Source organism: Pseudomonas sp. C9D1, from assembly GCF_056491235.1.
Genome location: NZ_JBSZIE010000002.1, coordinates 958,986 through 1,012,477, shown reverse-complemented (window position 1 = coordinate 1,012,477; position 53,492 = coordinate 958,986). Strand labels below are relative to the sequence as shown.

The following is a 53,492-nucleotide window of genomic DNA, read 5'->3' as shown; positions in this document are numbered from 1 at the left end:
GCCGTGCCGTAGGCGGTGTCCCCGATGAGGCGTTCCGGCGTGAGGTCGAACTGCGCTTCGACACGCTCCACCATCGTCCTGGTCGAATCGACTTCGGCGGTACGGTGCGCCGGAGTCGCCTCCACATCCATGATCACGCCGTACTCAGTATCGATCAGGTAATTCGTGGAGTAGGCAAAGAAGGCCGGGCCGCCTGGTGCAGCAGTCCAACGGGACAGCGGATCAGTGAGCGAGATTTTCTTGGGAAGAGCTTCAGCCAGCGCCTCTTCATCAAGGGCTTCAAGGTACTCGCGCACAGCGCGGTTGCTGAGCGCTGGATCACGCCAATCGACTTCATCTCCCGCCACCCCACGTTGCCGGCTGGCATCCGCCTTGATGATGCTGGCGTCCACAGCGAAGCCTTCGCCTTTGACCAGGCCAGCCGCCATGCAGCGGCGCAGTACCTCATTGAACAACCAGCGAAACAGTCCGCTGTCACGGAAGCGGCCGTGGCGATTCTTCGAAAAGGTCGAGTGATTGGGGACTTCATCTTCCAGGCCCAGTCGGCAGAACCAGCGATAGGCCAGATTTAAATGCACTTCTTCGCACAGCCGTCGCTCGGAACGGATGCCGTAGCAGTAGCCAACGACCAGCATGCGCACCATCAACTCTGGGTCGATCGAGGGGCGTCCGATGGGGCTGTAGAAGTCGGTTAGGTGTGCACGCAGATCGCTAAGATCCAGGCAATGGTCGATGCTGCGCAAGAGATGCTGGGGAGGAACGTGGTCTTCCAGATTGAACGAGTAGAACAGGCGCTGCTGCCCTCCCGGTAACTGCCCCATCATGCTATTCGCCCCCGCGCTCGCTGACAGAGCAATTCTGCCGACGGCAGGGGGCGACAGCTACTTTTTCAACAGAATCGGCCGTTAGCTGCCCTCTGTGAGCAACCACAAACAGCGAATGGAGTCGGGAAGATTACAAGCTAGCAGCTCGCTCCTTGCCTCTGACGTCGTACCTGAGGCAGCTGGAAGAGCCCACCCACGCCCCACCTAATCTGCCAAGCGAAGCCGTCGCCATAGCGTGGTCCGGCTGATCCCCAGTCGACGCGCCGCTTCGTCAAGGTTGCCCTGACAGCTTTCCAGCGTCTCCTGTATGTGTTGCAACTGCGCGGTTTTGCCTATGGTGTGCAAATCCTCCTTTGTGCGCGGTCGCTGCTTCTGGGGAGCTGGTTGGGTCAGACCTTCCCGCAGTTCGGGCAGGACGCGAGCCAGCTCCCTGACGTTCCCTGGCCAGGCGTGGCGCAAGCGCTTCCGGGCTTCGGGAGCAAGCCTGCAGGCGCGCAAGGCGCTGAGGGTCCATCTGGCCATGAACCTGATCATGGGCTGAGGCCGGAAACGAAAAGGGCGCCCGAGGGCGCCCTTTTTCATGGTGAAGCAGGTCAGCGGTTGAAGCGGTCCACCAGCGAGTACTGGCCTTGCGCGGTGGTGGTCAGTTCTTCGCTGAGCAGCACGGTGCGCTGGGCTTCGCCGGAGGTCTGGTCGGCGAGCTGGGCGATGCTGCTGATGCTCTGGTTGATCTGCTCGGCCACGGCGCTCTGTTCCTCGGTGGCGGCGGCGATCTGGTCGGTCATCTGGGTGATGTTGGCCACCGCTTCGCTGATGCCCACTAGGGCCTGGTCGGCCTCCAGCACGCGCTCCACGCCTTCGTCGGCCTGGCGGCGCCCGGTTTCCATGGTGCGCACGGCTTCCTCGGCGGTCTTCTGCAGTTGCGCGATGAGCTGGTGGATCTGCCCGGTGGATTCGGCGGTGCGCTGCGCCAGCTGGCGTACTTCATCGGCGACCACCGCGAAGCCACGGCCCATCTCGCCGGCACGTGCCGCTTCGATGGCGGCGTTGAGCGCCAGCAGGTTGGTCTGGTCGGCGATGCCCTTGATCACATCGACCACGCCGCCGATCTCGTTGCTGTCCTGGGCCAGGCGGGTGACGGTCTCGCCGGTTTCCCCCACGGCGCGCGACAGGCGCTGGATGGCTTCGCGGGTTTCGGCGGTGATGCTGCGGCCCTGGCCGGTGAGGCGGTTGGCTTCCTGGGTGGCGTCGGCGGTGCGCTGCACGTTGCTGGCGACTTCCTGGGTGGTGGAGGCCATCTGGTTCACCGCGGTGGCCACCTGTTCGGTTTCCACCCGCTGGCGCTCCAGCCCTTCGGAGCTGTTGTGGGCCAGGGCGTCGGCCTGGCGGGCCTGCTCGGTGAGGTGCTCGGCGGTGTCCTGCAGGCGGGTCAGGCAGGTTTTCAGGCGCGCTTCCTGGCTGAGGATGGACATCTCCAGGCGGGCCTGGGCGCCGCGGCTGTCGGTGTACATCTGCGCGATCAGCGGGTCCGAGGTGGTCTGCTCGGCCAGGCGCAGCAGGCGCTTGATGCCGCGGTTCTGCCAGGCCAGGCCGCTGAGGCCCAGAGGCACGGACAGCAGCGCGGCGAGGAGGAAGCCCCAGTGCGAGTTGAGCCAGGCGCCGATCATGAAGCCGATCTGGCTGATGAGGATGAAGGGCAGCCAGTCCTGCACGATGGGCAGCCAGCGATCGCGGCTGGGGATGGCCGACTTGCCGGCGTTGATGCGCTGGTACAGCGCTTCGGCGCGGCGTACCTGCTCGGCGGTGGGCTTGACCCGCACCGACTCGTAGCCGACCACCTGGCTGCCTTCGAAGATCGGCGTCACGTAGGCGTTGACCCAGTAGTGATCGCCGTTCTTGCAGCGGTTCTTGACGATGCCCATCCAGGGGCGGCCCTTCTTCAGCGTCGCCCACATATGGGCGAAGACGGCGGGCGGAACGTCCGGGTGGCGCACCAGGTTATGCGGCGAACGGATCAATTCGTCGCGGCTGTAGCCGCTGATATCGGTGAAGGCTTCGTTGCAATAGGTGATCACGCCCTTGCTGTCCGTCGTGGAGATCAAGCGTTGTTGGGCGGGAAAAGTACGTTCGCGCTGAGTGACTGGCTGATTGTTTCTCATAGTGTTCTTCCGCAAGGCTTAGAGCGGGTATCGGCGTGCATGCACCAAAGTTGAGCCGAAAATTTTTGTGAAGTGTATCTAAAACTTTACAACTCATGAGCGGGATTTTTCCCGTAAATCGCGTCTCAGAGCCTTCGCCGATGGCGGGCCCTGTTGCGCCCCTCAGCGCAGCCGGCGGAACAGGCCCGGGTAGTCTTCCACCAGCCCGTCATCGCCGAGTCGGAGTACGGCATGAAAGCCACCGCTATCCAGGTTCTGGTACAGCAGGTGGCGCTCGTCCAGCCGGGTATAGGCCTGGCGCATCACCCGCAGATCGAGGCTCGGCGCCTCGATGTAGGCGACGGCGATCTCTTCGCGTTGGTCCTGGGCCAGGTCCAGGCGCCAGATCGCCGGGCTGTTGGTGAAGGGCGTGGGCCAGAGGTCGAGGTCCAGGCAGCCGCTTAGCTGCGGCAGTGGGGTGCCCGCGCCATCCCGCCATTCGCCGCTGCGGTTGCAATGCAGGCGTAGCTCGCGGGTGCCGCGCTCGTCGTCGACGCGGACGTGCAGGTGGCGGGGCCGCCAGTGCTGGCTGTACTCCAGCCGATAGCCCAGGCGGTAGGGGCTGCCCTGTTCGTCGAAGGCCAGCAGGACGCTGCCTGCGCGCCGGCCTTCAAGGCGCAGGTGCTCAAGCCCTGGGGTCGGTGCCCGGCTGTTCCACAGGTGCTGCCACAGCGCGGTGGCTTCCATCGTCGGTTTTCCGGTTGGTGGGCCTGCGCAGTGCCAGGTAGAGCAGCGGGCCGATGGAGGCGAATACTGCCGTGACCAGGTAGAAGGGCAGCAGGTAGAGCAGCCCACGCCCCTGGCGGCGGTTGTCCTGGTACATCCAGATGCCGATCAGGCCGCAGGCGAGGTAGAGGTCGATCACCACCTGGGCGGTATCCGGGCGGCTCATCAGCTGGGCTCCGAACTCCAGGAGCGGTTGTTCGCTGATGGCCATGACATAGAGGGTATAGCCGCCGAAGGCGACAAGGGCGAGAAGCGCGGACAGGCGTGCAGGCATGGTGACGTCCTTGTTGTGGGTTTGACGCGGACGATAGAACGGCCGGGGGCCCCGTGCAGCTGACGGATTGTCGCAGTCAGTCCAGCAGCAGGCCTACGCGCTTGTACTTGGGCAGCTTGGCCACCACCAGCTGGTGGGAGCGGGTGAGCAGCGAGCGCAGCTCTTCACCGCCCACGGAAGGTGGCATGGCCAGGGTCACCCAATGGGCGCGGGCGAGGTAGGGCGCCGGGCGGATGCCGGGGCGGTCGACATGGCCGAGGAACAGGTCGGCGTCCACCTTGAAGGCCAGGTCGCTGCCGAGGAAATCGAGGATGGCGAACATCTTGTTCTCGGCCACCGAGAACACCCGGTTGCTGCCCCACTTGAGGTCTTCACGGGCGCCCGGCAATTGCAGGCAGAAAGCGGCGATCTCGTCGGCGGTCATGGGCGTTCCTTCACGGGGCAGGGGTGGGCCCGCTGCGTTCGTCGATACGCAGCAGGTAGAAGCTGAGCAGCATACCCACGAGCGCCATGGAGGCGGCAACCATGAAGATGGAGCCGAAGCCGAATCCCGTGGCGATGGCGCCCATCAGGGGGCCGGCGATGCCCAGCGCGAGGTCGAAGAACACCGCGTAGGCGCCCAGGGCCGAGCTGCGGCTGGAGGCGGGAATGCGCGAGATGGCTTCCACGCCCAGCGCCGGGTACACCAGCGACAGGCCGAAGCCGGTCAGCGCCGCACCGCACAGGGTCAGCCAGGGCTGAGGGGCCAGCCACAGCAGGAGCAGGCCGAGGCTCTCGATACCCAGGCAGGCGATGGCCACCCGGTAGCCGCCGCGGCTGTTGATGGCCCCGGCGAAGAGCAGCCGCGCACCGATGAAGGCACAGCCGAAGGCGGTCAGGCACCAGGCCGCGCCGTCCCAGCCACGGCTCGCGTAGTAGAGGGTGACGAAGGTGGCCAGGGTGCCGAAACCGATGGAGCCCAGGGCCAGCGCCGTGCCATTGGGGGCGATGCGCATGAAGACGTTGCGGAATGGCAGGCGCACGCCCTGGACGATGGGGGCCGCCTCCTTGTTCCAGGCCAGCGCCAGGGCGCCGAGCCCGAGCAGGCCGATCAGCGCGCCCATGCTCCACAGCCCCACGCCGCCCACCATCAGCACCCCCAGGGGCGCGCCCAGGGCCACGGCGCCATAGGAGGCGATGCCATTCCAGGAGATGACCCGCGCGGTGTTCTCGGCGCCGACCCGGCCGATGCCCCAACTGATGGAGCCGGTGCCTACCAGGCCCTGGGCGACGCCGAGGGCGACGCGCCCGGCCAGCAGCAGCGTCATGCTCAGGGTGGGGAACTGTTGCAGCGAGGTGGAGGCCAGCGTCAGCACGCCGCTCAGGGCGCAGCCGGCCAGCCCGTAGAGCACGGCGCGCTTGGGCCCCTGGCGGTCGGCCACGGCGCCGGACATGGGGCGGGAGAGCAGGGTGGAGGCGTATTGGGTGCTGATGACGATGCCCGCCAATACCGAGCCATAACCCAGGTCGTTGTGCACGTAGCCCGGGAGTACGGCCAGCGGCAGGCCGATGCAGAGGAAGCTGATGAAGGTGAAGAAGACGATGGAGACGATCTGCAAGGTGGTGGCGGTCGCAGACTGCTCGGCGGCACTCATGGGGCTTGTCCGGGTGGGGCTGGGGATGGTCGCCATCATCGCGCAGCCGGGGCCTGAATGAAAGCTAGCTAACTATTTTTCGCAAGGCTCAGATGGGCTGCAGCCCCTCGGCCTGGCACGCCTCGGCCAGGTGCTCGATCCAGGCGCGCACCGCCGGCAGCATGCCGCGCCGGTGGGTGTAGACCGCTTGCAGGTTGCCGCCCGGCAATTCCCAGTCCGGCAGCAGGCGCACCAGGGTGCCGGCCTCCAGTTCCTGCTGGCAGTTCATCTGCGGCAGCATGGTCATGCCCAGCCCCTGAAGCGCGGCGAGCTTGCGGATCTCGAAGTCCTCGATGCTCAGCCGGGCCTCCAGGACGATGTCGCGGCGGTTGCCCCGGCTGTCGCGCAGCAGGTAGTGCAGGCGGCGGTCGGTCTCCAGGGCGCCGAGGGCCGGCAGTTGCTGGAGGTCGTCCGGTGTCTTCAGGGTCACGCCCTCGAGCAGGCTCGGTGCGCACACCAGCATGGCGCGGGCGGGGCTCAGTTGGCGGCAGATCAGCGACGGGTCTTCGTCGTCCTGCTCGCGCACCCGCAGTGCCACGTCGACGCCTTCATTGACCAGGTCGATGCGGCGGTTGCTCAGCACCACCTCGAGCTGCACCTGGGGGTAGCGCAGCAGGAAGCTGGGGAACACATGGCGCAAGCGCATGCGTGCCACCTCGGTGGGGCAGGAGACGCGGATGCGTCCACGCGGTTCGCTGGTCAGCGAGGCCACCGCTTCGTCGGCCTGCTCGGCCTCCAGCAGCATCGCCTGGCAATGGCGCAGGTAGCGCTCGCCGACATCGGTCAGGGCCAGCTTGCGCGTGGTGCGTTGCAGCAGGCGGGCGCCCAGGCGGGTTTCCAGTTCGGCGATGCGGCGCGACAGGCGCGACTTGGGAATGCCCAGCAGGCGCCCGGCGGCCGCGAAGCCGCCGTGTTCGACGACTTTGGCGAAGTAGAAGAGGTCGTTGAGGTCTTGCATGAATGTCGTCCTGTGGAAGGGACGAACTATGGCATCGGCGGTGATTCAGGCGCCACGGATTTCGTCAGCGGGACAATCTCGCAGGCCTGCACAAGCCGCCCGCTGCGGGTGTATCGTGGAGCGGCGACCGGCACCTTCGCCCGGTCCATCCCCCTGCCATCACGGAGTCAGCACCATGTCCTTGTCCATGTACGAGGCTTCCATTCCTGTCTTCACCCGCATGCTCGGCAACCTGTCCACCATCCTCGACAAAGCCGCTGCCCACGCCGAAGCGCAGGGCATAGAGCCGGCCGTGTTCCTCAACTCGCGCCTGGCACCGGACATGTTCCCCCTGGTGCGCCAGGTGCAGATCGCCACCGACTCGGTAAAGGGCTGCGCAGCGCGCCTGGCGCAGCTGGAGGTGCCGTCCTACGCCGACACCGAGGCGAGCTTCCCGGAGCTGCAGGAGCGCATCGCCCGCACCCTCGGCTTCATCCAGGAAATCCGCCCGGAGCAGATAGATGGCAGCGAGGGCCGCACCGTGGTGCTGAAGATGCGTGGCAGCGAGGTGAGCTTCCCGGGGCAGGCCTTCCTGCTGAATTTCTCCCTGCCGAACTTCTATTTCCACATCACCACCGCCTACAACATCCTGCGCCACAACGGGGTGAAGATCGGCAAGATGGATTTCCTCGGCGGCGTCTGATCGCCCCTCCCGCGCCACGACTTGTGGCGTGATCCATGCAATGCATGTGGCGCCGGCGGATAGGCCGTCGGCGCTGCCGGCTCAAGGAACGAAGCAAGGCGCAATTGATGGCAGGCACGCCCGATTCCTGAACCTGGAACGGAAGGTGAGCACCATGTTGGTTCGTCTTTCTGCCGTACTGGCCCTGGCGTCGCTGCTGGCGACCCTCCCCGCATTCGGCGCGCAGGCGGTGGGCGTGCACCGCCTGGTTCTCGCCGACCCGGTGGACGGGCAGCGCGAGATGAGCGCCGTTGCCTTCTACCCTGCATCCGGCGAGCCGACCCGCACCGAGCTTGGCCTCTACCAGGTCGACGCCGGCATGGACGCCCCCATCGCCACCGGCCACTTCCCCCTGGTGCTGCTGTCCCACGGCAACGGCGGTTCGCCACTGGCCCATCACGATCTCGCCACCGCCCTGGCGCGCCGCGGTTTCGTCGTGCTGGCCGTGCTGCACACCGGCGACAACTACAAGGATCAGAGCCGCAGCGGCACCCTGAGCAACCTCTATGGGCGCCCGCTGCAGCTGACCGCCGCGATAGACGCCGCCGAGCAGGACGCACTGCTGGCCGGCAGCCTGGACACCGAGCGGGTCGGCGTGATCGGTTACTCGGCCGGCGGCGAGACGGCGCTGATTCTCGCCGGCGCCCAGCCCGAACCCGAGCGCCTGCGTGCCTACTGCCGGCAGTGGCCGGGCGACGATGACGCCTGCGGCCATGCCGGCGAGCTGATTTCCGACCGCGACGACCTCGAAGCCATTGCCGATTCCCGGGTCAGTGCGCTGATGCTGATGGCGCCGCTGGGCCTGATGTTCGGCCGCAAGGAACTCGAACCGGTGCAGGTACCGGTGCTGCTCTATTCCGGGGATGACGACCGCACCCTGCAACTGGAGCAGAACGCCGGGGCCTTGCAGCGCAGGCTGCCCAATCCCCCGGATTTCCGCCTGCTGCCGGGGGCGGGGCACTTCGTGTTCATGGCGCCGTGCTCGGCGGAGATGGACGCCATGCTGCCGCAGCTGTGCCAGGACGCCGAGGGCGTCGACCGGGTCGCCATCCACCGTCAGCTGAATGCCGAGGCGGTGCGCTTCTTCACCCAGACCCTGAGCGACCTGCAGACCTCGGCACGATGATCCGTAGGTTCGTCCTACCGATGAGACGGTGCATCGCATTTTTGCCGACTAATCAGGGTTTCGCTTCATGGATAGGATTCTCCTCACTTCGATCACATCCGGTGATCGCCAAATCAGGGGATACCCATGAAGCTTCTGCACCTTGACTCCAGCATCCTCGGCGACGCCTCCGCCTCCCGCCAACTGAGCGGTGCCGTGGTTCAGGCCTGGCAGGCCGCCGAGCCCGCCGCCCAGGTCAGCTACCGCGACCTCGCCACCGACGCCTATGCCCACCTTTCCGCAGCCAGCCTGGTGGCCGGCGGCACCCCGGCGGAACTGCGTGATGCCGCGCAGAAGGCTGAAGTGAAGCTGGCCGAGGAAACCCTCGCCGAATTCCTCGCCGCCGACGCCATCGTCATCGGTGCGCCCATGTACAACTTCACCGTGCCCACCCAGCTCAAGGCCTGGATCGACCGCATCGCCGTCGCCGGCAAAACCTTCGCCTACGACGAGAACGGCCCCAAGGGCCTCGCCGGTGGCAAGAAGGTGGTGATCGTTTCCACCGCCGGTGGTATCCACGCCGGCCAGGCCAGCGGCCAGGCCCATGAGGCCTACCTGCTGCAGGTGCTGGGCTTCCTCGGCATCACCGATATCGAGATCGTCCGCGCCGAAGGCCTGGCCTACGGCGAAGACCCCCGCGCCAACGCCATCAAGGGCGCCCAGCAGCGCATCGGCGAGCTGTTCATCGCCGCCTGAGCCCGCTGAAAACACGAAGCCCCGCATTGGCGGGGCTTCGTCGTTTCTGAAGGCTGTGCCGTCAGCGGCGGACCTGTTTCAGGGTCTCGGCGATGAGGAAGGCCAGCTCCAGCGACTGGTCGGCGTTGAGGCGCGGGTCGCAGTGGGTGTGGTAGCGGTCGGAGAGGCCATCCTCGGTGATGGGGCGGGCGCCGCCGATGCACTCGGTGACGTTCTGCCCGGTCATCTCGATGTGGATGCCGCCAGCGTGGCTGCCCTCGGCCTGGTGCACCTGGAAGAACTGCTTCACCTCGGAAAGGATGATGGCGAAGTCGCGGGTCTTGTAGCCGCTGGACGCCTTGATGGTGTTGCCGTGCATCGGGTCCGAACTCCACAGCACCTTGCGGCCTTCGGCCTGTACGGTGCGGATCAGCCGTGGCAGGTGCTCGCCGACCTTCTCGGCACCCATGCGCACGATGAGGTTGAGGCGGCCCGGGTCGTTGTCCGGGTTGAGGGTGTCGATCAGGCGGATCAGGTCCTCGCTGGGCATGCTCGGCCCTACCTTCACGCCGATGGGGTTCCCGACGCCCCGCAGGAACTCGACGTGGGCGCCGTCCAGCTGGCGGGTACGGTCGCCGATCCAGAGCATGTGCGCGGAGCAGTCGTACCAGCCGCCGGTGAGGCTGTCGCGGCGCACGAAGGCCTGCTCGTAGTTCAGCAGCAGCGCCTCGTGGGCGGTGAAGAAGCTGGCCTCGCGCAGTTGCGGGGCGGTGTCCAGGCCGCAGGCACGCATGAAGGCCAGGGTCTCGTCGATGCGGTCGGCGAGCTGGCTGTACTTCTCGGTCAGCGCCGAGTTGGCGATGAAGTCGAGGTTCCACTGGTGCACCTGGTGCACATCGGCGAAGCCGCCCTGGGCGAAGGCGCGCAGCAGGTTGAGGCTGGCGGTGGACTGGTGGTAGGCCTGCAGCAAACGCTCCGGGTCGGGAATCCGGCTGGCCGGGTCGAAGCCGATGCCGTTGACGATATCGCCGCGGTAGGCGGGCAGGGTGACGCCATTGATGGTTTCGTCATCGGCCGAGCGCGGCTTGGCGAACTGGCCGGCCATGCGCCCCACCTTCACCACCGGGCAGCCGGCGGCGAAGGTCATGACGATGGCCATCTGCAGCAACACCTTGAAGGTGTCGCGGATCTTCGCGGCGGAGAACTCGGCGAAGCTTTCCGCGCAATCGCCACCCTGGAGGAGGAAGGCGCGGCCTTCGGTCACTTCGCTGAACTGGCGGCGCAGCTCGCGCGCCTCACCGGCGAACACCAGGGGCGGGTAGCTGGCCAGGGTCTGCTCGACCTTGGCCAGGCGCGCGGCGTCCGGGTAGGTCGGTTGTTGCAGGATCGGCTTGGTTCTCCAGCTTTCCGGGCTCCAGTCTGCGCTGGACGACAAGTTGCTCATCAGGGTCTCGATCAGGGCTGTGTGGCGGATGGCGCATGGTAACCGAAAGGCCCCGCGCTGCCAGCGCCTGGCGGTGCTTCAGGCGTGCCAGGCCAGCAGCACGCCACAGAGGCACAGCAGCAGGTAGGTGAGGCTGCGGAAGTGCCGCTCGGCCACGCGGTGGTGCAGCCATTCTCCCGCCGCCACGCCCAGCACCAGCAGGGGCAGGTAGAGCGCCAGGTGGGGCAGGGCAGGAGCCAGGCGGCCATCCACCAGGAAGGCCAGGCTGAGCAGGCCGTTGAGGCTGAGCCAGACGCAGGCCAGGGTGGCCCGCAGGCGCGCCTTGCACAGCGGCGTGCCGGCCAGGGCGTAGACCAGCAGCGGGCCGCCCGAGGCGAACAGGCCATGGCAGATGCCGCCGGCACCGATCTGCAGGCGGGTCATCCAGGCGGGTGAATGGCCCCGTGGCCGTTCATGGCGCTGGCGCCACAGCTCGCGCAGGGCGAACCAGAGGATCAACACGCCGAAGCCCTGCTTCAGCGCGGCCACCTCGAGCCAGGGCAGCAGGGCGTAGCCGAGCAGGGTGCCGGCGAGCATCGCGGGGAGGATGCCGCCCAGCAGCAGCGGCCCGTCAGCCAGGTGCCGGTAGCGCCAGGCCAGGTAGCCGCTCATCAGCAGGTTCAGCGGCACCAGTACCGGCAGCAATTGGCCAATCGGCAGCAGCAGGGCGCCGAGGGACAGGGCCACCACCGTGCTGCCGAAGCCGGTGACGGCTTCCAGGCCATAGGCGAAGAGGATGAACAGGCCCAGCCAGAGCCAGGGATCGCCCGCCACCTCAGGCCAGGGCGCTGATGTCGGCGGGCTGTTCGCGCAGGTCGCGGCGCAGCTCGTCGATATGCCGTTTCACGCTGCTGCGGTAGCTGTCCTTGTGCACGTAGTAGGCCATGCGCTCCAGCTCCAGGTAGGCGTAACCGCCGTCCAGGCGCTGCCCGGCGCGCTCGGCCTTGAGGCGGCGGAAACGCTCGGCCGAGGCGCTGCCGGCCTGGCACTGGCGGATGAACAGCGCCACCAGTTCCGCCTGTTCGGCGCGGCCCTGCCAGCCGAGGCCGGAGGCTTCCACCATGCCCATCATGAACAGGTCGTCGTGCTGGGGATGGAAGATGTTCAGGTACAGCTGCGGCGCCCCGGCGCGCTCGGGCCAGTTCAGCTCCTCGCGGGCGATGAAGGGGTAGTCCAGCTTGTAGCCGGTGGCCTGGAGGATCAGGTCGTAGTCTGCGCGGCTGCCATCGCAGAAGACCGCCTGGCGGCCCTCGATGCTGGCCAGGTCCGGTCGCGCCTTGATGTCGCCATGGCCGAGGTGGTGCAGCACCAGGGAGTTCACCACCGGGTGGGATTCATAGAGGCGGTAGTCCGGGTCGGGCAGGCCGTAGTCGGAAGGCTTGCCGATCAGGGCGCGGATCAATGCGCCGTCGATGCGTTGCTTCAGTGCCCGCGGCAGTTTTACCGCGCCGCCGAAGGTGTCGATGGGGCGGCCGAGGAGGAACTTCGGCAGGAAGTAGTAGCCACGGCGTACCGAGATATCCACCGAGCGGGCGCGGTGCACGGCATCGACGGCGATGTCGCAGGCCGAGTTGCCGCAGCCGATCACCAGCACCCGCTTGCCCTCGAACAGGGCCGGGGAGCGGTAGTCGGCGGAGTGCAGCAGCTCGCCGTCGAAGCGGCCGGGCAGCTCCGGCTGGTTGGGCGCGTGCAGGGTGCCGTTGGCGATGAGCACGCCGTCCACCAGCCACTCGCGGCGTTCGCCGTTGCGCTCGCTGGTGAGCTTCCAGCCCTTTTCCCGGCGCTCCAGGGATTCCACGCGGGTGCCGAACTGGTAGTGCGCGCGCAGGCCGAAGTGCTGGGCGTAATCACGGAAATAGCGGCGCATCTCGCTGTGGTGCGGGTAGGGCGCCACGTCGTCGGCCATGGGGAACTCGCTGAACTCGGTGGTGCGCTTGGAGGAGATCAGGTGCGCGGACTCGTACATGGTGCTGTGGGGATTGTCGATGTCCCAGAGCCCGCCGACGTCCTCGTGCAGCTCGAAGCCGACGAAGGGGATTCCATGCTTCTGCAACTGGCGGGCCGCGCAAAGGCCCATGGGGCCGGCGCCGATGATGGCGTACATGAGTGGGATGCACCTCTTGGCTGTTATTCTTCTCGGGTTTTTTCGGGCAGCGCCTGGCGAGGCCTGCGGCATGCCCGGATTATGGCGAGGTGAGGGCACCTCGCTTCAATGGCAAACGGCGCCTTTGTGGCGTGCCCCTGGTGCGAAATGTCACGGGGCGGATTGGGGAGTGGTGATGCGCGAGGAGCGTTTGCTGGCAGAGGTGCATGACGAGTTCGGCGTCATCCGCGTGCTCGAGGTGGGTGACTACCGGTTTCTCGAATTCGGCGAGGCGGTGGAGCAGAGCTGCGTCTTCACGGCCGATCCCGCCTGGCTGGAGTACGACTACACCCGCGCCATGCTGCTGGGTGCGCTGTGCCACGAGTACCCGGAAAGCGCGCTGTTCCTCGGCCTGGGTGCCGGCACCCTGACCCAGGCGTGCATGAAATTCCTGCCGCTGGACGACGTCGAGGTGGTGGAGTTGCGCCCGGACGTGCCGCGCCTGGCCATGGAATACCTCGGCCTCGATGACGATCCGCGCCTCACCGTGCGCATCGGCGATGCCCTGGAGCTGCTGGAAACCGCCGAGACCGCCGACCTGATCTTCGTCGACCTCTATACCGACACGGGCCCGGGCGTCGGCCACCTGGCCTGGCGCTTCCTTGAAAACTGCCAGAAGCGCCTGAATCCCGGTGGCTGGCTGGTGATCAACCAGTGGGCCGGCAATGACGGCCGGCCGCTCGGCGCCGCGTTGCTGCGCGGGCTGTACCACCGGCATTACTGGGAGTGCCCGGTGAAGGAAGGCAACGTCATCCTTATCGTCCCCGCCGATCTCGAGCAGCAGCTCGACATCCGTACGCTCACCGCCCGTTGCGAGGCCCTGGCACCGCGCCTGGGCTACTCGCTGCAACCCCTGCTGGATGTGCTGCGCCCGGCGACCTGATCGCCCTGATCAGTGCCGACCGTCTTCGCGAAGTGCTCCAGCAGGCGGGCGGCGTAGTACGGCCGGGCTTGCAGCAGGCAGTGCGGGGCCTCCAGTTGCTGGCATTGAAAGTCCCCTGCGTGCTGTTCGATGAGGCGCGCGGCGTCCGCCGGTACCAGCCGATCGGCCGTCGCTTGCAGATAAAGCAGCGGCACCTGGATCTGTTGCAGGTGTGCGGTGGCATCCACCTCCAGCACCGCCCGCAGTCGGGCCCGCAGGGTTGTCGATGACAGTGGAGCCAGGGCGTCGACCAGTGCCTGGTCCAGCGCCGGGGTGGCGAACCTGCCGAGCAGCAATTGGCTCAGCAGGGCTCGCGGCGCCAACCGGGGAGACACCAGCGGCAGCAGGCCGCTCAGCCAGGCCAGGCCTGGACGAGGGTTGCGGATAAAGGTGCAGCAGAGCACCAGGCCCAGCAGCCCGGCCGGGCGCTCGGCTGCGAGGCTAACGGCAATGGGCCCGGAGAAGGATTCGCCGAGCAGGATGAACGGCCGGCCAGCGGGCAACTGCCGCCGGACCTGCTCTATCAATGGCCCATAACCCAGTGGTTGTTCCGGCGGGTAGCGCACGACCTGGGTGTGCAGGTCGGCACCCAGTGCCTGGATCAATGGGGCGAACAGCTCGCCGCTGCCGTCCATGCCCGGCAGCAGCACCAGCGTGATGCCCGACAGCTTCAGCGCCCCTTGAACTCGCCCGGGCGGCGTTCGAGCATTGCCCGGACGCCTTCCTGGGCATCTTCGGAGCCCAGCAGGCGCTTGGCGACCACGGACAGGTTGCGGGCGGCTGCTTCTTCGCCTTCGCTCACCGTCTGGCGCGCGGAGGCGAGGGTGGCCTGGATGCCGAGGGGCGCCTGGGCGGCCACCCGTTCGGCCAGCCAGAGTGCGCGGGGCATCAGTTCTTCACTGGCCAGCACCTCTTGCACCAGGCCCAGGCGGTAGGCCTCGTGGGCGTCGAATTCGTCGCCGGTCAGCAGCCAGCGCATGGCATTGCCCCAGCCCGCAGCCTGGTGCAGGCGCAGCGTGGCGCCGGCGAAGGGGAAGATGCCGCGTTGCACTTCCATCTGGGCGAAGCGGGTGTTGCTGGCGCACAGGTTGATGTCGGCCGCCAGCATCAGCTCGATGCCGATGGTGAAGCAGTAGCCCTGCACCGCCAGGATCAGCGGCTTGGACAGGCGCTTGCCGCCGAAGGTGCCCCAGGGGTCGACCGCACCATCGGGCAGCTGCCAGCCATTCCTGAAGGTTTCCGCGACATTGGCCAGGTCCAGCCCCGCAGTGAAGTGCTCGCCATGGGCGAACACCAATGCGCAGCGCGCCTCGTCGTCACGCTCGTACTCGCCCAGCGCCGTGACCAGGTCGTCGAGCATCGCCTGGTCGAAGGCGTTGCGCTTGGCGGTGCGGTCCAGTCCGAGCAGCAGGACGTGGCCGCGTTTCTCACGGCTTACGCGGCCAGGGGTGGCTTGGGTCATGGGGTGGGTCCTTTGGCGTGGGAGGGGCGGGGGCATGGAGGATATAGCCGGAGCGCCGGCCCTTGTCCACGAGGGAATGACCGTCCGGCGGCGTTGATGACGAACGTGTGAAAAACCCGCACGGCGGTCAGCTTTTTCCGGTATGATTCGCGCCGGCCTTAACTGGCCCCGTTCAGGAACTGCATTTTTCGAGGCATTCGCCTTCGGCTGCACCGTCCGCTACGCGGACTACCCTTGACGTTACATCCATATCAATAAGCAACTCGCAAATTCTCTCCCAGGCTGCCAGGGTGACCCACAAGGTCTTTCGGCATATGCAGCTCTGGGATTTGGGTCTTTGCGGATGCACATGAGGCAGACCCATGACCCAGGATATCGGCGGATTCGCCGCGCTCGGACTTCATCCCAATGTTCTCTCCGCCATCACGGCAGTGGGCTATGAAGAGCCATCCCCCATCCAGGCCCAGTCGATTCCGGTGATCCTCGCCGGTCACGACATGATTGGCCAGGCCCAGACCGGTACCGGCAAGACCGCAGCCTTCGCGCTGCCCATCCTTTCCCGTATCGATCCGGCCAAACGTGAGCCGCAGGCGCTGATCCTGGCACCGACCCGCGAGCTCGCACTGCAAGTCGCCACCGCTTTCGAAACCTACGCCAAGCAGATGCCCGGCCTGAGTGTGGTCGCCGTATACGGCGGCGCGCCCATGGGCCCGCAGCTCAAGGCCCTGCGCCAGGGCGCCCAGGTCATCGTGGCCACCCCCGGCCGCCTGTGCGACCACCTGCGCCGTGACGACCAGATGCTCACCACCGTGCAGCAGCTGGTACTGGACGAAGCGGACGAAATGCTCAAGCTCGGCTTCATGGACGACCTGGAAGTGATCTTCCAGGCCCTGCCGGAAAGCCGTCAGAGCGTGCTGTTCTCCGCCACCCTGCCGCCGTCGATCCGTTCGATCGCCGAGCGTCACCTGAAAGAGCCGCAGCACGTCAAGATCGCCGCCAAGACCCAGACCGTGGCCCGCATCGAGCAGGCTCACCTGATGGTCCACGCCGACCAGAAGGTTGGTGCCGTGCTGCGCCTGCTGGAAGTCGAGGAGTTCGACGCCCTGATCGCCTTCGTGCGCACCAAGCAGGCCACCCTGGACCTGGCCTCCGCCCTGGAAGCCAAGGGCTACAAGGCTGCCGCGCTGAACGGCGACATCGCCCAGAACCAGCGTGAGCGCGTGATCGAGTCCCTCAAGGACGGTCGCCTGGACATCGTCGTCGCCACCGACGTCGCTGCCCGTGGTATCGACGTACCGCGCATCACTCACGTACTGAACGTGGACATGCCGTACGACCCCGAGTCCTACGTGCACCGTATCGGCCGTACCGGTCGTGCCGGTCGCGAAGGCCGTGCCCTGCTGCTGGTTACCCCGCGCGAGCGCCGCATGCTGCAGGTGATCGAGCGCGTGACCAACCAGAAGGTCGCCGAAGTACGCCTGCCCAACGCCCAGCAAGTGCTGGATGCGCGCATCAAGAAGCTGACCACCGGCCTCGCGCCCCTGGTCGCCGATGCCGAAGCCACCCATGGTGAGCTGCTGGATCGCCTGATCGCCGACATCGGTTGCAGCCCGCGTGCCCTGGCCGCAGCCCTGCTGCGCAAGGCCACCAATGGCCAGGCGCTGAACCTCGCCGACGTCGAGCGCGAGCAGCCGCTGGTGCCGAGCGCCTCGCAGCCGCGTGAGCGTCGCGAGCGTGATGGCGAGCGCCCGTCCGGTGAGCGTAGCGAGTACCGCGAGCGTCGTGCTCCGCTGCCGCTGACCGAAGGCCGCGTGCGTTGCCGCACCGCGCTGGGGACTCGCGACGGCATCGCCGCGAAGAACCTGCTCGGCGCCATCCTCAATGAGGGTGGTCTGGCACGTGACGCCATCGGCCGCATCCAGATCCGCGAGACCTTCAGCCTGATCGAGCTGCCGGAAGACGGCCTGGATCGCCTGCTGGGCAAACTCAAGGACACCCGCGTCGCGGGCAAGTCCCTGAAGCTGCGCCGCTACCGCGAAGACTGATCAGCGTCTGACGAAAAAGCCCCGCAATAGCGGGGCTTTTTTATGGGCGACAGCTGGGGGTTGGCACTCCTGTAGGGGCGAATTCATTCGCCCAAGGCTGCAGGGCGGCCCCGGGGCCTCAACCGAACCTATAGATATCCATCCCCAGCGCGCCGAGGGTGAAGCCGCTGTGCTCCACCTTGAAATCCCCGCCGGCGCCCCGGGCGAAATACAGCGGCAGCAGGTGTTCGTCGCTGGGGTGGCTGCGGCGGGCGTGGGGAGCCTGGGTGCGGTAGTCGTGCAGGGCCTGCTCGTCGCCGGCCTCCAGGCGTTCCACCATCCAGTCGCGGAATTCCAGGGCCCAGGGCGTGATCACTTCCGGCCCGGCGCGCCAGTTCAGTTCGCCGAGGTTGTGAGTGATGCTGCCGGAGCCGATCAGCAGCACGCCGCGTTTGCGCAGGGCGGCCAGGGCGTGGCCGATCCGGGTCTGGAAGGTGGGGCCCAGGCGGCTGGGCAGGGACAGTTGCAGCACCGGGATATCGGCTTCGGGGTACATCAGCGCCAATGGCACCCATACGCCGTGATCCATGGGCCGCTGCGGGTCGATGGCGGCCTCCAGGCCGTTGTCGCGCAGCAGTTGCTGCACCTCCCCGGCTAGCTCCGGGGTGCCGTGGGCGGGGTACTGCACCGCGTAGAGTTCGGGCGGGAAGCCGTAGAAGTCGTGCCAGGTCTCCAGCTGCGTGCCGCCGCTGATCGCCAGGCGTTCGCTTTCCCAGTGGGCGGACACCACCAGGATCGCCTCCGGGCGCGGCAGCTCGCGCGCCAGCCGCGCGAGCGCGGGGCCGCTGGCGCCGGGTTCGAGGGCGAGCATCGGGGAACCATGGGATATGAAAAGACTGGGCAGCATCTGGCGTTTCCTCCGTTAGGATGGGCGCCATATTCGGGGCTGGACGTATCGACATCCAGCATAAATTCTTGAGTGTTCCTATCGAATCGGCAGGTGGATTGTGCACGAGAGTTTCTGGCAGGACAGATGGGCCAACGACCAGATCGGTTTTCATCTGGATGAGGTCAACCCTTACCTGCAGCAGTATTGGTCGTCGCTTGGCCTGGCCCGGGGCTCGCGGGTGCTGGTGCCGCTGTGCGGCAAGAGCCTGGACCTGGTCTGGCTGGCTGCCCAGGGCCATCGGGTGCTGGGCGTGGAGCTGGCAGAGAAGGCGGTGACGGACTTCTTCGAAGAGCAGGGCCTGGTGCCCGAGGTGAGCGAGGAGGGTGCCTTGCGCCGTTACCGCGCGGGCGGCATCGACATCCTCCAGGGGGATTTCTTCGCCCTGGATGCGCAAGAGGTCGCAGACTGTGGCGGGCTCTACGACCGCGCCGCGCTCATCGCCCTGCCGCCGGAGATGCGTGAGCGCTATGTGGCGCACCTCGCGGCGATACTCCCGGCCCACTGCGAGGGGCTGGCGGTGACCCTGGAGTACGACCAGCAGCGCCTGGACGGCCCGCCGTTCTCGGTGCCGGAAGCGGAGGTACGCCAGCGCTTCGAGCCCCTCTGGAGCGTGGCGCTGCTGGAGCGCCAGGACGTGCTGGAGAAGAACTGGAAGTTCGCCTCCCGTGGACTGGACGCGCTGTTCGAGCCGGTGTTCCGCTTGCACCGGTCCTAGCGGTTTATTGCTGGCATGAAAAAGGCGGCCGATTGGCCGCCTTTTTCGTTTGCCGTGTATCAACCGCGGCGGCGCAGGGCCTCGATGCGGTCTTCCAGGGGCGGGTGGCTCATCAGCAGGCCGGCGAGGCCGTTCTTCAGGCCACCGTTGATGCCGAAGGCGGTGAGGCTGTCGGGCATCTGCACCGGCACGCCCTGTTCGGCACGCAGGCGCTGCAGGGCACCGATCATGGCGTTGGTGCCGGCCATCTGGGCGCCGGCTTCGTCGGCACGGTATTCGCGCTTACGCGAGAACCACATGACGATGATGCTGGCGAGGATGCCCAGGACCAGCTCGGCGAAGATGGTCGCCACGAAGTAGCCGATGCCGTGACCTTCCTCGTTCTTCAGGATCACCTTGTCGACGAAGTTGCCGAAGATGCGCGCGAAGAACATCACGAAGGTGTTCACCACGCCCTGGACCAGCGCCAGGGTGACCATGTCGCCGTTGGCCACGTGGCCGATCTCGTGGGCCAGCACGGCCTTCACTTCATCGGGTGAGAAGCGCTCCAGCAGGCCCTGGCTCACGGCGACCAGTGCGTCGTTGCGGTTCCAGCCGGTGGCGAAGGCGTTGGCCTCGTAGGCGGGGAAGATGCCGACTTCCGGCATCTTGATCCCGGCTTCACGGGACAGTTGCTCCACGGTCTGCAGCAGCCACTGTTCGTGGCGGGTGCGGGGCTGGGTGATGATTTCGGTGCCGGTGCTCATCTTCGCCATCCACTTGGAGATGAACAGCGAGACCAGGGAGCCGGCGAAACCGAACACGGCACAGAACACCAGCAGGCTGCCGTAATTCTGGCCGGTGAAGCGGTCTACGCCCAGCAGCTTGAGGGTGATGCTGGCGATCACCAGAACTGCAAGGTTGGTGGCCACGAACAACAGGATGCGCATCATGGTTAAAGCGGTCTCCTCAGGGAAAGACGGTGTAATGCGGGGTTATATAAGGTGCGCCAGAGGCCTATTCAACCTGGGCTCTATTTCAAACTGTGTCGCCTGCGGCATTGCCGGCTCCGGCGAAGAGCAGCCGGGTGAGGCGGGCGGTGCGTTCGCTGTTGCGGCTGGCCAGCGCTTCGCGCAGTTGGTGGGCGAGGGTTGAGTGAACCCGGCGCACGCTGGGTGGCAGTTCGTCGTCGCTGCGCACGACGTGGGGCAGGGTGCGGGACAGGCGCAGGAAGCCTTTTTCGCTGAGCACGGCCTGGTCCAGCGCCTCGTAGCGAATGGCGCTTTCGTAGCGGATGTAGCCTTCCTCGGCCAGCCAGATCAGGGCCCCGAGGCAGCTCTGGTGGCGCTTGCTGGGCAGGCCGAACTCGTCCGGTTCCTCGTGGCCGATCAGGTCCTCGATATAGAGGGCGACCTTGCGCGGGAAGGCCTGGTAGAGCATCAGCATGCCGGCCGCGCAGTCCTTGTAGAAATCGTCGATCTGCAGGTCCATGGTTACAGCGCCCTGGCGATCAGCGAGGTGGGCAGCAGCGGCAGCAGGCGGCCGATCAGGGCCCAGGGCCAGCCGGGTACATAGGCGCTGCGAGTGCGTTTCTCGATGTGTCGGGCGATCAGTGCGGCGCCTCGCTCGACGTCGATGAGGAAGGGACGGGGCCCGGCATCCTGGTTGATCGGCGTGTCGATGTAGCCGGGCAGCAGCAGGGTGGTGGCGATGGGGCTGCGGTGCAGTTCCAGCTCCAGGGATTCCATGTAGCTGATCAACCCGGCCTTGCTCGCCGAATAGCCCGCGGTGGCGGGCAGGCCGCGTTTGCCGGCGACCGAGGCGATGGCGATGAGGTGGCCGTGGCCCTGCTCGCGGAACAGCTCGGCGGCGGCATCCAGGCAGGCGATGGCGCCGAGCAGGTTGGTTTCCAGGGTCTGCCGGTAGCGCTCGAAACGGCCGCTGCCGGCCTTGCCCGCGAGCCCCATGCCGGCATTGGCAATCAGCCCGTCGAGGCCGCCCAGGGCGTTCTGCGCCAGGCCTACGGCGTCCTTGCAGGCGGCGTAGTCGGTGACGTCCAGCGGCAGCACGGCGATGGTGCGGCCGTACTGGCTGCGCAGCTCTTCGGCCAGTTGCTGCAGGGTTTCCTCGCGCCGCGCGGCGAGGGCGAGGTCATGCCCCTGGCTGGCGAGGCGCCGGGCCAGGGCCATGCCGATGCCGGAGCTGGCACCGGTGAGCAGGTAGCGTCTGGCCTGGCCCATGCTGGCGTTCCTTACTGGCGATAGGATTTGAGGAAGTTGCCGATGCGGCCGATGGCCTGTTCCAGGTCGTCGACGCGGGGCAGGGTGACCACGCGGAAGTGATCCGGCCAGGGCCAGTTGAAGGCGGTGCCCTGGACGATCAGCAGCTTCTCGGAGAGCAGCAGGTCGAGGACGAACTTCTCGTCGTTGACGATGGGGCAGACCTTCGGGTCGATGCGCGGGAAGGCGTAGAGCGCGCCCATGGGCTTGACGCAGCTGACGCCGGGGATGTCGTTGAGCAGCTCCCAGGTGCGGTTGCGTTGCTCCAGCAGGCGGCCGTTGGGCAGGACCAGGTCGTTGATGCTCTGGTAGCCGCCGAGGGCGGTCTGGATGGCGTGCTGGCTCGGCACGTTGGCGCACAGGCGCATGTTGGCGAGGATGTCGATGCCTTCGATGTAGCTCTGCGCACGCTGCTTGGGCCCGGAGATGGCGACCCAGCCGGAGCGGAAGCCGGCCACGCGGTAGGACTTGGACAGGCCGTTGAAGGTCAGGCAGAGCACGTCCGGCGCCAGGGAGGCGGTGGAGATGTGCACGGCTTCGTCATAGAGGATCTTGTCGTAGATCTCGTCGGAGAAGAGCACCAGGTTGTGCTGGCGGGCCAGCTCGACCATCCCTTCCAGCAGCTCCTTGGAGTAAACGGCGCCGGTGGGGTTGTTGGGGTTGATGATCACCATGGCCTTGGTGTTCGGGGTGATCTTGGCCTTGATGTCTTCGAGGTCGGGGAACCAGTCGGCCTGCTCGTCGCACAGATAGTGCACCGGCTTGCCGCCGGCCAGGCTCACGGCGGCGGTCCACAGCGGATAGTCGGGCGCCGGGATCAGCACCTCGTCACCGTTGTTGAGCAGCGCCTGCATGCACATGACGATCAGCTCGGACACGCCGTTGCCGAGGTAGATGTCCTCGATGCCGATGCCTTCCACCTGCTTCTGCTGGTAGTACTGCATCACCGCCTTGCGCGCGCTGAACAGGCCCTTGGAGTCGCTGTAGCCCTGGGCGGTGGGCAGGTTGCGGATCACGTCCTGGAGGATTTCCTCCGGGGCTTCGAAACCGAACGGCGCCGGGTTGCCGATGTTCAGCTTGAGGATGCGATGGCCTTCCTCTTCCAGGCGTTTGGCGTGCTTGAGCACGGGCCCGCGGATGTCGTAGCAGACGTTGGCGAGCTTGTTCGATTTGCTGACCTGCATGGTTGTTCGTGTCCCGATCTGAGGAAACTGCGCCTTGGCAGCCTGTAACGCCGCTGCCAGACTGGCGTCTAAAGCCACGCATGATACGTGCGGCCCGATGACCGGAAAAGGTACTGGTCGGGCTTTTTTCCGTAGCCGAGGTGACCCATGGAAAAGCTGGACAAACCCCTAGAATCCTGGCGTGAAGAGCTGAGCGAAGCGCAGTTCCACGTCTGTCGCCTGGGGGGCACCGAACGCCCCTTCACGGGGGAATACAACGGCACCAAGACGCCGGGTATCTACCACTGCTCATGCTGTGGGGCGGCGCTGTTCGACTCCGATGCCAAGTACGACTCCGGCAGTGGCTGGCCGAGCTACTTCCAGCCGGTGGATGACGTTTCGGTGGCCGAGAAGGAAGATTTCAGCCACGGCATGCACCGTATCGAGGTGCGTTGCGCCCGCTGCGACGCTCACCTTGGCCACGTGTTCCCGGATGGCCCGCGCCCGACCGGGCTGCGCTACTGCATCAACTCGGTGTCGCTGAAGCTGGTGCCGCGCGAAGCCTGATCCATAAGACCCGCTAATGAGCGGGTCTTTTTGTGGCAATTAAATTGCGTGCAATTTAATTGCAAGCTATCTTCCTGCCGTCATTCCTTCCTCCAGGTGAAAGTCCATGAGCAGCAAGCTTTTCGATATCCCCGTCACCACCATCAAGGGCGAGCAGAAGACCCTCGCCGACTTCGGCGGCAAGGCCGTGCTGGTGGTCAACACCGCGAGCAAGTGCGGCTTCACCCCGCAGTACAAGGGGCTGGAGAGCATCTGGCAGCAATACAAGGACAAGGGGCTGGTGGTGCTCGGCTTCCCCTGCAACCAGTTCGGCAAGCAGGAGCCGGGCGACGAGGGCGCCATCTCCGAGTTCTGCGAATTGAACTTCGGCGTCAGCTTCCCGCTGTTCAAGAAGATCGACGTCAATGGCTCCGACGCCCATCCGCTCTACGTCGAACTGAAAAGCCGCGCGCCGGGCCTGCTGGGCAGCAAGGGCATCAAGTGGAACTTCACCAAATTCCTGATCGATGGCGAAGGCCGCGAGGTTAAGCGTTTTGCGCCGACCACCAAGCCGGAAGACCTGGCCACCGAGATCGAAGCGCTGCTGAAATGACCCCACCAGCCCTGCCCGACGCCGACCTGCTGCTGGACAACCAGCTGTGCTTCAAGCTGTACGCCGCGTCGCGCGCAGTGATCCGGGGCTACCGGCCGATGCTGGACCAGCTCGGCCTGACCTACCCGCAGTACCTGGTCATGCTGGTGCTCTGGGAATGGCATGCCAAGCCGCCCGAGCAGCCCACGGTCAAGGCCCTGGGGGAGCGTCTGATGCTGGATTCCGGCACCCTCACGCCACTGCTCAAGCGCCTGGAGCAGCTCGGCCATGTGCAGCGCCGCCGGGCGGCCCATGACGAGCGCGAGGTGCACCTGGCGCTGAGTGAAGCGGGTATCGCGCTGCGCGAGCAGGTATCGGCATTGCGCACCGAACTGCTGTGCAGCAACGGTCTGGACCTCAACGAGATGGTGGAGCTGCGCGGTCGCCTGGCCGAGCTGCTCGGCCGCTTCACTGGGCTGGCTGGGTAGTCGGCAGCCAGTTGTCCAACAGGGCGACCAGCTCTTCACGGCGGAAGGGTTTGGCCAGGTAGTCGTCCATGCCGGCGGCGCGGCAGCGTTCGCGTTCGTCCGGCAGGGCGTTGGCGGTCAGCGCCACCACCGGCAGGCCCGGCCAGTTGCCGCTCTGGCGGATGCGCCGGGTGGCTTCATAGCCATCCATGATCGGCATGTTGCAGTCCATCAGCACCAGGTCCACCGGGTGTTCCGCGAGCATCTGCAGCGCTTCACCGCCATGGGCGGCGACCAGCACTTCACAACCCAGCTTGCCGAGCATGCCCTTGGCCACCAGTTGGTTCACCGCGTTGTCTTCCACCAGCAGCACCCGTGCCGAGCGCGCCAGCCGTTGCTTGGGCGTGGGGCTGGGCGCCGGCTCCTCCGGCAGTTGCTGCAGGCTGCGGCGCAGTGCCTGGTAGAGCGCCGAGCGCGCCAATGGCCGCGCCAGTTGCTGCAGCGGCGCCAGGGGCGTGGCCTGTTCGGCCTGGATGAAGTTGCCGTAGCCGGTGATCAGCAGGATCGGTGCCGCGCTCTCGTCGCGCAGACGCTGCAGTTGTTCCGGCGAGTCGGTGATGATCTGGTCGAACACCTGGCCTGCCAGGCTGGTATCGACATCGCTTCGTTGGTAGTTGATGCCCCAGGCCGGCAGCCAGGTCTTCAGCAGTTCGGCCAGGCCGCTACCGGCGGCGCACAGCGCGATGACGCGCCCCTGCAGCGCCGGTGCCGGCGTGGCATCGGCATGGCTGGCCAGCGGCAGCTCGGCACTGAACAGGCTGCCGATGCCTTCTTCGGAACGCACTTGCAGCTTGCCGTCCATGGCTTCGCAAAGCCGACGGGTGAGGGCGAGGCCGAGGCCCGTGCCACCGAACTGCCGGGTGATGCCGGCGCCGGCCTGGGCGAAGGGCTGGAACAGCTTGGGCATGGCATCGCTGGAGATGCCGATGCCGGTGTCGCGGACGCCGATCAGCACACCCTCGGCGGTGGGTGTGACGCGCAGGTCGACGCGGCCGAAGCGGGTGAACTTGAGGGCGTTGGACAGCAGGTTGCTGACGATCTGGCGCACGCGGGTCGGGTCGCCCACCACCAGGGCCGGTAGGCGCGGGTCGATCAGGCAGCTCAGCTCCACGCCCGGGGCGGCGTTCTGCGACAGCAGGCTGGCGGTGTCTTCCACCAGCACGCCGAGGTCGAAGGGGATGGCTTCCAGCTCCAGCTGGCCGGCCTCGAACTTGGACAGGTCGAGGATGTCGTTGAGCAGTTCCACCAGCACGTTGCCGGAGTCGTGGGCGATGGTGAGCTGCTGGCGTTGCTCGGCGTTCAGCGGGCTGTCCAGGGTCAGGGCGAGCATGCCCAGCAGGCCGTTGAGCGGGGTGCGGATCTCGTGGCTCATGTTGGCCAGGAAGGCGGCACGGGCCTGGGCCGTTTCAATGGCGTGGGTGCGGGCCATGTCCAGCTCCTGGTTGGACTGGCTGAGGCGGCTGTTGGTGGCCTTCAGTTCGGCGGTGCGCGCCGAGACGATGTTCTCCAGCTCCGCCAGGTACTGGGTGAGCCTGTCTTCGGCGTCGCGGCGTTGCTCCATCTCGGCGAAGAGGTTCGCCAGTTGCCGGTTGATCACGTCCACCAGGACGCCGATCTCGTCCTGCTCGTGGCCGGGGGGGCAGGGCAGGCGGTTGTCCACCGGGCTGCGCGAGTCGCCTTCGCTGAGGGCACGGATCAGCCCCACCAGCGGCTTGGTGAGCATGCTGTAGAAGAGCACCAGGAGGATCAGCGACAGCAGCAGGCTGCGCACGAACCCGGAGATCAGGGTGAGCATGGAGCGCCGCAGAAAGTGGTTGCCGAAGGCGAAGGTGTCCACTTCCAGGCGCAGCAGGCCCAGGGTTTCCGCGGGGGCGTGGGCGATGTAGAGCGGGTCCTGGAAATCCCGGCGCTCACCGAAGAGGAAGTCGCTGAAGATGCGGTAGTCGCTCTCGGTGCGCGGGCGGCTGACGCTGGCGAGCACGGTGCCGCTGTTGTCGATGATCTCGGCGCGGATCACCGCCGGCGAACGCAGCAGCCCCAGCACCAGTTCCTGGGCCAGTTCGGCGTCGATGTTGTAGGCGATGCGGGCGGCGGGGTTGTGGCTGATTTCCAGCAGCGCATTGATCTCGCGCTCCAGCGAGGCGTTCTCGCTGGCGTAGTCGATGCCGACCTGAATGATGCTGAGAAGGGTCCCGAGTACGAACGCCACCAGCACAGTGATGCTGGCCTGTTTGAACGACAGGCGTTGGGTTAGCGGGATATCCATGGGCGTGAAGATTTGGCCTTGTTCCGTGGGCTTGCCAAGCATAGCCTATCCCACCTGCTGACAGCCCGGCTCTCCGAGCTGAACCAAGGAGTTTATTGTGGATTCCCGTTTGATCGACTTCCTGGAGCGCGCCGATGCGGTACTCGCGCGCCTCGATCCCCTGCTGCCGGCGCTGCGCCCGGCCATTGACTGGCAGGACTGCATCGCCGCCCGCTGGCACCGCGAGGGGCGCGGCGGTTACCTGCAACCCCTGCAGGTGAGCCTGGATCTCAACCTCACCGACCTGATCGGCGTCGATGCCCAGCGCGAGCAGCTGGCGCGCAACACCCGCCAGTTCGTCGATGGCCTGCCGGCCAACCACGCATTGCTCTGGGGCGCCCGTGGCACGGGTAAATCCTCCCTGGTGCGTGCTCTGCTGGCCGAGCATGCCGGTGCCGGCCTGCGCCTGATCGAGATCGAGCGCGACCACCTTGCCGACCTGCCGCGCGTGGTGGAGCAGGTGGCCAAGCTGCCGCAGCGCTTCGTGATGTTCTGCGACGACCTCTCCTTCGAGGCCGGCGAGGGCGATTACCGCGTACTCAAGAGCGTGCTCGACGGCTCGCTGGAGCGTGCGCCGGACAACGTGCTGCTCTACGCCACCTCCAACCGCCGCCACCTGGTGCCGGAGAAGCAGAGCGACAACGAGCATTGGCAGATGGTCGACGGCGAGCTGCACCCCAATGAGGCGGTGGAAGACAAGATCGCCCTGTCCGACCGCTTCGGCCTCTGGTTGTCCTTCTACCCCTTCACCCAGGAGCACTTCCTGGCCGTGGTGCGCCACTGGATCGAGACCCTGGCGCCCCGTGACCTGGCCTGGGAATGGGATGAAGAGTTGGAAAAAGCGGCCATCCGCTGGGCCCTCGGGCGTGGCAACCGCAATGGCCGTTGTGCCTATCAATTCGCCCGCCAATGGGTTGGCCGGGCGCTGCTGGAGACTTCCCGATGATCGACCTGCAACAGACCGGTGCCGGCCTCGAGGGCTATGCCCTGCTGGCCGCCCAGCTGGAGTCGTTGCTCGCCGACGAGCGCGACTTCATCGCCAATGCCTCGCAATTCTCGGCCTTCCTCTATAACGAGCTGCCGGAGCTGAACTGGGCGGGCTTCTACCTGAACAAGCAGGAGCAGCTGGTGCTCGGGCCCTTCCAGGGCAAGGTTGCCTGCGTGCGCATTCCGTTCAGTCGGGGTGTGTGTGGCGCCGCCGCGCGCACCCGCGAGACCCAGCGCGTGGAGGATGTGCACGCCTTCCCCGGGCATATAGCCTGTGACAGCGCGTCCAACAGCGAGCTGGTGGTGCCCCTGGTGAAAGACGGTGCGCTGATCGGCGTGCTCGACCTCGACAGCCCGAGCGTTGGCCGCTTCAGTGAGGCGGACCAGGCCGGCATCGAGAACCTGGCGGCGATCTTCCTGCGCCTGACCGACTGCTGATCGGTCGCGCCATGAAAAAGCCCGGCAAGTGCCGGGCTTTTTCGTTTCTGCGGGCAGGGCGGTCAGGCCGCGCCGCTGAGCTTGGCCAGGGTCCGTTGCTCGCCGGGCAATACCGTCTGCACCGACTCCCGCGCACGGATGCGCTGGTAGTGGGCAGCCAGGGCCGGCCAGCGGCCGCTGTCCAGCAGCTCGGTGCCGTGCTCCATGTTGATCAGTTGGCAGCACAGTGCCAGGTCCGCCAGGGTCAGCTCGTCACCGACGAAGTACTCGGCATCGCCCAGGGTCTTTTCCAGGTAGTTGAAGTGCTGGGGCAGCTTGTCCTGCAGCGCCGCTTGTACGGCTGCTTCGTCACAGGGCTGGCCCATGGTCGGCTTCAGCGCACGGTTGCGGAACACGCAGAAGGTGGTCAGCGGCGCCAGCTCGTAGTCGGCGTACTTCTCCAGCCAGCGCACCCGGGCGCGCTGCTGGGCATCGCGGCCATAGAGCGGTGCCAGTTCGGGGTGCTTTTCTTCCAGGTACTGGCAGATGACGCTGGAGTCGGCGAGGGTGAAATCACCGTCGCGCATCGCCGGGATGCGCCCCAGCGGGTTCAGCTCCCGGTACCAGGCGGGCTGGCCAAAGGGCGTGATGATTTCCAGCTGGTAGTCGATGCCCTTTTCCAGGAGGAACAAGCGCACCTTGCGCACGAAGGGGGAGAGCGGGGCGCCGTAGAGGGTAATGCTCATCGTGGGTGTCCTTGTTGAGCGGGGCCGGGCGGTCAGTCGTAGATGTTCTTCTTCTTCCAGGTGTCTTCGTCGTCCAGGGATTTCAGGGCATCCCCGAGCTCGCTCGGCTCATCGGCAGCCGGCGGCTTGTCCAGGGCCAGGGCGTTGGCGCGGGCCAGCTGGTTCTGCAACTGCTGCAACTGGTTCTGGTAGCGGGCGGGCTCCGGCTGTTTCTGCAGGTACTGCACGCCACGCTCGAAGGCCAGGCGGGCCTGGCGCGGTTGGCCTTCCTGCAGGGCCTGCAGGCCGAGGTTGGTGAAGAATTCGATATGCAGCTGCACCAGCATGCCGCGGATCTCGTTGACCCAGCGCTTGGCGTCGTTGACGGGCATGAAGCCGTCCTTGGCCGAGCGGGTCAGTTGGCCGTGCAGGGACTCCAGCTGGAAGCGGATTTCCTTGGCCTGGGCTTCATTGATGATCTTCAGCGGCGCATTGCGGATCGGCATCCCTTCGCCCAGCGCCACCAGGCCACGCAGTTCTTCGGCCTGGACCTTGAGCTGGGCGTTGCCCTTGTCCAGCGGTAGCAGGCGCTCGCAGAAGAGCAATTGCAGGCGGGTGAGCTGCAGCTTCAGCGCGGGGGTCATGAACTGGCCGGGCAGGCTTTCGGAGAGGATGCTGGTGCGGCGCAACCTGTCGATGAGGTCGGCGCGCAGCCGGGCTTTCTCCAGCTTGCTGTTCTCCACCATATGGTTGGCGTAGCCGATGATCAGCAGTACCGCTATGCCGGCTATCACCATCAGGGTGATCACGAGTGGCGACATCTTTATACAGCTCCCGTGTGCGTTTTCTGCGGGAGTGTAGAGGGTTGGCCACCCTGCTGATAGCTCCGTGTCAGTTTTTGCCCTGAACTCGTTGATTTTAAAAGTTTTTTGTCGAAGGGTTGACGGGTGCCAAAACGCTCCCTAGAATGCGCGCCACTTCGACGCGAAGCCTGAGGGCAAAAGCGGCGAAGGCCGGAAGAAAGCGTCATAGCTGTTGTAAGCTCCGGGCCGCGTCCCCTTCGTCTAGTGGCCTAGGACACCGCCCTTTCACGGCGGTAACAGGGGTTCGAGTCCCCTAGGGGACGCCACTTTCTGGCTGTATTTAGTTGTATTGCGGGAATAGCTCAGTTGGTAGAGCACGACCTTGCCAAGGTCGGGGTCGCGAGTTCGAGTCTCGTTTCCCGCTCCAGATTTTCAAGCAATGCTTGTTAGTGTTGTTTGTCCCCTTCGTCTAGTGGCCTAGGACACCGCCCTTTCACGGCGGTAACAGGGGTTCGAGTCCCCTAGGGGACGCCAGTTTCATGCGGGAATAGCTCAGTTGGTAGAGCACGACCTTGCCAAGGTCGGGGTCGCGAGTTCGAGTCTCGTTTCCCGCTCCAGTTTCACAAGCGATGCTTGCCAGGTTTTACCTGTCCCCTTCGTCTAGTGGCCTAGGACACCGCCCTTTCACGGCGGTAACAGGGGTTCGAGTCCCCTAGGGGACGCCAGTTTCACGCGGGAATAGCTCAGTTGGTAGAGCACGACCTTGCCAAGGTCGGGGTCGCGAGTTCGAGTCTCGTTTCCCGCTCCAGTTAAACGAAAACGCCGCTCATTCGAGCGGCGTTTTCGTTTGTGCGTCTTTTACCTCTCAGAGCCCGGCAGCCACCTTGGCGCGGGCTTCTTTGGGCAGCCAGTTCTTCCAGGCATCGGGATGGGCGCGCAGGTAGTCGCGCGCAGCGTCGCGGGGTGGCTGGCGTTTCTCGCTCATGGTTGCCAGTGCCTGGTTCAGGCCGTCGATGGGCAGGTCCACCTTGGCGAACATCTCCGCCAGTTGCGGGTAGCGCTGGCGAAAGGAGGCGGAAACGCCTATGGCCAGGCGCGCGGGCAGCGAGCGGGTGCCGCGTGGGTTGGGGTGGTTGGCGTCGGCCAGGGTCTTCCAGGCGTCGGCATCGAAGGGCGGCTCTTCCAGCTTGATCAGCTTGTAGCGGCCCAGCAGGGGCGTCGGCGACCAGTAGTAGAACAGCACCGGCTGGCCGCGACGGATGGCCGAGGTGATCTCCGCGTCCAGGGCCGCTCCGGAGCCGGTGCGGAAGTTGCTGTAGCTGCCCTCGAGTCCATAGGCCTTGAGCTTCTGGCTGTTGACGCCTTCGGAGGTCCAGCCGGTCGGGCTGTTGAGGAAGCGGCCCTTGTTCGGCGACTCCGGGTCGCGGAACACCGCCTTGTAGCGCGCCAGGTCCTGCACCGAGCGCAGCTCCGGCGCCACGGCCTTGATCCCCCGCTCGGCGTCGCCTTCGATCACATAGGCCGGCACCCACCAGCCTTCATCGGCGTTCTTGACGATATCGCCCAGGGCGAACACCTTGCCTTCCTGCTCCGCCTTGATCCACACCGGGCTGCGCCCCGGCCATTCCTCGGCGATGACCTGGATGTCGTCCTGGGCCAGCGCGGCTTCCAGGCTGACGGTGCTGCCGGGCAGGGTGTCCGTCGGGTAGCCGTAGCCCTTCTCGACCACCAGCCGGAGGATCTCGGTGATCAGGCTGCCGCTTTCCCAGGTCAGGTCGCCGAAATGGATCGGCTCGCGCTGGTCCGCCGTTGCGCCCTGGCTCAACAGGGTGGCGGCGAGCAGGGCGCCGCCTAGCAGGTGCTTGATCGATCGCATGGGGTTCTCCACGGTTGCGGGTACGGGGACGAAGGTTAGACCGCCCTGAACGGGTGCGCCTGCTGGGCGCCCGTCACGCAATGGTCATGGCGTCGACATGATTCGGTAGCCATCGCGCCCTAGTCTCGGCGCTACACATCGTGCTCCTGATTCATTTGCGGCCGCCTCCGGGCGGCCTTTTCTTTGCCCGTTATCCGGCGAGCAGCGCCTGCGCCAGGCGCGCGGCAGGGGGTGTCAGGGCGTCGAAGCGCATGGCGCAGAGGTGCAGGTGGCGGGTGGCCCAGGCATCGGCCAGGGGCAGGGCGCGCAGCGCGTGACGGTCCCTGGCGCGCTGCAGCGCCGCCTCGGGCACCAGGGCGATGCCCACGCCACGGGCCACCAGGCTGCAGATCGTATCGAAATCGCTGACCCGCAGGCGCAGCTCCAGGTGGCGACCGGCGTTGAGCGCCTTGCCGGCGATGTGCTGTTGCAGCGGGTTGTCACGGCCCAGGCCGACGAAGGCGCGGCCGAGCAACTGCTCGAAGTGCAGCGGCCCGTCGCCGTCGAGGCTGCCGTCATCCAGGCGCGTGACCAGCAGCAGGCGGTCGACGCGGAAGGAGCGCGCCTCCAGGCCTGTCATGTCGGTGCTATCGGCCAGCACGCCCAGGTCCGCCTGGCCCCGGGTCAGCGCCTCGACTATGGCGTGGCTGGGCTTTTCCTCGATATCCAGGTCGATCTGCGGGTGCATCAGCAGGAAGTCGCCCAGCACGCCGGGCAGGTGCTCGGCCAGGGCGGCGGTATTGCCCAGCAGGCGCACCCGGGCGCGCAGGCCCGTGGCGAAGTCGCCCAGCTCATCGGCCATCAGTTCCAGCTGGTGCGTCACCGCGCGGGCGTGATGGGCCAGGGCGCGGCCTGCCGGGGTAGGGCGTACGCCATGACGCTGGCGCTCGAACAGCGGCGTGCCGAGGCTTTCCTCCAGCCCCTTGAGGCGCGCGCTGGCCGAGGCCAGGGCCAGGTGGCTGCGCTCGGCGCCGTGGGTGATGCTGCCGGCGTCGAGGATGTCGAGGAACAGCTTGAGGTCGATCAGGTCGTAGCGCATCGCGGGCTTCCAGGCTTCGTCCAGGGCGTAGCCTGGGCTCGGGAATCACAGATTCAGCCCTGGCGCGGCAGCGCGCAAGCTAAAGCCATTCTTCTGCGTGGTGATCGATATGCTGCTGCTTTTCAGTGCCCTGGTTTTCCTGCTCGCCGGCCTGGTCAAGGGCGTGCTCGGCATGGGCCTGCCCACCGTGGCGATGGGCCTGCTGGCGGTGGCGATGACGCCGGGCGAGGCCTCCGCGTTGCTGCTCGTGCCTTCGCTTCTGACCAACCTCTGGCAATTGTTCGCCGGCCCGGCCCTGTTGCCGTTGCTGCGTCGCCTGTGGCCGCTGCTGCTGACGCTGACCCTGGGCACCCTGGTGACCACGCGCTGGCTGGTGGAGTCCGCCAGCCCCTGGATTCCCGTCGCGCTCGGGGCCTGCCTGCTGGCCTACGGCGCGCTCGGGCTGCTGTCCATCCGCCCGCCGGCCCCGAAGAGCCGAGAGGGTGCCTGGTCTGCGCTGGTGGGGCTGCTCACCGGCCTGGTGACGGGGCTTACCGGGGTCTTCGTGATCCCGGCGGTGCCCTACCTGCAGGCCCTGGGGTTGCCGCGGGAGGCGCTGATCCAGGCCCTGGGCCTGTCCTTCACCGTCTCCACCCTGGCGCTGGGCCTGGGCCTGTTCATCCACGGCGGCAGCCAGAGCCTGGACCTCGGCCTCACCTGGCTGATGCTGCTGCCGGCATTGCTGGGCCTGGAGATCGGCCAGCGCATCCGCCGGCGCCTGAGCGAGGCCATGTTCCGCCGGCTGTTCTTCCTCGGCTTGCTGGGCCTGGGGGCGCATTCGCTGCTGCGCGGGGCGATGGCTCTGGCCGGCTGAATCGCCGGGGCGTTATGCTCGACGCCTCCCGATCCCGAGTTCCCACCATGCTCCACAGCCGACAGGCCTTCCTCGGCCGCCTGGAAATCGCCAGCAACAGCGGCAGCGGCCACGCCTTCGCCAAGCACAGCCACGACGAATGCGTCATTGGCGTGAACCTGGTGGGCGAGGAACAGGTGTGGCTGGACCGGCGCAGCTTCCGCGCCGGGGCGGGCGATATCACCCTGTACAACCCGGGGCAGATCCAGGGTGGCGGGGTGAAGGAGGGCGAGTCCTGGCGCTATGTCGGCCTCTACGTCACCGCCGAGCAACTGGCTGATGACCTGGGCCTGGCGCGGGTGGAGTTCCAGCAGGCCTGCAGCCACCAGCCCGACCTCGCCGCCAGCCTGGCCGACGCGGTGGAGCGGGCGCTGGGTGGCGATGCCCTGGTGCGCGAACGTGCGGAGGAGCGCCTGCTGCTGTGGCTCGGGCACCTGGTGCAACGCACCGCCGGGCCCCTGCCGGATGCGGCGGCGGTAGGCGTGGGTCCAATGGCGCGGGTGCAGGAACTGCTGGCCGAACGGCTGCAGGACAGCCCGAGCCTCGACGAGCTGGCCACCGAGCTGGGCCTGTGCAAGTTCCACCTGTTGCGTGCCTTCCAGAAACACACCGGCCTCAGCCCTCGGCAATGGGCTATGCAGCTGCGCACCCGCCGCGCCCGTGGCCTGCTGCGCGCGGGCTGGTCGGCCACCGATGCCGCGCACGCCCTGGGTTTCGCCGACCAGAGCCACCTCAACCGCCACTTCCGTGCCGCCTACGGCATCACCCCCGGCGAGATGAAGCGCCTGTTCAACGCCTGACTGCAATCCTGTTCAAGTCCATGGGCGCGGGGGCGGGCAGAATGCGCCCATCGGTTCCCCTGCATCGTTCGAGGTTTGCATGCTCCTGCTGTTCTGCTCGGCCTTCGTCTTCGGCGTGGTCTTCTGCCTGTCCCCCGGCGCCGTGCTCGCCGAAACCCTGCGCCGTGGGCTGCTGCATGGCTTCCGCCCCGCGCTGCTGGTGCAGTTCGGCTCCCTGGTGGGCGATGCGGTCTGGGCGGTGCTCGGCCTGGCAGGGCTGGCGCTGCTGCTGGGACAGGACCAGGTGCGCCTGCCGCTGACCCTGGCCTGCGCGGCTTACCTGGCCTGGCTCGGGCTGCGCAGCCTGCGCGATGCCTGGCAGCTGCCGGAAGAGGGCGAGGTGGTCGAGCATGAGGACCGGGGCGCGCTGCTCACCGGTGCGGCGATCTCGCTGACCAACCCGAAGAACATCGTCTACTGGGGCGCCCTGGGCACGGCCATGGCCGGCATCGTCGGCGGTGCGCCGGACATGCTCCAGACCAGCGTGTTCTTCGCGGGTTTCATGACCGCCTCGCTGGCCTGCTGTTTCCTCTGTGCAGCGTTGGTGGATTGGCTGCGGCGCAACAGCTCGCCGACCTGGCACCGGGTCAGCCATGGGTTGTGCGGGGTGTTGCTGCTGGGGATGGCGGCCCTGGCCCTGCGCGCGCTGGCCTGAACAGGCGCGGGCCCGGGAGGGCCCGCGTTGAAACTCAGAGCACCCGGCCGCGGCACTCGCCGAAGCCGATGCGCACCCGGCCTTCGCCCTCGCACCAGGCGCGCAGGATCACCTCGTCGCCGCTTTCCAGGAAGGTGCGCTGCTCGCCGCCGGCCAGGGACAGCGGCTGCTTGCCGCCGAAGGTGCTCTCCAGCAGGCTGCCGAAGGCGTCGGCTTCCGGGCCGGACAGGGTGCCGGAACCGAACAGGTCGCCCGGTTGCAGCTTGCAGCCGCCCACCGCGTGGTGCGCCACCAGTTGCGCCACGGTCCAGTACATGTGCTGGGTGTTGCTCAGGGCCAGGCGTTGCGGCTGCTGGCCGCGCTCGCGCATGGCGGCGGTCTGCAGCAGCACCTCCAACTGGATGTCGAAGGCGCCACGGGCCTGGTCGTTGGCATCCAGCAGGTAGGGCAGCGGCTGCGGGTCGCCTTCCGGGCGTGCCGGCTGGGCGGTGCGGAAGGGCTCCAGGGCCTCGGCTGTCACCACCCAGGGCGACACGCTGGTGGCGAAGTTCTTCGCCAGGAAGGGGCCCAGCGGCTGGTATTCCCAGGCCTGCAGGTCACGCGCGGACCAGTCGTTGAGCAGGCAGTAGCCGGCGATGTGCTGCTCCGCCTCGCCAATGGCGATGGCATCGCCCATCGCGTTGCCCTGGCCGATCCAGATGCCCAGCTCCAGTTCGTAGTCCAGGCGCTTGCTGGGGCCGAAGTTCGGCACCTCGGCGCCCGGCGGCAGGGTCTGGCCATTGGGGCGGTGCACCGGGGTGCCGGACACGCACACAGTGGACGCGCGGCCGTGGTAGCCGATGGGCACGTACTTGTAGTTGGGCAGCAGCGGGTTGTCTGGGCGGAACAGGCGGCCGACGTTGTTGGCGTGGTGGATGCCCACGTAGAAGTCGGTGTAGTCGCCGATGCGCGCCGGCAGGTGCAGCTGGCAGTCGGCAGCGGCCGGCAGCAGCTCGGCGCCCAGGGCTTCCAGGCGGGCCTGGGCGGGGCTGCCTTTGGCGAGCAGGTCCTGCAGCTGGCGGCGCAGGGCGCGGCGGGCGTTGGCGCCAAGGGCGAAGAAGGCGTTGAGGTCTTCCCCGGCGGCGACGCGCGCGGCGTCGGCCGCTTCACCTTCGAACAGGCCGGTGGTGGTGGCGACCTTGAGGTCGAAGACCTGCTCGCCGATGGCGACGCCACCGCGCGGGGTGCCGCCCACCGGGCTGAAGATGCCCAGGGGCAGGTTCTGCAGGGGGAAGTCGGGGTGTTCGTTGGCCGAGGCTATCCAGCTGCGGCGGTTGTCATTCTGGGTCATCGGTCAGTTCCTGCCGTTGAAGGTCTTGGCCATGCCGTTCCAGCAGGCATCGTAGTCGTTCTGCAGCTGCGGGCACTCCAGGGCGTAGCGGGTGGGGCGCAGCACGCGGCCGGTTTCGAACATGAACGCCATGGTGTGATCGAGCTTGTGCGGCTTGAGTTCCGCGGCGATGGCGGCGGTGGTGCTGGCGTTGTCCGGGCCGTGGGCGCTCATGCAGTTGTGCAGCGAGGCGCCGCCGGGGGTGAAGCCGCCGGCCTTGGCGTCGTAGGCGCCCTGGATCAGGCCCATGAATTCGTTCATCAGGTTGCGGTGGAACCACGGCGGGCGGAAGGTCTTCTCGGCCACCATCCAGCGCGGCGGGAAGATCACGAAGTCGACGTTGGCCATGCCCGGGAAGTCGCCCGGGGAGGTCAGCACGGTGAAGATCGACGGGTCTGGGTGGTCGTAGCTGACCGTGCCGATGGTGTTGAACAGGCGCAGGTCGTACTTGTAGGGCACGTTGTTGCCGTGCCAGGCGACCACGTCCAGGGGCGAGTGCTCCAGCTCGGCGGCCCAGAGCTCGCCGAGGAACTTCTGCACCAGGGTCACGGGCGCGTCGCTGTCCTCGTAGTGGGCCACCGGGGCGAGGAAGTCGCGGGGGTTGGCCAGGCCGTTGCTGCCGATGGGGCCCAGGTCCGGGATGCGCAGCGCGGCGCCGTGGTTCTCGCAGATGTAGCCACGGGCGCTGTCGTCCAGCAGTTCGACGCGGAACTTCATGCCACGGGGGATCACCGCGATCTCCAGGGGCTCAACGTCCAGCAGCCCCAGCTCGGTGACCAGGCGCAGGCGGCCCTGTTCGGGGACGATCAGCCATTCGCCGTCGGCATTGAGGAAGGCACGCTGCATCGAGGCGTTGGCGCGGTAGACGTGCACGCTGACGCCGGAGGCCTGCTCGGCATCGGCGGTGGCGGCGATGGTCAGCAGGCCATCGATGAAATCGGTGCGCTCGGCGGGGATGTCATGGGCATCCCAGCGCAGGCGGTTGGGGTCGATCGGTCCCAGGTGGCGACCGGGGATCTGCCGCTCCAGGCGCTGGAAGCGCGGGTGCGCGGCGGACGGGCGGATGCGGTACAGCCAGGTGCGACGGGCCTCGGCGCGGGAAACGGTGAAGGCGGTGCCGGAGAACTGCTCGGCATAGAGGCCATAGGGTGCGCACTGCGGCGAGTTCTGCCCGACGGGCAGGGCGCCCGGCAGGGCTTCGCTGGCGAACTGGTTGTTGAAGCCGGATTGATAGGCGAGGGCGGTGGGGGGCAGCGAGGAGCTCATGAGAACCTCTGTGTTTTTTGTAATTGAATTACGGATAACGTAATTTGAAAGCCTGAGAGGGTCAAGCTATAACAGCGCCTCCATTGCCAACCGAGGTAGTAGATGGCCATCCAACGGGACGACGCCGAGGCGCCCAAGCGGCAGAAAGTACAGGCGGCCGAAGTCGGCACCGAGATTCTCAAGGGGCTCGCCGACCTGGCGCCGGCCACCTCCCTGTCTCGCCTGGCCGAGCATGTCGGCATGCCGGCGGCCAAGGTCCACCGCTACCTGCAGGCGCTGATCGCCAGCGGCTTCGCCGAGCAGGACGTGGCCACCAACCACTACGGCCTGGGGCCGGAGGCGCTGTTCGTCGGCCTTGCCGCCATCGGCCGGCTGGATGTGGTGCGTGCCGCCACGGCGCAGCTGTCGGAGTTGCGCGATGCGCTCAACGAGACCTGCTTCCTCGCCGTCTGGGGCAACAAGGGGCCCACCGTGGTGCACGTCGAGCAGCCGTTGCGGGCGGTGACCCTGGTCACCCGCGTGGGCTCGGTGCTGCCGCTGCTGGGGTCTTCCACCGGCCTGGTGTTCGCCAGCTACCTGCCCGACGCCGAGACGGCGCCGCTGCGCGAGGAGGAGGCGAATCTGCCCGGCGTGCCCGACGCCAAGGCGCTGCGCAAGCATATCGCCGAGATCCGCGCCAGCGGCCTGCACCACGTGCACGGCCTGCTGATGCCGGGGGTGAATGCGCTTTCCGCACCGGTGTTCGCCGTGGGCGAGCAGATTGCCGGGGTGATCACCGTGGTCGGCGCCGCCAGCGGCTTCCAGGCCGAAACCAGCGGCCGCGCGGCGCAGTTGCTGAAGCAGGCGGCCGAATCCATCACTGCGCGCATGGCGGGTGTTCGTCCCGTTTGAGCGTGGTTCACCGCCCTGTTGTGGGGCGAATTCATTGGCTATGCCTGCGTTAAGTGTTGCTAGAAGAATTGAGCCCAGCTGATTGCCGATCTCTGGTGATGTTTCCGGTTTCGCCCCCCCGGGCGAGTCCCTTTTGACAATCGCCTTGTATAGACCGGAGACATGGTGGACACATGTGCGGGGACATGGTTGACACATTATGGTCCGTAGTCAGGGTTGTTCAGGTCGATAGTTCGTAGAAATTGATGGCAGAAGTACACGTCGTACAACGCATCGCTTTCAGGCCTGGGACGTATAGCGATCAGGTGCCCAGCAAGCCCCTTGGCGATGCGGAAGTAGTGTTTTCTAAAGCGGAATCGGCTGTGATAAACCTTTGTCACTTCGTCATCCGGGGCATATTCGAAGTCCTCCAGTTTTTCTGGAAATGGCCAGGGGCTTGTGCGGTATCGCTCCATGGGAACCTGATAGCCCAGCGCTTCGTGGGGCCGTTGAAGGTTGTAGATCTCCCTCCATTGATCGAAAGCAGCCTGGGCTTCGATCAAGTCGTGAAAGTGCTTTCCCTTGAGTACTTCAGCTTTGAGCGCGCGATGAAAGCGCTCGTTTTTGCCATTGGTTTGTGGATGGTAAGGCCGGCTGAAACTCAGGCGAATGCCCAGCCGGACCAGCCAAACACCCAGCTCGGATAGTTCACCCGGATTACGTGGCGAGCCCCAAGGGGAGCCGTTATCGGTGTTGATTCGGGCAGGCAAACCATAGCGGCGGAAGACTTCGCTCAGCTTTTCCTGAACCGTTTCCTTGCGCTCATTGGCGCAGGCCTGGATCGCCAGGTTGAAGCGGGAATGGTCATCCACAACCGTCAACGGATGACACTGGCCTTGCTGGGTCGGAAAGTAGCCCTTGAAATCCATCTGCCAGAGGTCATTGGGGGCCTCGTGCTCGAAGCGCTGCCAGGGCTTCTTGGCTTCCTTTTCAGGCGGCAGGATCAGCAGATGGCGGTGCAGGACGTTAGTCACAGTGCTGGGGGCAATACCGCAGTTAAGGACATAGCTGATCTTGCGTCCGCCCCACGCAGGATGCGCCTGACGCAACGCAACCACCTCCGTTTCCAGCGCGGGAGGGGTCCGCTTGGGGCTATTGAGCGGCCGGCGGGATTTCTCGTGCAGGCCATCTCTCCCGCTCTGTTCGTATCGCTTAAGCCACTTGTAAGCCGTTTGCGGGCTGATACCGAAGCGTCGGCACAGTTCTCGCCTGTTGCTGTCAGGCTGTAAGGCCAACGCAATGAATTCCTCTTTCAAGCTCATGGCGTCTCTCGTGTTCCAAGGCATGGTATGGATCCCCGGCAAGGCAGCTCGCCGGAAAGTGTCAACCATGTCTCCGTACACCTGTCAGCTATGTCCTCGGTCTATACAACAATCGCCTCAAAAGGAACCAAAAGGGCTTGCCCCATCATCCGGCCCCGGCTTCGCCGGGGTTCCCTCACTCCATCGTTGCTCTGGGGGCCGGCGCGATGGGCCATCCATGGCCTGGCGCGCCTCTCGCGGCATCCATGCCGCTCGTCCCCCGGCGCAACGACTGCGTTCGGCCTCCTGGAGGGGCGTTGGCGGCTGCTCCAACTTTCTTCGTCCAGCGCATCGCCATGTGGTGCGCACGGGCTTTCGTAGGATGGCGTAGAGCGAAGCGAAACCCATGCGGTGGAGGTGGCACGAACCCTTGGGCGCCCGGAGAGGGCCGTGCTTGAGCGCTTGCATTAAAACCAAAACAGCTAACGCAGACAGAGCCAATTCATTTGAGCGCGGGAAATCACGTCCTTAGGGCGTGGTCATGAGTCATCGGCTCTGCCTGTGACGGTTTGAATTGAGAGCCCAGCAGGATGAACGCGTGCCGTAGGGTGTGCCGTGCGCACCTCCGCGCGGTGCTTCCGGCGAGTCCGAGGTGCGCGCAGCACACCCTACGTCCGGAGTGAGTGGCGGCTGCATGCTCCGAGGTCTGATTGCGCCCCCTTCTAGGGGGCCAAAAGCAAAGCCACGTTCTAAGAACGTGGATGTTTACTCGCGATGCGCTTCGCGGTTGAAACCGCTCCCACAGGCAAACCTGCCGACCCATGAAAAAGCCCGCGGATGCGGGCTTTTTCGTTGCGGCGGTGACTCACTCGGTGGTGAGCACGCCCCGGCGGATCTGGTCACGTTCGATGGATTCGAACAGGGCCTTGAAGTTGCCCTCGCCGAAACCGTCGTCGCCCTTGCGCTGGATGAACTCGAAGAACACCGGGCCCATCAGGGTTTCCGAGAAGATCTGCAGCAGCAGGCGGCGGTCGTTGGCCTCGGTGGAGCCGTCCAGCAGGATGCCACGGCTCTGCAGTCGCTCCACCTTCTCGCCATGGTTGGGGATGCGGCCTTCGAGCATCTCGTAGTAGGTGGCCGGCGGTGCGGTCATGAAGCGCATGCCCAGGGCCTTGAGCTCGTCCCAGGTCTTCACCAGGTCGTCGGTGAGGAAGGCCACGTGCTGGATGCCTTCGCCGTTGAACTGCATGAGGAATTCCTCGATCTGCCCGGCGCCCTTGGAGGATTCCTCGTTGAGCGGGATGCGGATCATGCCGTCCGGCGCGGTCATGGCCTTGGAGGTCAGGCCGGTGTACTCGCCCTTGATGTCGAAGTAGCGGATCTCGCGGAAGTTGAACAGCTTCTCGTAGAAGTCCGCCCAGTAGGCCATGCGCCCGCGATACACGTTGTGGGTGAGGTGGTCGATGATCTTCAGCCCGGCGCCCCTGGGGTTGCGCTCCACGCCTTCGATGAACTCGAAGTCGATGTCGTAGATGGACGAGCCTTCGCCGAAGCGGTCGATCAGGTACAGCGGCGCGCCGCCGATGCCCTTGATCGCCGGCAGGCGCAGCTCCATCGGGCCGGTGGGGATCTCGATCGGCTGGGCGCCCAGCTCCAGGGCGCGGGCATAGGCCTTGTGCGCGTTCTTCACACGGAAGGCCATGCCGCACACGGAGGGACCGTGCTCGGCGGCGAAATAGGAGGCGGCGCTCTTCGGCTCGTTGTTGAGGATCAGGTTGATCTCGCCCTGGCGATACAGGTGCACGTCCTTGGAGCGGTGGGTGGCCACCTTGGTGAAGCCCATGCTGGCGAAGATGGGTTCCAGCAGGTTGGGCACCGGCGATGCCAGCTCGATGAATTCGAAGCCCATCAGGCCCATGGGGTTTTCAAAGATGTCGGCCATGTTCTGGCTCCTTGCAGTGGCGCGCGGCGGCGCCTGAATCGGATGAAAGTCGGTGGGGCGTCGATTCAGGCAAGGGGCGGTGGCGCGCAGGGAACGCCGCGCACGCTGCGGGCGAGAAAGTCGCCGATGGTCACTTTGAAACCGAGGGTCTGCATGTGTGCTCCTCAGGCCGGCTTGTCGGCCTGGGCGTCCGGGTGGGCCTTGCGGAAGGCCGGGTGTTCCAGGGCCAGGCGCTCAACCCTGAGGATACGCGGGTAGGGCGCCAGGTCCACGGCAAAGCGTCGGGCGGCGTAGAGCTGGGGCAGCAGGTAGACGTCCGCCAGCCCCGGCTCGGTGCCGAAGCAGAAACCGTCGTCGCCGATCAGCGCTTCGACGGCGGCCAGGCCTTCGCTGATCCAGTGGCCGATCCAGGCGTTCACGCCATCCTCGTCGGTGCCCAGCTGGCGCAGGCGGTTGAGCACGGCGACGTTGTGCAGCGGGTGGATGTCGCAGCCGATCAGCGCGGCGACCTGGCGCTGGCGTGCGCGCTGCAGCGCATCGCCGGGCAGCAGGGCCGGTTGCGGGTGGGTCTCTTCGAGGTATTCGATGATGGCGGGGGACTGGATCAGCACCTCGCCGGAGTCGGTGCGTAGGGCGGGGACGCGGCCCTGGGGGTTGATCGCGCGGTACTCGGGCTGGCGGTGTTCGCCGCCGTCGCGGATCAGGTTGACCGGCAGGTGCTGGACCTCCAGGCCCTTCAGCGCAAGCGCGATGCGTACGCGATAGGACGAGGTGGAGCGGTAATAGGTGTAGAGGTCCATGGCGGGCACTCGCAGGGCAGGGCGTCGGTCGGCAGGCTCACCGCTGACGCTATTGTTTTCATAATCTATTTACACTCTGCGTAATTTTTGCCGCTGCGGCAAGTCCGGCGTTCGAATAATCCGCTCGCCTGGGGCATCTGGACGTTCGAGTCCCCAGGCGGGCGGGATGTTCCGCCGCCGGTCAGCGACAGGGCGTCTTTGCCGGGGGCGACGGTTGTCATTCCGGCTGGTAATCCAGGGACCGTTTGCAAGACTCCGGCAGCGCCATGCCGCCAGCCAGGGCCAGCAGGGCGATGGCGATCAGGTAGAAAGCGGGCGACATGGGATTGCCGGTCTGCCCGATCAGCCAGGTCGCCACCAGCGGTGCGGTGCCCCCGAAGACCGTATAGGCCAGGTTGTAGGTGAATGCCGAGGCGGTGTAGCGAACCTGGGTCGGGAACTGCTCGGACAACAGCACCGCCGTCACCACGCCACAGACCACCGCGCCTACCGCCAGCAGCATCGCCCCCAGCGCTGCGGCGAGCAGGCTGCCCGAACCTGCCAGCATGAAGGCCGGGTAGACCGCGACGATCAGGCAGGCGCACCCCGTGAAGATGGTGCGCCGACGCCCGACCCGGTCCGAATAGCGCCCCACCAGCGGGCACAGCAAGGCGGCGAACAGCAGGGCCACCAGGCTGGCGAGCAGGGCGGTCGGCCGCGAGGCTCCGCCGACCACCTGCATGTAGGTGGTGAGGTAGGTGGTGAAGGTATAGAACGACAGCGCGGTGGCGGAAATGAAGGCCGAGAGGCAGAAGATCGTGCGGCCATGCTCCAGCAGGGTTTCCTTCAGCGGCGAATGAGCCGCCTGCGGGGCCGCCGCCAGGGCACGGAACGCCGGTGACTCGTCCAGGTGCAGACGCATGTACAGGCCGATCAGCCCCAGGGGGGCGGCGACCAGGAAGGGCACGCGCCAGCCCCAGTCCTGCATCTGGGCCTCGGACAGGAGCAACCCCATGCCGAACACGATGCCTGCGGCGGCGGCAAAGGCCATGAAGGTCGACACCGGGACGAAGCTGCCGTACCGGGCTTTCCGCTCGGTGGGCGCATGCTCCATGACGAACGCGCAGGCGCCGGCATACTCCCCGCCGGCGGAAAAGCCCTGGATGCAGCGGGCCAGGGCCAGCAGCAGCGGGGCGAGCAGGCCGATGGACCCATAGGTCGGCAGCAGGCCGATCAGGGTGGTGGCCGCGGCCATCAGCAATACAGTGATGGCCAGGATGCGCTTGCGCCCGACCTTGTCCCCGAGGATGCCGAAGACGATCCCGCCCAGCGGGCGCAGGGCGAACGACACGGCAAACACGGCGAAGGTCTGCAGCAGCGCGAGGGAGGCGTTGCCTGGCGGAAAGAACAGGCCGGCGATGGTCACCGCGAGGAAGCCGTACACGGCAAAGTCGAACCACTCGACGAAGTTGCCGATGGCCGACGCGGCGATGACCTTGCGCAAGGTCGCCGGATCGACGGACGAGGTGGTGTGGGAAATAGCCTGGATGGTCATGGTCGCTCCGAGCCCTCTGGTGGTCACGGACGCGTCTGGCCTGGGCCTTGGCGTCCCCCTGCCGGCAACCTACCGAGCCTGTCCGCGACCTTGCCCCCCGGATGCGACCCGTAACCAGCCGACAGCGACACCGGCGCGCGCCTGCCTGGTTCCTGCCGCGCCGGTACGACTGGGGCGATGGCGGGCATTTCCGTACCTGCAGCGCAGGGTCGTACGCACGGAAATGCCGGCGCTGGCAGGCTCAGGCGCCGCCGCGGAAGCAGGAGACGCCCCAGGCGGTGAGCTTGAACGGCAGGTGGTAGTGCTGCCCGCTGTCGGCCAGGCCGAAGCGGTAGACCAGCAGGTCGAGGAAGGCCGGTTCGGGCAGCGCCATGCCTTGGGCGCGGTAGAAGTCCGCCACCTGCAGGCGGACCTCGTAGACCCCCGGCACGCAGCGGCCGGCTTCGCCCGCGAGCCCGGCGAACAGCCCGTCCGCGCCGATGCGCCCGGCGTGGATCAGCTCGCGGCGTTCGCCGTCGAGGCGCTCCAATTGCAGCGCCAGCCCTTCGGCGACGCAGCCGCTGGCGACGTCGACGACATGGATGGAAATGCCCTTCACGTCCAGAACCCTTCGTGGGGCGCCGCCGCCTCCTGCTCCAGCATCGGCCCCAGCACCGTCACCTGGCGCTGGCCGCGGGCGAACACCTCGCGGCAGGGCAGGGAGAAGGTGGGGTTCTCCGGGTGGGCGCCGGTCAGCTCCAGCAGCGCGTGCTCGGACAGCGCATAGACCACCCGGCCGACACCGGTCCAGTACACCGCGCCGGCGCACATGCAGCAGGGTTCGGCACTGGTGTAGAGGGTGCATTCGGCGAGGGCCTCGGGGCTCAGCAGGCGTGCGGCCTTGGCCACCGCCACCAGTTCGGCGTGCTGGGTCGGGTCGCCTTCCGGCGGCATCGAGTTGTTGCCGGCGCTGGCGATCACCTTGCCGTCGCGGTCCGCCACCAGGGCGGCGAAGGGGTGACGGCCGCGTTGGCGCGACGCCTGCGAGAGGCGGATGGATTCGCGCAGCAGTTCCAGGTCGAGGTCGCTGACCCCGGCGGGTACCAGGTGGGTGAAGGTCATGGGTGACTCCTTGGGCAGTGGGTGCGCAGGGCGCGAGAGAAAGGTCAGTCGGCGAGGTCGGCGGTGCCGCTCGCGGTGTGCTCGGCGGGCTCACGACCGTTGAGCAGCAGGTTGAGGACGATGGCGGTGATGGCGCCGAGGAAGATGCCGCTCTCCAGCACCAGCTTCAGGGCGCCGTGGGCATGGGCGAAGAGCGCGGGGAAGGACATCGGCAGCACGCCGACGCTCACCGAGACGGCGACCACCAGTGCATTGCGCGTGCCTTCGAAGCGCACCCGCGAGAGCTCCTGGATGCCCGCCACCGTGGTCATGCCGAACATCACGATGGCGCCGCCGCCGAGCACGGGGTCGGCACGGCGGCGATCAGGGCGCCGAGCTTGGGGAACAGGCCCATGAGGATCATGATCCCGCCGGCGGCGGCCACCACGAAGCGGCTCTTCACCTGGGAGAGGGCGATCAGCCCGGTGTTCTGGGTGAAGGCGTTGTAGGGGAAGCTGTTGAACAGGCCGCCGATCACCGTGGACAGGCCGTCGGCGCGGAAGGCGTTGCCCAGGGTGCGCGCATCCACGGAGCGGCCGGTGAGTTGGCCGATGGCCAGGCAGTTGCCGGTGGTCTCGGCCATGATCACCAGCATTGCCAGGGTCATGATCAGGATCGGCGTCAGTGAGAACTGCGGCACGCCGAAGGCCATGGGGGCGGAGAGCTCGAACCAGGCCGCCTCGCCGACGCGGCTGAAGTCGGTCATGCCGCAGGCCGCCGCCAGCAGGCTGCCCAGCAGCAGGCCGATGAGCACGCTGAGGTTGCCGATGAAGCCGGAGAAGCGCGCATAGACCGCAAGGATGATGGCGGCCGTGGCCAGCCCCAGCAGCAGGTTGGCCGGCGCGCCGAAGTCGGCGGCATCCGGGTTGCCGCCGCCCAGCCAGATGGCCGCTGCGGGCATCAGCGAGATGCCGATGATGGTGATCAGGCTGCCGATCACCACCGGCGGGAAGAAGCGCAGCAGGCGACTGAACACCGGTGCCAGGGCGATGGTGATCACCCCGGCGGCGATCACCGCGCCGAATACCTGGGCCAGGCCGTATTCCTTGCCGATCATGATCATCGGCGCCAGGGCGATGAAGGAGCAGGCCTGCACCAGCGGCAGGCGCGCGCCGAACTTCCAGAAGCCCAAGGTCTGGATCAGCGTGGCGATGCCCGAGGTGAGCAGGTTGGCGTTGATCAGCAGGACGATCTGCGCATTGCTCAGGCCCAGGGCGCTGCCGAGGATGAGCGGCACCGCCACGGCGCCGGCGTAGAGCACCAGGACGTGTTGCAGGCCAAAGGTCAGAAGTTGCCGGATGGGGAGTAGCTGGTCGACCGGGTGGGTGGGAGTAGGGCTCATGGGTATCTCCTGAAGGTGCAGCTGTTTTTGTTATTGGGGGCGGGTTGCCCAGCGTTTCGAGGAGGCAGTGCTGGCTTGCGGGCATCTTCAGGGGCTTGAAGGCGATGGAACAAATGAATAACCATCGCTTATTCCGATGGTTGCGGTGGGCACGACGATGCGTTTTTCCCTTGATCAGCTCCAGGTGTTCGTCGCCGTGGTGCAGGCCGGTTCCTTCTCCGCCGCTGCCCGGCGCCTGGGGCGCACCCAGTCCACCGTCAGCGCGGCCATCGCCAACCTGGAGACCGACCTGGGGGTGGAGCTGTTCGACCGCTCCACGCGCATCCCCACCCTCACCGCCGGTGGCCACAAGCTGCAGCTGGAGGCCGAGGCGGTGCTGGCGCGCTGCCTGGCCTTGCAGGGGCACGCCGACAGCCTGGCGGAGGAGACCGAGCCCAGCCTGACCCTGGCCATCGAGGTGCCCTACGCGACGGTGATGCCGGTGCTGCGGGACTTCGAGCAGGCCTTTCCCCATGTCGACCTGATCATCCGCCACCCGCACCACGGCGATGTCGCCGGCATGCTGCAGCGCGGCGAGGTGGAGCTGGGCATCGCCTTCTCCCAGCCGGAATACCCGCGCGAGCTGGAATTCCAGCAACTGGGCAAGCTGATCATGGTCCACGTCACCCACCCCCGGCACCCGCTGGCGCAGCGCGAGACGGTCAGCTTCGACGACCTGCACGCCCATCGCCGGCTGGCCTTCAGCGCCCACGCCAGCAAGCTGCCCAGCAGTGAATACCTGCGCGCCACGCGCCTGTGGCAGGCGGAGAGCTACATGGCGCTGGTGGAGATGGTGCGGGCCGGCCTCGGCTGGGCGACCCTGCCGCGCCAACTGGTGCAGCGCGAGCTGGCCGCCGGCGAACTGGTGGAGCTGCAGCTCGCCGCCTACCCGCACACCGACTGGCTGGTGGGGGTCGACCTGCTCTGGCGGCGCCGCCATGGCCGTGGCCAGGCGCAACGCTGGCTGCGCGAGCGGTTGATGGGCACCAAGGTGTTCGAGCTGGATCGCCAGGGCAGGGCGACCACGCTCTGATGCGTGCGGGTCAGCCCTGCGCCTGGAGCTGTTGCAGTGCGCGGCGGGTGACGGCGTCGATATAGGCGGGGGCGTTGTAGATGCGCGCGAGGAGGATGGCGCCTTCGTAATCGGCCACCAGCTGGCGGCCCAGCTCGCCGGCCTGCGCCTCGCCGAAGTCCGCTCGGTAGAGGTTGGCGAAGGCGGCGGCCCAGTCGTCGAGGAAGCTGCGGATCGGCTCCATCAACTCGCTCTTGCCGTAGGTCGCATCCACCGCGACCACCGCCATCAGGCAGCCGATGGCATCGTCCTGGAACAGCTTGCCGGCCTTGTGGCCGATCTTCGCCAGGCGCTCGTGGGGCGCCAGTTCTTCATCGAAGGCGATGGCGAACAGCGCCTTGCCGATGCGCTCGTGGGTCCAGGCCAGCACGTCGCGCAGCAGCGATTCCTTGTTCGGGTAGTGGTGGTAGAACGAGGCCTTGGTCAGCCCGCACGCCGTCGCCAGCGCATCCATGGTGGTGCCGTGGTAGCCCAGCCGCTTGAAGGTGTTGGCGCAGTGCTGGAGGAGTTCGTCGCGGGAGATTTTTGGCGGTCGCACGGTGGATTTCCTGCTCTCGATCAAGGCCGCTGATTCTAGGGCATAAGCCTCGCCACCTCAATTTGACGGTTACCGAATGTTTGTTTAGTTTCTCCTGGCCGAACAAACGGTAAGTAACTGGCGAAGCCTTCGCCAGACAGCCATCGACACCCAGGAGACTATTCATGAGCGAAGCCAACAGCGGGGCGGGACGCGTCACGCGGGAACGGCGGGACCAGTTGTTTCTGATCGGCCTGGACCGGGCCGGCAAGCGCAATGCCTTCGACAGCGCCATGCTTGCCGACCTGTCCCTCGCCATCGGCGAATACGAGCGTGACGAGGCCATGCGCTGCGCCGTGCTCTTCGCTCATGGCGAGCACTTCACCGCTGGCCTCGACCTGCTGGAGCTGACGCCCAAGCTCGCCTCCGGCGGCTTCCAGTACCCCAGCGAGGGCATCGACCCCTGGGGCGTGTCCAAGCCGCGCCGCACCAAGCCGGTGGTGGTCGCGGTGGAAGGCACCTGCTGGACGGCGGGCATCGAACTGGTGCTCAACGCCGATATCGCCATCGCCGCCCGCGATGCCCGTTTCGCCCATCTTGAGGTGCTGCGCGGCATCCCGCCGTCCGGCGGCTCCACCGTGCGCTTCACCCAGGCCGCCGGCTGGACCGATGCCATGCGCTACATGCTCACCGGCGAAACCTTCGACGCCGCCGAGGCGCTGCGCATGCGCCTGCTCACCGAGGTGGTCGAGCCGGGCCAGGCGCTGACGAGGGCCATCGAATATGCCGAGCGCATCGCCAAGGCCGCGCCCCTGGCCATCCGCGCCACGCTGCAGTCCGCCTTCCAGGCGCGGGACGAAGGCGCTGACGCGGCACTCTCGCAGCTCAACGAACTGCTGTTCGGCCTGATCCGCAGCGAAGACGTGCGCGAAGGGGTGATGGCGATGATGCAGAAGCGCGAACCGGTCTTCACAGGCCGCTGAAACGCGGTTGAACGGTCGGCGGCCACCCGGGCGCCGGCCCGACCTGAATAGCTGGATAGATGAATAGCTGGAACATGAACGAGACGATGACCAAGCACCTTCCCGAACAGGGCATCCGCGTGGAGAAGATCAGCCTGCCCGCACGCGACGGCTACCCCCTGGTCGCTACCCGCTACCACGCAGCGGGCGAGGCCCGGGGCAACCTGCTCCTGGCCGGCGCCACGGGTGTGCAGCAGCGCTTCTACCGGCGCTTCGCCGAGCATGCGGCGCGGCAGGGGCTCAACGTACTGACCCTGGATTACCGCGGCGTCGGCGAATCCGCCCCGGCGACGCTCAAGGGCTTCCACATGGCCTACCTCGACTGGGCCTACCAGGACCTGGCTGCCGCAGTGGACCTGCTCGGCGCCGACGCGCTGCCGCTGTACTGGGTGGGGCATTCCTTCGGGGGGCACGCCATCGGCCTGCTGCCCAACCATGATCGCCTCGCCGCGTGCTACAGCCTCGGCAGCGGCGCCGGCTGGAGCGGCTGGATGCCTCGCGGTGAGGCCCTGAAAACCCGCCTGCTGTGGAGCCTGGTACTGCCGCCCATCGTCGCCTGGAAGGGCTACATGGCCTGGAGCCTGCTGGGCATGGGCGACGACCTGCCCCTGGGTGTGTACCGCGACTGGAAGCGCTGGTGCCGCCACCCGCACTACTACTTCGACGACCCCGGCATGGCCCATGTCGCCGGGCTCTACGCCAGTGTCCGCACGCCCTGCGTGTTCGCCACCTCGGTGGACGATCCCTGGGCACCGCCGCGCTCGCGGGACGCCTTCGTCAAGGGCTACAGCAACGCCCCGCTGACCCGGCGCGACCTGCATCCCCCGCAGGGCGGCGAGCCCATCGGCCATATGGGCTATTTCCGCGCGGGTTCCGAACCGCTCTGGGACGACATCCTGAAATGGCTGCTGGCCCACGCACCGCAACGCCGTGCCAGGCACCCCGAACCCACTCCCTGCTGAGGATATGGCCATGCCCCTGCTGCTGCAGCTCCACCTGTTCGCCGTAGCCTTCTGGCTCGGTGTTGTCGCGGTCGAATTCCTGCTGGAGCAGGGGCGCGCCACCAGCCGCGCCCAGGGCTTCACCGTCGCGCGGATGCACCGGCGCATCGACCTGTTCTTCGAGATGCCGGCCTTCAGCCTGGCGCTGGTCACCGGGCTGCTGCTGATCGAGCCGGTGCGCTTCGACGGCCTCTATGCCTTGAAAGTGGTCGCGGGCCTGGTGGCCGTGGCCGGCAACGCCCTCTGCCTGGTCCCCGTGCTGCGCCGCCGCAGCGCCGCCGAAGCCGATGACCTCGGCGGCGTGATCCGCCTTTCCCGGCAGATCGACCGCATCTCCCTGCTGGCCATCCCCGCCGGGCTCCTGGCCCTGGCCTGCGGCGTCTACCTGGCGCTGATGCGTTGAGGCTCCCGGGCTGAAGCCCGGGCTACGCCCCGTAGGTTGGGCTGAGGTACGAAGCCCAACGCATAGACATTAAGACCGGGGACTTACTGCCAACCAGTCCCGGACTTCCACTTTGCGTAGCCTGGGGTCTGCTCGGTATCCACCCCTTCGATGAAGCAGTAATTGCGGGGAATGCTGCCTTTGTAAGCCCAGGCTCCGTTGGTGGATTTTCCCTGTGGCGGGCCGTTGTGCCCGTTGTCCCCCTGCAGGGTGCCGGAGAAGATGATTCCCGGCTCGGTCAGCGTCGTCCAGCGAACCTTCACCGCAACGCAGTTGCCCGCCAGGATGAGGTTGATGTAACCCTTCTGGCCGGCAGTGGTGTCGTCCCACAGGAACACGTTCAAGTGATGCTCGAGCCTGACCGAGCCTGTGGCCAGCTGAATGCCCCGCTGCTGGGCTGTCTCCAACCCGGCCTGGTCCAGAGACTGTCTTAGGGTCGCTAGACCAACGCCTGCCTTGTCGATGACGACATGTCTGTATTCCTTCACGTATCGCTCCTTGTGATGTTTTCGGAAGTGCCGAGCCTAGACCCAGGTCGCAAAAATTCCAGTCGTAGGTTGGGCTGAGGTACGAAGCCCAACGCAGAGGTGCTCAAGGAGGGCGCTGCGAGCCTTTCTTCGATGGGGACTCTGGTTGGGTTAGCCATTGCTTAGCTGGATGAGGCAATAGCTGGCAGCTTCCGCAACGAACGCCTCACCGTCGTGGCTCAGCGCTTCAAGCTCTGGTCTGAATTCATGGATGGCGTTATCGCCGACGATGTCGCATGCCTGCTCGCGCACCCGTGCATTGCTGCTGGCCAATCCAAGACGCAGCATCTCGTGATGCTCGGACGGTGCGCTGTAGTAGCGATAGGCAAAGACCCAACCGTCAATGAATGGGTCGCCTCTGGATTCAAGCAGGGCGAGGTCCTGCTGGCTCAGTACGAACTGGCGCAGCCGTATGAGTTCCGCGAAAGCGCTGCATACCGTGCCCGTTCGCGCACTCAATGCCTTTTTGTGCAGCTCGGGAGTCATCTGCATGGGCGTGCCTTCTCCAAGTGATGAACGGCTGGTCCTTCGAAGCGACTAGCGACCCGCCGAACCGGCAATCCCCTCGATCATCGCCTTGACCGCCGCCTCGCTGTCCACCGATGCAGGTGCGGAGACGCGGAACTTGAGCAGACTGTCGCCCAGCTCGAACAGGTAGAGCGAGGAGCGGATCGGTTGCACTTCGCCGGCGAAGGGCTCGACGAATTCGAAGTCCGCGCGCAGGCCGGGGATGGCCTGGCCCCGGTAGTCCAGGGTCACCGGTTGCTCGCCGACCAGCTTGCCGGTCTTGTGGAAGGTGAGGATTTCCTGCTTCTGCTGTTGCTGGTGGTTGAGCACCAGCTGGTGCCGGGCCGCTGCGATGACATCCGCCGGCGAGCCGATCGAGCTGACCTGCGGCGCCGGGTAGACATAGGCGGTGAAGACGACGGGCTGGGCGATCAGCTCGGAGTTGTAGCCGACCATGATGTGCCGGGCCCGCTCGTCGAAGCGCATGATCTGGGTGCGGAGGAAGATGCCGGAGGTGGTCGGGAAGACGATGCCGGTGTCGTCATGCCGGTAGGGGCCGGCGGCGGGGATGTCCTGGGGCTGGAACGGGCTGTTCTGGCAGCCCGCGAGGGTGATGGCCAGCAGCAGGGTGAGCAGGTACTTCATGGGACGTTCCTTGTCGTGGCGGCCAGCAGGGGCGCCGAGGCGGCAGAAATTAGCGCCTCTCCCGTGGGCTGTCCACGGCGTTATCGGTACGCCTCCCTGGCATACGCTGTCTTTGTGGCGTCGCGCAGCGGCCGGAACGCTTGCTTACCCTCCGTGGCCGGTCATCGGCCGATTTCCGTTTCCAACGCAACGAGTGACAGGGCGCTCAGGGCTTGCGTTCTCCACCCACCCCCGCCTGCAACTCCAGCAACGGCACCGGCTTCGCCCCTTCGGGCGGGGTGAAGACGAAGTCGGTGGGGCCGACCATGGGCAGGGTGTCCCACTGGTAGGTCACGCTGTGGCGCGGGCGTTCGGGTTGGTCGAGGCGGGTCAGCACCCTCTTGCAGGGCAGGGGCTCGTCGCCCTGGCGTAGCCACAGCTGCCAGTCCAGGCCCGGCTGGCGATAGGCGTAGTGCTCGCAGCTCTGGTCGCCGACCTGCTCGGTGCCGACGTGGAGCGCGCTGCCGATGCCGACCCGCTGGGCGGTGTCTGGCCCCCAGTGGATGAGATCGGCCAGCGGCAGCTGGATGCCGTAGCGCTCGCCAAGCAGGGCCAGCAGTTCCTCCTGGCTGGTGGGCGCCACCTCCCGGCCGAAGTAGCCCTGGCGGCTGTCGTAGAGGGTGAACTGCTGGCCGTCGTAGAACAGGCTGCGCTGGTAGTCGGTACTCGTCACCTGCACGCGCAGCTTGTCCGGCGCGCTCACCAGCAGTTGAGTGCGGGCATGCACCACCAGCGCCTGGCCGTTTTCCAGCAACTGGTCGCTGTCGCTTTCGGCGTCTACGGCGTACTGCTGCAGGCCGCGCAGGTGTTCGCCCATCTTCACCAGGGCGGCGAGGGCGCCTGGGTCGGGGGCGTCTTCCTCGGCGGCCAGGGCGGTGCAGGTGACGAGGGCGAGGACGAGCAAGGGGCGCTGGAGAGAGGCGGGCATGGCGGGTGACCTCGATGCGAGGCTGTCGATGGTCGTTAGGTTCCAGGGCCGCGGAGTTGGTTCCGGCCGGCGGTTCGGCGGCGGCTGGCTAAGCTGTCCCGATCATCGATGAAGGAGCACGGCATGACCGCAAGGGAGATCCACAAGGTCCGCACACCCAGCCTGGCGCTGGCCTATGAGGAGCATGGCGCGGGGGATGAGGTGGTGATCCTGCTCCACGGCTTCCCCTATTCGCCGCGCGCTTACGACGCCGTGGCACCGGCTCTGGTCGCCCAGGGGCTGCGGGTGCTGGTGCCGCACCTGCGTGGCTATGGCTCCACGCGCTTCCTGGCCGGGGACACCCCGCGTTCCGGCCAGCAGGCGGCCCTGGGCCAGGACCTGCTGGACTTCATGGATGCGCTGGCGATCCCCCGGGCGACCCTGGTGGGTTACGACTGGGGCGGGCGCGCCGCCTGCATCGTCGCGGCGCTGTGGCCGGAGCGGGTGCGGGCACTGGTGACGGGGGATGGCTACAACATCCAGAACATCGCTGTCTCGGGCACGCCGGCCGCGCCCGAGCAGGAGTTCCGCTATTGGTACCAGTTCTATTTCCACACGCCGCGCGGGCACCTGGG

56 protein-coding genes, 6 tRNA genes and 1 pseudogene (2 of these 63 cut by a window edge) are annotated in these 53,492 nt (G+C 66.7%); 26 read left to right on the top strand and 37 right to left on the bottom strand.

Annotation, left to right across the window (positions count from 1 at the left end; all coding sequences use genetic code 11):
• The 8 genes from ACXI0U_RS12885 to ACXI0U_RS12850 all read right to left on the bottom strand — a co-directional run.
• Positions 1-824: the 5' portion of a transposase gene (locus ACXI0U_RS12885; RefSeq protein WP_374980510.1), read on the bottom strand. 547 nt of this gene lie to the left of the window's left edge; only the first 824 of its 1,371 coding nucleotides appear in the window; it begins with the start codon at positions 822-824; the stop codon falls past the left edge of the window.
• A 204-nt stretch (positions 825-1,028) separates the two neighbouring features.
• Positions 1,029-1,346 carry a helix-turn-helix domain-containing protein gene (locus ACXI0U_RS12880; protein WP_431484826.1) on the bottom strand — a complete coding sequence of 106 codons (318 nt, stop codon included), beginning with the start codon at positions 1,344-1,346 and terminating at the stop codon, positions 1,029-1,031.
• A gap of 71 nt (positions 1,347-1,417) precedes the next feature.
• A complete protein-coding gene (locus tag ACXI0U_RS12875; protein WP_479550359.1) occupies positions 1,418-2,983 on the bottom strand; it encodes a methyl-accepting chemotaxis protein in 1,566 nt (521 codons plus the stop codon).
• A 162-nt stretch (positions 2,984-3,145) separates the two neighbouring features.
• Positions 3,146-3,709, bottom strand: a complete 564-nt coding sequence (locus ACXI0U_RS12870; protein WP_479550358.1) for a putative glycolipid-binding domain-containing protein — start codon at positions 3,707-3,709, stop codon at positions 3,146-3,148.
• Positions 3,648-4,022, bottom strand: a complete 375-nt coding sequence (locus ACXI0U_RS12865; RefSeq protein WP_021222178.1) for a DUF2834 domain-containing protein — start codon at positions 4,020-4,022, stop codon at positions 3,648-3,650. Before ACXI0U_RS12865 ends, ACXI0U_RS12870 begins: the two co-directional genes overlap by 62 nt.
• 76 nt (positions 4,023-4,098) lie before the next feature.
• Positions 4,099-4,446 (bottom strand): MmcQ/YjbR family DNA-binding protein, encoded by a 348-nt coding sequence (locus tag ACXI0U_RS12860; RefSeq protein WP_263403517.1) that lies wholly within the window; start codon positions 4,444-4,446, stop codon positions 4,099-4,101.
• 10 nt (positions 4,447-4,456) lie between these two features.
• Positions 4,457-5,656 (bottom strand): MFS transporter, encoded by a 1,200-nt coding sequence (locus ACXI0U_RS12855; protein WP_479550357.1) that lies wholly within the window; start codon positions 5,654-5,656, stop codon positions 4,457-4,459.
• An 88-nt stretch (positions 5,657-5,744) separates the two neighbouring features.
• Positions 5,745-6,653, bottom strand: a complete 909-nt coding sequence (locus ACXI0U_RS12850; RefSeq protein WP_479550356.1) for a LysR substrate-binding domain-containing protein — start codon at positions 6,651-6,653, stop codon at positions 5,745-5,747.
• A 175-nt stretch (positions 6,654-6,828) separates the two neighbouring features.
• Between ACXI0U_RS12850 and ACXI0U_RS12845 the strand changes: the two genes are divergently transcribed.
• From ACXI0U_RS12845 to ACXI0U_RS12835, 3 genes are all read left to right on the top strand, one after another.
• A complete protein-coding gene (locus ACXI0U_RS12845; protein WP_021222174.1) occupies positions 6,829-7,335 on the top strand; it encodes a DUF1993 domain-containing protein in 507 nt (168 codons plus the stop codon).
• Between the two features lie 157 nt (positions 7,336-7,492).
• Positions 7,493-8,500 carry an alpha/beta hydrolase family protein gene (locus tag ACXI0U_RS12840; protein ID WP_479551096.1) on the top strand — a complete coding sequence of 336 codons (1,008 nt, stop codon included), beginning with the start codon at positions 7,493-7,495 and terminating at the stop codon, positions 8,498-8,500.
• A gap of 126 nt (positions 8,501-8,626) precedes the next feature.
• Positions 8,627-9,235 carry an FMN-dependent NADH-azoreductase gene (locus ACXI0U_RS12835; RefSeq protein WP_021222172.1) on the top strand — a complete coding sequence of 203 codons (609 nt, stop codon included), beginning with the start codon at positions 8,627-8,629 and terminating at the stop codon, positions 9,233-9,235.
• A gap of 61 nt (positions 9,236-9,296) precedes the next feature.
• On the opposite strand, the gene ACXI0U_RS12830 is transcribed toward ACXI0U_RS12835, so the two are convergent.
• From ACXI0U_RS12830 to ACXI0U_RS12820, 3 genes are all read right to left on the bottom strand, one after another.
• On the bottom strand, positions 9,297-10,658 hold the full coding sequence (locus ACXI0U_RS12830; RefSeq protein ID WP_021222171.1) for a class II 3-deoxy-7-phosphoheptulonate synthase: 1,362 nt from the start codon (positions 10,656-10,658) through the stop codon (positions 9,297-9,299).
• Positions 10,659-10,736: 78 nt separating this feature from the next.
• On the bottom strand, positions 10,737-11,471 hold the full coding sequence (locus ACXI0U_RS12825; protein WP_431484822.1) for a sulfite exporter TauE/SafE family protein: 735 nt from the start codon (positions 11,469-11,471) through the stop codon (positions 10,737-10,739).
• A 1-nt stretch (position 11,472) separates the two neighbouring features.
• Entirely contained in the window at positions 11,473-12,801 is a 1,329-nt protein-coding gene (locus ACXI0U_RS12820; protein WP_374980518.1) for a flavin-containing monooxygenase, read from the bottom strand.
• A gap of 175 nt (positions 12,802-12,976) precedes the next feature.
• Between ACXI0U_RS12820 and ACXI0U_RS12815 the strand changes: the two genes are divergently transcribed.
• Positions 12,977-13,723 (top strand): spermidine synthase, encoded by a 747-nt coding sequence (locus ACXI0U_RS12815; RefSeq protein ID WP_021222168.1) that lies wholly within the window; start codon positions 12,977-12,979, stop codon positions 13,721-13,723.
• Here ACXI0U_RS12815 and ACXI0U_RS12810 read toward each other — a convergent pair.
• The gene (locus ACXI0U_RS12810; protein WP_374980519.1) at positions 13,678-14,412 is read right to left on the bottom strand and encodes an alpha/beta fold hydrolase; all 735 of its coding nucleotides are present in this window, start codon (positions 14,410-14,412) and stop codon (positions 13,678-13,680) included. The genes ACXI0U_RS12815 and ACXI0U_RS12810 overlap by 46 nt on opposite strands.
• A gap of 20 nt (positions 14,413-14,432) precedes the next feature.
• A complete protein-coding gene (locus ACXI0U_RS12805; RefSeq protein ID WP_043243462.1) occupies positions 14,433-15,224 on the bottom strand; it encodes a crotonase/enoyl-CoA hydratase family protein in 792 nt (263 codons plus the stop codon).
• 362 nt (positions 15,225-15,586) lie between these two features.
• Here ACXI0U_RS12805 and ACXI0U_RS12800 point away from each other — a divergent pair, with 362 nt between their 5' ends.
• On the top strand, positions 15,587-17,269 hold the full coding sequence (locus ACXI0U_RS12800; protein WP_423499696.1) for a DEAD/DEAH box helicase: 1,683 nt from the start codon (positions 15,587-15,589) through the stop codon (positions 17,267-17,269).
• 118 nt (positions 17,270-17,387) lie between these two features.
• Here ACXI0U_RS12800 and ACXI0U_RS12795 read toward each other — a convergent pair whose 3' ends face one another.
• The gene (locus ACXI0U_RS12795) at positions 17,388-18,155 is read right to left on the bottom strand and encodes a DODA-type extradiol aromatic ring-opening family dioxygenase (RefSeq protein ID WP_431484821.1); all 768 of its coding nucleotides are present in this window, start codon (positions 18,153-18,155) and stop codon (positions 17,388-17,390) included.
• 100 nt (positions 18,156-18,255) lie between these two features.
• Here ACXI0U_RS12795 and ACXI0U_RS12790 point away from each other — a divergent pair, with 100 nt between their 5' ends.
• The gene (locus tag ACXI0U_RS12790; protein ID WP_374980521.1) at positions 18,256-18,912 is read left to right on the top strand and encodes a thiopurine S-methyltransferase; all 657 of its coding nucleotides are present in this window, start codon (positions 18,256-18,258) and stop codon (positions 18,910-18,912) included.
• 59 nt (positions 18,913-18,971) lie between these two features.
• Here the strand turns inward: ACXI0U_RS12790 and htpX are convergent, their stop codons facing one another.
• The 4 genes from htpX to ACXI0U_RS12770 all read right to left on the bottom strand — a co-directional run bounded on the left by htpX (position 18,972) and on the right by ACXI0U_RS12770 (position 22,354).
• On the bottom strand, positions 18,972-19,844 hold the full coding sequence (gene htpX / locus ACXI0U_RS12785; RefSeq protein ID WP_431484820.1) for a protease HtpX: 873 nt from the start codon (positions 19,842-19,844) through the stop codon (positions 18,972-18,974).
• Between the two features lie 85 nt (positions 19,845-19,929).
• A complete protein-coding gene (locus ACXI0U_RS12780) occupies positions 19,930-20,382 on the bottom strand; it encodes a hypothetical protein (RefSeq protein WP_184488811.1) in 453 nt (150 codons plus the stop codon).
• Between the two features lie 2 nt (positions 20,383-20,384).
• Positions 20,385-21,131, bottom strand: a complete 747-nt coding sequence (locus tag ACXI0U_RS12775; RefSeq protein ID WP_021217364.1) for an SDR family NAD(P)-dependent oxidoreductase — start codon at positions 21,129-21,131, stop codon at positions 20,385-20,387.
• A gap of 11 nt (positions 21,132-21,142) precedes the next feature.
• Positions 21,143-22,354, bottom strand: coding sequence for a pyridoxal phosphate-dependent aminotransferase (locus tag ACXI0U_RS12770; protein ID WP_021217363.1), 1,212 nt, complete (start codon positions 22,352-22,354; stop codon positions 21,143-21,145).
• A gap of 147 nt (positions 22,355-22,501) precedes the next feature.
• Between ACXI0U_RS12770 and msrB the strand changes: the two genes are divergently transcribed.
• The 3 genes from msrB (at position 22,502) to ACXI0U_RS12755 (ending at position 23,959) form a co-directional block, all read left to right on the top strand.
• Positions 22,502-22,900 carry a peptide-methionine (R)-S-oxide reductase MsrB gene (msrB, locus tag ACXI0U_RS12765; protein WP_021217362.1) on the top strand — a complete coding sequence of 133 codons (399 nt, stop codon included), beginning with the start codon at positions 22,502-22,504 and terminating at the stop codon, positions 22,898-22,900.
• A 106-nt stretch (positions 22,901-23,006) separates the two neighbouring features.
• Positions 23,007-23,492 carry a glutathione peroxidase gene (locus ACXI0U_RS12760; protein WP_021217361.1) on the top strand — a complete coding sequence of 162 codons (486 nt, stop codon included), beginning with the start codon at positions 23,007-23,009 and terminating at the stop codon, positions 23,490-23,492.
• Positions 23,489-23,959 carry a MarR family winged helix-turn-helix transcriptional regulator gene (locus tag ACXI0U_RS12755; RefSeq protein ID WP_350448346.1) on the top strand — a complete coding sequence of 157 codons (471 nt, stop codon included), beginning with the start codon at positions 23,489-23,491 and terminating at the stop codon, positions 23,957-23,959. The genes ACXI0U_RS12760 and ACXI0U_RS12755 overlap by 4 nt, the downstream gene beginning before the upstream one ends.
• Here ACXI0U_RS12755 and ACXI0U_RS12750 read toward each other — a convergent pair.
• Positions 23,940-26,264, bottom strand: coding sequence for a response regulator (locus tag ACXI0U_RS12750; protein WP_431484819.1), 2,325 nt, complete (start codon positions 26,262-26,264; stop codon positions 23,940-23,942). The genes ACXI0U_RS12755 and ACXI0U_RS12750 overlap by 20 nt on opposite strands.
• Positions 26,265-26,361: 97 nt before the next feature.
• On the opposite strand from ACXI0U_RS12750, the gene ACXI0U_RS12745 reads away from it, so the two are divergent.
• Complete coding sequence (locus ACXI0U_RS12745; protein WP_479550355.1) at positions 26,362-27,249, top strand: ATP-binding protein; 888 nt, start codon at positions 26,362-26,364, stop codon at positions 27,247-27,249.
• A complete protein-coding gene (locus ACXI0U_RS12740; RefSeq protein ID WP_479550354.1) occupies positions 27,246-27,728 on the top strand; it encodes a GAF domain-containing protein in 483 nt (160 codons plus the stop codon). The genes ACXI0U_RS12745 and ACXI0U_RS12740 overlap by 4 nt, the downstream gene beginning before the upstream one ends.
• A 62-nt stretch (positions 27,729-27,790) precedes the next feature.
• Here the strand turns inward: ACXI0U_RS12740 and ACXI0U_RS12735 are convergent, their stop codons facing one another.
• Both ACXI0U_RS12735 and ACXI0U_RS12730 read right to left on the bottom strand, forming a co-directional pair.
• Positions 27,791-28,453, bottom strand: a complete 663-nt coding sequence (locus ACXI0U_RS12735) for a glutathione S-transferase family protein (RefSeq protein ID WP_431484817.1) — start codon at positions 28,451-28,453, stop codon at positions 27,791-27,793.
• Positions 28,454-28,485: 32 nt separating this feature from the next.
• Complete coding sequence (locus tag ACXI0U_RS12730; protein WP_021217355.1) at positions 28,486-29,253, bottom strand: hypothetical protein; 768 nt, start codon at positions 29,251-29,253, stop codon at positions 28,486-28,488.
• 232 nt (positions 29,254-29,485) lie between these two features.
• Here ACXI0U_RS12730 and ACXI0U_RS12725 point away from each other — a divergent pair.
• From ACXI0U_RS12725 to ACXI0U_RS12700, 6 genes are all read left to right on the top strand, one after another.
• A tRNA-Glu gene (locus tag ACXI0U_RS12725) sits at positions 29,486-29,561 on the top strand.
• Positions 29,562-29,586: 25 nt separating this feature from the next.
• Positions 29,587-29,662, top strand: a tRNA-Gly gene (locus ACXI0U_RS12720).
• Positions 29,663-29,693: 31 nt separating this feature from the next.
• A tRNA-Glu gene (locus ACXI0U_RS12715) sits at positions 29,694-29,769 on the top strand.
• A 7-nt stretch (positions 29,770-29,776) separates the two neighbouring features.
• Positions 29,777-29,852, top strand: a tRNA-Gly gene (locus tag ACXI0U_RS12710).
• A gap of 32 nt (positions 29,853-29,884) precedes the next feature.
• A tRNA-Glu gene (locus ACXI0U_RS12705) sits at positions 29,885-29,960 on the top strand.
• A gap of 7 nt (positions 29,961-29,967) precedes the next feature.
• Positions 29,968-30,043, top strand: a tRNA-Gly gene (locus ACXI0U_RS12700).
• Between the two features lie 57 nt (positions 30,044-30,100).
• On the opposite strand, the gene ACXI0U_RS12695 is transcribed toward ACXI0U_RS12700, so the two are convergent.
• On the bottom strand, positions 30,101-31,111 hold the full coding sequence (locus tag ACXI0U_RS12695; RefSeq protein ID WP_431484816.1) for an ABC transporter substrate-binding protein: 1,011 nt from the start codon (positions 31,109-31,111) through the stop codon (positions 30,101-30,103).
• Positions 31,112-31,301: 190 nt separating this feature from the next.
• A complete protein-coding gene (locus ACXI0U_RS12690) occupies positions 31,302-32,189 on the bottom strand; it encodes a LysR family transcriptional regulator (protein ID WP_479550353.1) in 888 nt (295 codons plus the stop codon).
• 109 nt (positions 32,190-32,298) lie between these two features.
• On the opposite strand from ACXI0U_RS12690, the gene ACXI0U_RS12685 reads away from it, so the two are divergent.
• The 3 genes from ACXI0U_RS12685 to ACXI0U_RS12675 all read left to right on the top strand — a co-directional run bounded on the left by ACXI0U_RS12685 (position 32,299) and on the right by ACXI0U_RS12675 (position 34,575).
• Positions 32,299-33,042, top strand: a complete 744-nt coding sequence (locus ACXI0U_RS12685; RefSeq protein WP_435635454.1) for a sulfite exporter TauE/SafE family protein — start codon at positions 32,299-32,301, stop codon at positions 33,040-33,042.
• A gap of 47 nt (positions 33,043-33,089) precedes the next feature.
• The gene (locus ACXI0U_RS12680) at positions 33,090-33,881 is read left to right on the top strand and encodes an AraC family transcriptional regulator (protein WP_479550352.1); all 792 of its coding nucleotides are present in this window, start codon (positions 33,090-33,092) and stop codon (positions 33,879-33,881) included.
• Between the two features lie 79 nt (positions 33,882-33,960).
• Entirely contained in the window at positions 33,961-34,575 is a 615-nt protein-coding gene (locus tag ACXI0U_RS12675) for a LysE family transporter (RefSeq protein WP_479550351.1), read from the top strand.
• A 34-nt stretch (positions 34,576-34,609) separates the two neighbouring features.
• On the opposite strand, the gene fahA is transcribed toward ACXI0U_RS12675, so the two are convergent.
• On the bottom strand, positions 34,610-35,905 hold the full coding sequence (gene fahA / locus ACXI0U_RS12670) for a fumarylacetoacetase (protein WP_479550350.1): 1,296 nt from the start codon (positions 35,903-35,905) through the stop codon (positions 34,610-34,612).
• A 3-nt stretch (positions 35,906-35,908) separates the two neighbouring features.
• A complete protein-coding gene (gene hmgA / locus ACXI0U_RS12665) occupies positions 35,909-37,210 on the bottom strand; it encodes a homogentisate 1,2-dioxygenase (RefSeq protein ID WP_423728385.1) in 1,302 nt (433 codons plus the stop codon).
• A gap of 102 nt (positions 37,211-37,312) precedes the next feature.
• Between hmgA and ACXI0U_RS12660 the strand changes: the two genes are divergently transcribed.
• On the top strand, positions 37,313-38,101 hold the full coding sequence (locus ACXI0U_RS12660) for an IclR family transcriptional regulator (protein ID WP_479550349.1): 789 nt from the start codon (positions 37,313-37,315) through the stop codon (positions 38,099-38,101).
• Positions 38,102-38,298: 197 nt separating this feature from the next.
• Here ACXI0U_RS12660 and ACXI0U_RS12655 read toward each other — a convergent pair whose 3' ends face one another.
• The 7 genes and pseudogenes from ACXI0U_RS12655 to ACXI0U_RS12625 form a co-directional block, all read right to left on the bottom strand.
• Entirely contained in the window at positions 38,299-39,426 is a 1,128-nt protein-coding gene (locus ACXI0U_RS12655; protein WP_431483515.1) for an IS481 family transposase, read from the bottom strand.
• A gap of 820 nt (positions 39,427-40,246) precedes the next feature.
• Positions 40,247-41,323 carry a 4-hydroxyphenylpyruvate dioxygenase gene (hppD, locus tag ACXI0U_RS12650; RefSeq protein ID WP_021217994.1) on the bottom strand — a complete coding sequence of 359 codons (1,077 nt, stop codon included), beginning with the start codon at positions 41,321-41,323 and terminating at the stop codon, positions 40,247-40,249.
• Between the two features lie 164 nt (positions 41,324-41,487).
• Positions 41,488-42,123, bottom strand: coding sequence for a maleylacetoacetate isomerase (gene maiA, locus ACXI0U_RS12645; protein ID WP_374980532.1), 636 nt, complete (start codon positions 42,121-42,123; stop codon positions 41,488-41,490).
• A gap of 217 nt (positions 42,124-42,340) precedes the next feature.
• Positions 42,341-43,657 (bottom strand): MFS transporter, encoded by a 1,317-nt coding sequence (locus ACXI0U_RS12640; RefSeq protein ID WP_184488794.1) that lies wholly within the window; start codon positions 43,655-43,657, stop codon positions 42,341-42,343.
• Between the two features lie 241 nt (positions 43,658-43,898).
• Positions 43,899-44,255 (bottom strand): hydroxyisourate hydrolase, encoded by a 357-nt coding sequence (locus ACXI0U_RS12635; RefSeq protein WP_043246933.1) that lies wholly within the window; start codon positions 44,253-44,255, stop codon positions 43,899-43,901.
• Positions 44,252-44,758: a nucleoside deaminase gene (locus tag ACXI0U_RS12630; RefSeq protein ID WP_184488792.1), complete on the bottom strand. Its 507-nt coding sequence runs from the start codon at positions 44,756-44,758 to the stop codon at positions 44,252-44,254. Before ACXI0U_RS12630 ends, ACXI0U_RS12635 begins: the two co-directional genes overlap by 4 nt.
• A 44-nt stretch (positions 44,759-44,802) precedes the next feature.
• Positions 44,803-46,139, bottom strand: a pseudogene (locus tag ACXI0U_RS12625) (nucleobase:cation symporter-2 family protein).
• Between the two features lie 157 nt (positions 46,140-46,296).
• On the opposite strand from ACXI0U_RS12625, the gene ACXI0U_RS12620 reads away from it, so the two are divergent.
• Positions 46,297-47,211, top strand: coding sequence for a LysR family transcriptional regulator (locus ACXI0U_RS12620; RefSeq protein ID WP_479550348.1), 915 nt, complete (start codon positions 46,297-46,299; stop codon positions 47,209-47,211).
• Positions 47,212-47,221: 10 nt separating this feature from the next.
• Here the strand turns inward: ACXI0U_RS12620 and ACXI0U_RS12615 are convergent, their stop codons facing one another.
• A complete protein-coding gene (locus ACXI0U_RS12615) occupies positions 47,222-47,788 on the bottom strand; it encodes a TetR/AcrR family transcriptional regulator (RefSeq protein ID WP_265169033.1) in 567 nt (188 codons plus the stop codon).
• Between the two features lie 164 nt (positions 47,789-47,952).
• On the opposite strand from ACXI0U_RS12615, the gene ACXI0U_RS12610 reads away from it, so the two are divergent.
• The 3 genes from ACXI0U_RS12610 (at position 47,953) to ACXI0U_RS12600 (ending at position 50,193) form a co-directional block, all read left to right on the top strand.
• Complete coding sequence (locus ACXI0U_RS12610; RefSeq protein ID WP_479550347.1) at positions 47,953-48,750, top strand: crotonase/enoyl-CoA hydratase family protein; 798 nt, start codon at positions 47,953-47,955, stop codon at positions 48,748-48,750.
• 86 nt (positions 48,751-48,836) lie between these two features.
• Positions 48,837-49,751 carry an alpha/beta hydrolase family protein gene (locus ACXI0U_RS12605; RefSeq protein ID WP_479550346.1) on the top strand — a complete coding sequence of 305 codons (915 nt, stop codon included), beginning with the start codon at positions 48,837-48,839 and terminating at the stop codon, positions 49,749-49,751.
• 10 nt (positions 49,752-49,761) lie between these two features.
• Positions 49,762-50,193, top strand: a complete 432-nt coding sequence (locus tag ACXI0U_RS12600) for a hypothetical protein (RefSeq protein ID WP_271658180.1) — start codon at positions 49,762-49,764, stop codon at positions 50,191-50,193.
• A gap of 83 nt (positions 50,194-50,276) precedes the next feature.
• On the opposite strand, the gene ACXI0U_RS12595 is transcribed toward ACXI0U_RS12600, so the two are convergent.
• The 4 genes from ACXI0U_RS12595 to ACXI0U_RS12580 form a co-directional block, all read right to left on the bottom strand.
• Positions 50,277-50,720 carry a hypothetical protein gene (locus tag ACXI0U_RS12595; protein WP_316924723.1) on the bottom strand — a complete coding sequence of 148 codons (444 nt, stop codon included), beginning with the start codon at positions 50,718-50,720 and terminating at the stop codon, positions 50,277-50,279.
• 150 nt (positions 50,721-50,870) lie between these two features.
• Positions 50,871-51,251 (bottom strand): hypothetical protein, encoded by a 381-nt coding sequence (locus ACXI0U_RS12590; protein ID WP_479550345.1) that lies wholly within the window; start codon positions 51,249-51,251, stop codon positions 50,871-50,873.
• 45 nt (positions 51,252-51,296) lie between these two features.
• Entirely contained in the window at positions 51,297-51,911 is a 615-nt protein-coding gene (locus ACXI0U_RS12585) for a hypothetical protein (RefSeq protein WP_479550344.1), read from the bottom strand.
• A 205-nt stretch (positions 51,912-52,116) separates the two neighbouring features.
• Positions 52,117-52,878, bottom strand: coding sequence for a DUF2092 domain-containing protein (locus tag ACXI0U_RS12580; RefSeq protein WP_431484802.1), 762 nt, complete (start codon positions 52,876-52,878; stop codon positions 52,117-52,119).
• Positions 52,879-53,001: 123 nt separating this feature from the next.
• Here ACXI0U_RS12580 and ACXI0U_RS12575 point away from each other — a divergent pair, with 123 nt between their 5' ends.
• On the top strand, positions 53,002-53,492 hold the 5' portion of the coding sequence (locus tag ACXI0U_RS12575; protein WP_479550343.1) for an alpha/beta fold hydrolase. Its footprint extends 406 nt past the window's final position; the window shows 491 of its 897 coding nt (coding positions 1-491); its start codon is at positions 53,002-53,004; its stop codon lies off the right edge, out of view.

Excerpts from the sequence above, each read along its gene's own strand:
- ACXI0U_RS12850 (WP_479550356.1), bottom strand. The coding sequence starts at position 6,653 with ATGCAAGACCTCAACGACCTCTTCTACTTCGCCAAAGTCGTCGAACAC.
- ACXI0U_RS12680 (WP_479550352.1), top strand. The coding sequence starts at position 33,090 with ATGCTCCACAGCCGACAGGCCTTCCTCGGCCGCCTGGAAATCGCCAGC.
- ACXI0U_RS12740 (WP_479550354.1), top strand. The coding sequence starts at position 27,246 with ATGATCGACCTGCAACAGACCGGTGCCGGCCTCGAGGGCTATGCCCTG.
- ACXI0U_RS12695 (WP_431484816.1), bottom strand. The coding sequence starts at position 31,111 with ATGCGATCGATCAAGCACCTGCTAGGCGGCGCCCTGCTCGCCGCCACC.
- ACXI0U_RS12590 (WP_479550345.1), bottom strand. The coding sequence starts at position 51,251 with ATGCAGATGACTCCCGAGCTGCACAAAAAGGCATTGAGTGCGCGAACG.
- msrB (WP_021217362.1), top strand. The coding sequence starts at position 22,502 with ATGGAAAAGCTGGACAAACCCCTAGAATCCTGGCGTGAAGAGCTGAGC.
- ACXI0U_RS12690 (WP_479550353.1), bottom strand. The coding sequence starts at position 32,189 with ATGCGCTACGACCTGATCGACCTCAAGCTGTTCCTCGACATCCTCGAC.
- ACXI0U_RS12730 (WP_021217355.1), bottom strand. The coding sequence starts at position 29,253 with ATGTCGCCACTCGTGATCACCCTGATGGTGATAGCCGGCATAGCGGTA.
- ACXI0U_RS12675 (WP_479550351.1), top strand. The coding sequence starts at position 33,961 with ATGCTCCTGCTGTTCTGCTCGGCCTTCGTCTTCGGCGTGGTCTTCTGC.
- ACXI0U_RS12805 (WP_043243462.1), bottom strand. The coding sequence starts at position 15,224 with ATGACCCAAGCCACCCCTGGCCGCGTAAGCCGTGAGAAACGCGGCCAC.
- ACXI0U_RS12800 (WP_423499696.1), top strand. The coding sequence starts at position 15,587 with ATGACCCAGGATATCGGCGGATTCGCCGCGCTCGGACTTCATCCCAAT.
- fahA (WP_479550350.1), bottom strand. The coding sequence starts at position 35,905 with ATGACCCAGAATGACAACCGCCGCAGCTGGATAGCCTCGGCCAACGAA.
- ACXI0U_RS12660 (WP_479550349.1), top strand. The coding sequence starts at position 37,313 with ATGGCCATCCAACGGGACGACGCCGAGGCGCCCAAGCGGCAGAAAGTA.
- ACXI0U_RS12870 (WP_479550358.1), bottom strand. The coding sequence starts at position 3,709 with ATGGAAGCCACCGCGCTGTGGCAGCACCTGTGGAACAGCCGGGCACCG.
- ACXI0U_RS12585 (WP_479550344.1), bottom strand. The coding sequence starts at position 51,911 with ATGAAGTACCTGCTCACCCTGCTGCTGGCCATCACCCTCGCGGGCTGC.
- ACXI0U_RS12845 (WP_021222174.1), top strand. The coding sequence starts at position 6,829 with ATGTCCTTGTCCATGTACGAGGCTTCCATTCCTGTCTTCACCCGCATG.
- ACXI0U_RS12630 (WP_184488792.1), bottom strand. The coding sequence starts at position 44,758 with ATGACCTTCACCCACCTGGTACCCGCCGGGGTCAGCGACCTCGACCTG.
- htpX (WP_431484820.1), bottom strand. The coding sequence starts at position 19,844 with ATGATGCGCATCCTGTTGTTCGTGGCCACCAACCTTGCAGTTCTGGTG.
- ACXI0U_RS12880 (WP_431484826.1), bottom strand. The coding sequence starts at position 1,346 with ATGGCCAGATGGACCCTCAGCGCCTTGCGCGCCTGCAGGCTTGCTCCC.
- ACXI0U_RS12600 (WP_271658180.1), top strand. The coding sequence starts at position 49,762 with ATGCCCCTGCTGCTGCAGCTCCACCTGTTCGCCGTAGCCTTCTGGCTC.
- hppD (WP_021217994.1), bottom strand. The coding sequence starts at position 41,323 with ATGGCCGACATCTTTGAAAACCCCATGGGCCTGATGGGCTTCGAATTC.
- ACXI0U_RS12830 (WP_021222171.1), bottom strand. The coding sequence starts at position 10,658 with ATGAGCAACTTGTCGTCCAGCGCAGACTGGAGCCCGGAAAGCTGGAGA.
- ACXI0U_RS12855 (WP_479550357.1), bottom strand. The coding sequence starts at position 5,656 with ATGAGTGCCGCCGAGCAGTCTGCGACCGCCACCACCTTGCAGATCGTC.
- ACXI0U_RS12655 (WP_431483515.1), bottom strand. The coding sequence starts at position 39,426 with ATGCCTTGGAACACGAGAGACGCCATGAGCTTGAAAGAGGAATTCATT.
- ACXI0U_RS12865 (WP_021222178.1), bottom strand. The coding sequence starts at position 4,022 with ATGCCTGCACGCCTGTCCGCGCTTCTCGCCCTTGTCGCCTTCGGCGGC.
- ACXI0U_RS12820 (WP_374980518.1), bottom strand. The coding sequence starts at position 12,801 with ATGTACGCCATCATCGGCGCCGGCCCCATGGGCCTTTGCGCGGCCCGC.
- ACXI0U_RS12755 (WP_350448346.1), top strand. The coding sequence starts at position 23,489 with ATGACCCCACCAGCCCTGCCCGACGCCGACCTGCTGCTGGACAACCAG.
- ACXI0U_RS12795 (WP_431484821.1), bottom strand. The coding sequence starts at position 18,155 with ATGCTGCCCAGTCTTTTCATATCCCATGGTTCCCCGATGCTCGCCCTC.
- ACXI0U_RS12770 (WP_021217363.1), bottom strand. The coding sequence starts at position 22,354 with ATGCAGGTCAGCAAATCGAACAAGCTCGCCAACGTCTGCTACGACATC.
- ACXI0U_RS12685 (WP_435635454.1), top strand. The coding sequence starts at position 32,299 with ATGCTGCTGCTTTTCAGTGCCCTGGTTTTCCTGCTCGCCGGCCTGGTC.
- ACXI0U_RS12605 (WP_479550346.1), top strand. The coding sequence starts at position 48,837 with ATGACCAAGCACCTTCCCGAACAGGGCATCCGCGTGGAGAAGATCAGC.
- ACXI0U_RS12835 (WP_021222172.1), top strand. The coding sequence starts at position 8,627 with ATGAAGCTTCTGCACCTTGACTCCAGCATCCTCGGCGACGCCTCCGCC.
- ACXI0U_RS12875 (WP_479550359.1), bottom strand. The coding sequence starts at position 2,983 with ATGAGAAACAATCAGCCAGTCACTCAGCGCGAACGTACTTTTCCCGCC.
- ACXI0U_RS12815 (WP_021222168.1), top strand. The coding sequence starts at position 12,977 with ATGCGCGAGGAGCGTTTGCTGGCAGAGGTGCATGACGAGTTCGGCGTC.
- ACXI0U_RS12750 (WP_431484819.1), bottom strand. The coding sequence starts at position 26,264 with ATGGATATCCCGCTAACCCAACGCCTGTCGTTCAAACAGGCCAGCATC.
- maiA (WP_374980532.1), bottom strand. The coding sequence starts at position 42,123 with ATGGACCTCTACACCTATTACCGCTCCACCTCGTCCTATCGCGTACGC.
- ACXI0U_RS12580 (WP_431484802.1), bottom strand. The coding sequence starts at position 52,878 with ATGCCCGCCTCTCTCCAGCGCCCCTTGCTCGTCCTCGCCCTCGTCACC.
- hmgA (WP_423728385.1), bottom strand. The coding sequence starts at position 37,210 with ATGAGCTCCTCGCTGCCCCCCACCGCCCTCGCCTATCAATCCGGCTTC.
- ACXI0U_RS12860 (WP_263403517.1), bottom strand. The coding sequence starts at position 4,446 with ATGACCGCCGACGAGATCGCCGCTTTCTGCCTGCAATTGCCGGGCGCC.
- ACXI0U_RS12780 (WP_184488811.1), bottom strand. The coding sequence starts at position 20,382 with ATGGACCTGCAGATCGACGATTTCTACAAGGACTGCGCGGCCGGCATG.
- ACXI0U_RS12640 (WP_184488794.1), bottom strand. The coding sequence starts at position 43,657 with ATGACCATCCAGGCTATTTCCCACACCACCTCGTCCGTCGATCCGGCG.
- ACXI0U_RS12620 (WP_479550348.1), top strand. The coding sequence starts at position 46,297 with ATGCGTTTTTCCCTTGATCAGCTCCAGGTGTTCGTCGCCGTGGTGCAG.
- ACXI0U_RS12760 (WP_021217361.1), top strand. The coding sequence starts at position 23,007 with ATGAGCAGCAAGCTTTTCGATATCCCCGTCACCACCATCAAGGGCGAG.
- ACXI0U_RS12775 (WP_021217364.1), bottom strand. The coding sequence starts at position 21,131 with ATGGGCCAGGCCAGACGCTACCTGCTCACCGGTGCCAGCTCCGGCATC.
- ACXI0U_RS12735 (WP_431484817.1), bottom strand. The coding sequence starts at position 28,453 with ATGAGCATTACCCTCTACGGCGCCCCGCTCTCCCCCTTCGTGCGCAAG.
- ACXI0U_RS12610 (WP_479550347.1), top strand. The coding sequence starts at position 47,953 with ATGAGCGAAGCCAACAGCGGGGCGGGACGCGTCACGCGGGAACGGCGG.